Source organism: Candidatus Magnetobacterium casense (assembly GCF_000714715.1).
GTDB classification, from domain to species: Bacteria; Nitrospirota; Thermodesulfovibrionia; order Thermodesulfovibrionales; family Magnetobacteriaceae; genus Magnetobacterium; species Magnetobacterium casense.
In genome coordinates this window covers 1-48,329 of sequence record NZ_JMFO01000023.1, presented here as the reverse complement: position 1 = coordinate 48,329, position 48,329 = coordinate 1, and the positions used below count along the sequence as shown (strand labels likewise).

Genomic DNA, 48,329 nt, shown 5'->3' with positions numbered 1-48,329 from the left:
TTGAAGAGCAACAGCAAGATTACGAACACTCTTACAGGTCCACCGTAATGGAGACTCAGGGTCTCCTCGGGTAACCGGATCTACCAACCCCTCAATATCTACAAGCACGGATGGGTCTGTTTCAACAACCGGCTTGCGTCCACCTCCAGGTAAACGTATCTTCTTTTTCCCTTTTGAAGGTTTTTCCTTTGATTCAGCAATACGTCTAATTCCTTCATATATCGTTGTCCGCGAAAGACCAGTAGATCTGGAAACTGAAGTAACTCCTCCTCGTCCCAATGCCTCGGCTTCCACTGCAGCCCACATTCGTCTGCCTTGTTCGTCTAAAACATCTTTGAGTACTTCAAATTTTCTTTGTATCATAAGTTCGGTATCGCTTTGCACTTTTTGATCATAACATATTTAGACACCATTTGTACAAGTTATTTGTGGACAAATCCTTAAAGAAGAATTAGACCTAAAGTAAACTCCTGAGTAGAACACAAAGACAGACACGGGGGGCCAGCTCCCTTTGGAGGGGAGGTCTATGAGGAGGTTTAGCCGCCCCGTTCTTCATTTCTGTACAGCTATGCAGACACCCTTAGTTTTTCGATATCACACGTTGGATCATCCAGGAGGTGTATGTCCTGTGGCCTGAAGGCGCCTTTTTCGGTAAATATGAGTGTTACCAACCGTGCAGGGGTAACGTCAAAGGCTATGTTTCTGACCTTGACGCCATCGGGGGCGATCCGGCATGTCCCAAAGACGTTTGTAACTTCGCTACCATCGCGCTCCTCTATGGGAATCAGGTCGCCGTGTGACATTGTAAAGTCGATGCTGCTAATGGGGGCGGCCACATAAAACGGTATGTTGTGTTCCCTGGCCAGCACAGCCACGGAGTAGGTGCCGATCTTGTTGGCGACGTCGCCGTTTCTGACCGTCCTGTCTGTGCCGACTATGCAGAGGTCGATTTCCCCGCGCTTCATCAGGGCACCGGCCATGTTGTCGGTGATGAGGGTGACGTCAATGCCGTCCTGGAGCAGTTCCCACGAGGTAAGCCTTGCCCCCTGGAGGACAGGACGTGTCTCATCGGCTATGACGCTGAGGCGCTTGCCCTGCTCTATGGCCACGCGTATGGGTGCCGTAGCGGTTCCGTAGCCACCCGTGGCAAGGCTGCCGGCGTTACAGTGGGTGAGTACGCGGGCACCGTCCTTTATGAACTGTGCCCCCCAACGGCCTATTGCCTTGTTTATCTCTATGTCTTCGGTCAACATGCCCCTGGCCTCGTTTACCAGCGAATCCTTCAGGGCCTGGACGGATACCCCTTTCTGGTCGGATAGCACACTCAAGACTCGCTCCACTGCCCAGCGTATGTTTACTGCCGTTGGACGGCTGCCTATGAAGTCATCCAAGACGGGGCTCAGTTTCGCTGCAAACTCCTCTCCGTCACGTGCATCAATAGCACAACCGGCTAAGGCTATCCCCATTGCAGCCGCTATCCCTATGGCGGGGGCACCCCTGATACTCAGTTGCTTGATACATTGCACGACCTGCGTGTAGTGGTCGCAATCGACATATTCTATCCGCTGCGGCAGTATCGTCTGGTCAAGTATACGTACCAGCGGCGATGGCACTCGCTCAATCCACTCTATCGTATTTACCATAATCTCAAACTTTCTGACTCCTGATTATTTTTTTAGCATACCGTACTGATATAACGTATTATACACTATTGCATATTTTTTTGCCCGTGTATACAAAAAGCGGGTGCATAAAAGGGGCATGGAGCGCTTCGCCGATGTTCCCATCAGTTAGTTTACGGACAGCTTTTTGTTTCCAACACCACAAAGCCTGACATATGCAGTAATTGGAACGTGAAGTTTTATTCACAGAATTACACCCCCTCTGGAAAAAAACTTCCTTGATTTATCTATGTTTTTGCGTAAAATCTTACTCAACAGACCGCTATTTCCGTGAACAACATTTCTCTTGATATCCCGTTATTTCAACTGATAAAATACTATACTATGAGGGTTTCTGGGGATATTGTGGCCGGTGTCATCCGCTTGCAGCATCCGTGACCCGTTTGTTCTGATGGAGAAAATAAAAGACAAGGAGGACATTGTAAGAGAATGACGCTATTTTGAGAGAAGACATAGGACACGGTAACAAGCAGAAGTTTTTGTTGAGTTAAGAGATTCAGTCTAATTAAGGAGGTAAAACATGAGTAACAGATTACATGGGGTGATTTGTGTGCTTACCATAGCAATGCTTGCCCTTGTGGGGGGCATAACAGTCTATAGCGCCGAACCCACCGGAGCTAAGGGGCTGTTTGAAAATGAGGGTTCTAAGATAAGTGTATCGACGGAAAGAAAAAAAACAACAGTTACGGAAACCACGAGGGTCAATAGACGTGGTACGGGAAATGTAGTGAACGTTGCATATGGTCCGCACGTTGGGATCAAGTATACGGTGATGCTCATAGGGGCTGATGGTTTTCCGCGACCGGTGTCAGGCAAGCGTGTCTTCAGAACGGGCGACAGGATTAAGATAATCGCACAGTCAAACAGGCCAGGTAATCTGGCTGTGTACAATGTGGGGCCAACGGGTAACGTCAACTATTTGTTTAAAGGCCCTGTGACTCCTTTTACCCCAATTGAGATACCCCAGACAACGGCCATGCGCATTGTCGATCCGCCCGGCACGGAGGCAATATTTTTTGAGTTATCGGGAGCATCCGATCGCATCCCTGTTGAGGCAGGACCTACTTGCAAGCCAAATGAACTGATGGCGTCCGCTAGTGGTTCTAGGGATATCGTCGTAGAGGATACCATTGGCACCAACTATGCCGTGTACTCAAGGGAAAATTGCAGCATAGAGAGTACCGGCAGCAAGGATATCGTACTAGAAAGCGACAATGGCAATAACTACGGCGTTGTTCCCTCTGCGCTCATAGAGGCAGGGAAATCATTTTTAGTACAGGTAAGACTTAAACACAGAGGTTAAACGAAAGGAGATGCAATAAATGAGAACTGGTAAGAATCATGACCTGGTAACGCTGTTTGTAATAACAGCGTTTTTACTTACATCATGTACTACCATGTTATCCAAACCGCGTGAAAACATGACAGACGCAGAACGCAATGCGGCAAAAGATGAGTGCATAATCTTAAACACGGTTGGCGGTGCTGTTTTAGGCGGCGTATTAGGGGGGCTAACTGGAGGCGGAAGAGGCGCTGTTCAAGGTGCCATAGCAGGCGGTACCATAGCCTTTGCCCTTGCATGGGGCAAGTGTATAGAGTATTACTTTAACGTAACAAGTAAGCAAACGGCAAATTACAAGGAAACGGCGCGCAATACTGGCTATGAGCCTAAAAAGGGGGCATTGGTAAAGATTGACAACATAAAGGTTGAGCCTTCTACCGTGGCACCCGGTAAGCCGTTTAATTTTTCGGCGAAATATTATGTCATGGACTCGGAAACAACAAAAGAACTAACCGTTACAGAGTCCAGGACGGTAATATTTTACGACAAGGACGGTAAGACTAACGAACTCGGCAACACTACGGACAAAAAGACCATCGACCCCGGTACAAGGATAGCTAGTGGTATGTGTGGTATGCCTGAAGGAATGCCGGAGGGGCGGTATAAGATCGTTTTTGAGGTGTCGTACAACAACAAATCTGACAAGAGCGAGGTTGATATCATTGTCAAGAAATAGGCTGGTATTGCTACATCAGCGATTCCAATGGTGATTTCAGGTGCATGTGATACAAAAAAGAAGGAGGGCTTTGCCCTCCCTCATAACGACAGGAGAGGTACTATAATGAAAAAATCAAGACTGCTTGTATTCGTGAGTGTGATGTCATCTCTGCTACTGCAATGCGTTCCACTGCAATTTGCAGCAATGTTAGGAGAAACATCTGCGGTTGTGGCTAAGTCAGAAAGTCCTGCTTCTTCGCCAGGTACAAATAATTCAAATTCCCCTGAACCAATAACAGCACGTTACGTAGGTGAGATTAATAAACTGTTTAAGCAGAACAACATCAGTAACGGATACGTTGAGTTAGACAAGATAGGCCGGGTACAGCTTAAGGGGTCGTATCAAGATGAAGAAGAGGTTGATTTGGCCTTCTCCTTAGCTCAACAAACGGTAGGGGTAAAGTGGGTCTCCCCTGTGGACCCTGAAAACGTTACCGTACCGGGGTGGAGTAAGAAGCTCTCTTCGATATTTGCACGGGCTGCCGTCAAGAGTCCATCTGCTAAATACAGTGACGCCCCGCCAGGACCTGTAAGAAATAAATATGCCTTGGTGGTAGGAATAGGCAAGTTCCAAAACAGCAAGATAACCCCACTGCAATATGCAGAAAAGGACGCAGGGGACTTTTACAAATATCTCACGGCCCCGTCAAAGGGAGGTTTCTCCAGGCAGAATGTAACCGTTCTGTTGGGTGAAAAGGCAACGAGGCATAACATAACAAAAGCCCTGGATGATTTAAGAAATAAGGCGCAAGAGGACGATCTTGTTGTCTTGTACATGAGCAGTCATGGCACCCCGCCTGATAAGTTTGGCGGCGTATTTATCGTAACCCATGATTCAGTGCCTGTACCAAAAGAAATCTGGTACACATCCATAACCGGGGAAAAACTCAGTGACTTTATCCAAGGCACAAGAGCCAAAAGGGTTGTTGCCATCCTTGATACCTGCTACAGCAGCGGCGCTTACAAGAACATAAAGGGATTTGTCCCCGAGGGTGCAAAATCCCTGGGTGTTGAAGACGAAACCTTTGGCATAAGCAAGGAACAAGCAACAAGGATGTTAGGCTCAAAAGACATTGTATTGGAAGGTTCAATCAACTTATCACCCAACAGCAACGGTTGGGGCAGGGTTTTGATAAGTGCCAGCGGGGATAACGAAAAATCATGGGAGGACCCCTCAATTAACAACGGCTACTTTACTCACTACTTAATCGCCGGCCTGGAACAAAACAAAGGCAGTGTCGCCAGTGCTTTTGAATATGCAAAACCAAAAGTCTCCATAAGTGTTTTGCAGGACAAGGGAGCATCACAGACTCCACGGGCCGTATTTGACAATAAAGACTGGAACATAAAGTTAGCGAAATAAAGGAGGACAATCTATGTTCAGAACATTTCTGTGGGAGACCATTGTTGAGGTCTCCCCGCCATTGATACTGACCACAAACGAGTACCTTATTGCCGTAATTGTTTGTGTGTTCTTTGGGTTGCTATATTTCGGGTTTACAAGGATCATCTATTACCTGATAAACCCACATATAGAACATGCCAAATACGGGGCCATCTTCCTAAGCGCCTCGCTCATGCTGTTCTGGGTCATAGCGTCACTGGACCTGCTGGGGTTTTACAGCACCATCATTGCGCTGGTCATACTGGTGCTGGCGCTCATCTTTGACATGGTCTATCTCATCGTAACACGACCAAAGGGGGTGTAGCATGTCGTTTTCGCCATCGGTTATCGTAGGCATCGGGGGGGCCGGCAAGAGCGTCCTGCTCAACGTAAGACGGATGATCGTTGAGGAGTTCGGCTCCTTAGACCTGCTGCCCAGCATCGGATTCCTCCACGTGGATACACACAACAACCTCGTACCCGACGCCGGCTCCAACGCCGTCACCGAGTACCTCGGATACAACCTGACCTTCAGCGCCGCCGAACGAATAGAACTCTCCGGAGGAATCACCAGGGCCGACGCCGCATTAATAAAGAGAAAAGCCGCAACCTGGCTGGACCCAAGTCTAAATATAGACGCAAGCTCCATTCCTGAGGGCGCAGGCGGCATACGACCTTTCGGTAAACTGGCCTTTATGTACAGTGTCAGAGAGTATAGAAGTAGTTTAGAAGGTGTCGTTAGTAAAGTAACGGAAAATGGCAACAAGCATATTACTTCTAAGACATTGAAACAACCCTGTGATCACATTTTGAATATATACATTGTATGCTCTTTTATGGGTGGAACTGGAAGCGGTTCATTTCTTGAGTTGTGCTACAATACGCGCTATGTCTCTGAAATAGCTAAACTTACAGGCATGTTTATTATCGGCGGGGATAATTCCGTAAAAAAGGCCAACTGTTACAGCGCACTAAAGGAGCTTCAATACTTCTCCATGCCTGATACCGCCTTCAACGCCGATTACCCTGACCCCGGTGCAGAGAAGATAATAAATAAAAAGGAACGCCCTGTTGATGACTGCTATCTCGCAACACAGGATGCCAGAGGCTATTTTCTTAAAAGGGGTGAATTAGAGGAAGTAGTTGCCTTTAATCTCTTTCTGGAATTCGGTAGCGACATCTCTGATACTAAGAGGGGGTTGAGGATTGATAAGAAATCTAATTCAGCCTTTTTTGAGAAATCTGACAAACCAAATACGTTTCTGTCCTTTGGACTATCCTCACTGTCCTTCCCTGTCTTCAAGGTCGAGGAGATGATGGCCTATGAAATGGCCGCTGCGACTCTTGAAAAATGGCTATTTAAGGATGCAGAAACTCTCGTTGAAAGCAACATCCTAAAGCAAAAACAACTGGATAAAGTAAATCTGTGGAAAGTGCTATTAAACTCTGGGAATAAAAGTATAGCAATAGATGTCAACTTCGCTATAGAAACAAAGAAACATGAGACAATAGCACAGAGAGACGACAAAAAGATAGCCGACATCAATACGCACTTCGACGAGTGTAAGAGAATGCTTAAGTTTAGCGCAGACCCAAATGACTGGGGAACGTTGACTGGAGCAATACAGAGGACAGGGATACTTCAACTACACAGCCTCGTCAATCAACTAAGGGATGAAACCCTAAAAGCCGTAGAGAACCAGTACAATGGGCATATAATGGCAGATGCCTTTTTAAAGAACCTATTCAGCTATATAGGTGAACAACTTGAATCAGCGAACAAGATGCACAAGTCGTTCCAGGATGAGATGACGGCCATGCAGGATAAGTACTCGACCTCCATCAGCGTCCTGCGAGAGACCTTGGGGAAGAACAAGTTTGCCGTCCTGGATTGGATAAACAGGGTCTATGATTGCATCAAGGGTTACACAGAGGCAGCTCTGTATGCCGAGTCATACAGGGTGATCATTGATATGCTGGGCACCGCTAAGGGGCTGCGTCTCGAAGATGGCAGCATTACGCGCTCCGTGATGGACGAAGTTGAGATATTAAAAAAGGACGTTGCAAGATACAAGGACAGTATCACAAGCCTGTCAACCAGGTTCGCACAGAAAAAACAGGACATCGAAGACGTGGTGCTCACCCACAAGTCCTTTAGCGACCTGATGCTAAACCGGACAAACCTGTATGAGGTGATACGCTCCATCGTCCCGGACCCAACCGTCTACGCCGTAAGCATGATGAATGACATTACCCGTCACTTCTCTAAAAAAGATAGCAGTGGCGTCGCCAGGATTTTAAATGTTGTCGAGCTGAAACAGGAAGACTTTGTCATGGCGCTTCTGAAGAGGTGTAAGGAAAAGTGCTCGGAAATAAGACGACATTCCATAGCCAAAATACTGCTGATGAGTTCACCCAAAGAGCTGACCAACGTCCTGAAATCCTACATTCATATGTCACAGCCAATGATCTTAATCTCCGACCCGGGTAAGGCTGAAGGGGTAAAACACGAATGGCTGGGGACGTCCAACCCCGACAGCGATCCTAACCTGCAGACACTCATTGATAAAATCTGCAACATAAAGCCCTACGCCCAGGGTGGCAATCTCTCTCATATGAGCAGACTCTCAGACGTCTACAGGCTCATATTTGCATCTGAGTATCTGGCCTTCCCCCTGCACAAGATAACCGTGCTGGATGCCTACAGGCAGAGCTACCTGTCCGTCAAGCCGCGCAGTACCGATATCAGTATCGACTTTCCGGACATCTTCCCTGATGACAGGATTAAGGAAATCAAACGCCGGGCAGAGTCCTACGTCCTGCTGGGAAAGATTTTTGACTTCCTGGTGCAGAGGGATGACCCGAATTCCGGTTACAAACACATATATCTGATATACTATGATGAGCGAAGCAAGCAAAAGATATATACAAAACTGACCAAAACCTGGCCTGACCTGGAAGCCCACTTAACCGGGATACAGGTGAGCAAGGACATAGACAACCGCACGGCTCAGGAGACCCCCTTTGAGGTCATTGTAAGGCTTGTTGACAAGATAGCGGCCCCTCTTACAACCAAAAAGGATAAAGATGCCCTGTGGATGCGTCTTGAAAGATACCTCGATAATCTCAAGGACTCACTCGATGACAGGGAGGCCAATCCGGAGTTTAAGAGACAGTTGGATATCATCGAGGAGTACAGGCATAAGTTTGGCATAGAGCCGCCTGAGGAGACAGACCTTCATCCTCCTGTCCCTCCTCCTGCGGAAGAAGAAGAGGAAGCTCCTCCCGACCCCAACGAGGAGTTATTTAAGAAGGAACTTGCCGTCTTGGTAGGCGAAAAAGATATCAGGGACAAGGATATGCTCATCGGTAAAGGAATCCTTCGCCACAGACTTAAACCTGAGACAGCCGAAAGATTGGTAACAGAAGCATTGTTACAGCCCGCTCCACCCCCCGATAATGGAGCCGGTAAAGAGGAACTATACAACCAGTACAGGGAAGCGTTTAAGTCTTGCTCCTGGATATTCATACCGGATGACAGGACATTTCTGAAAGAAACGCAGAAGCGGTTGGGATTAACCGACGATGAGGTCTTAAAGATTGAACAGGAGATAAAAAATGAGCAGTAATTGGACGTGTAGTAATTGCGGTACGCAAAATCCGGGTAGCAGTAATCTATGCCAAAACTGTCAAAGAAGCAGACCGGCTGATTCAAAGATGAAGTTGATAATAATTGCGTCAGTTGGCGGGATATTGTTACTAATCTTGTTAGCCGTTGTATCAATGAAGATCATGGAAGGGCCGAAGAAAAAGTATAAGGCGGCATTGAAGAAGTGCTGTGAGTCTGTCGATTGTTGTGGTACCGAAGTCATAAGCTGTGCCGAGGCAGACAAGATCGCAACATCCCTGAAGATACCAGAGGACGACAAACAAAAGCTCATCGACGAGGTAAAGAAGGATAAGTGCAGCAGTACGCCCACCCCACCACCCACCTCTTCATCATCCCAATCGCCATCGTCTTCGACACAGCCGGGTGGTACCGTACAGTCTGGTAGTACCGTGGCAGTAGATGAGGCGAAAAAACAAGAGGCATCCAGGCATATTCAGGAAGGCTTCCGTTGGATCGCACTTGCAAAGAATAGTGGAAACAACAAGACTGCCTTTGGCGAAAGCATGGATAACGCAATCAACGAATATACAAAGTCAATAGAAATCGATTCAGGTGACGAAAAACTAATAGGCAAGGCATACGAACACAGAGGAACCGCCTATATGGTGATAAATAAACGCAACAAGGCCGAGGAGGACCTCAAAAAAGCAGCCAAACTCTTACCGGATAGCTTCAGTGTGTATTATAACCTTGCCTGTCTGTACTCGTTGGAGAACAAGATTGATCTGGCGCTTGACAGCCTGGATAAGGCATTGGCGAATGGATTCCAGGAGTATGATCTCCTGCGCGGAGACAGCGAACTGAAAAACCTGAGAAAGAGCCCGGAATTCAAAAAGGTACTGGAAAAACACAAGGTCTTTATCTAGTAACGTCGCTATTCAAACAGAAGGGGGAGCACAACAGCTTCCCCTCAGAATCCTCTGACCGTAAGAGAAAAGAAAGGGGTGGCTCCGCTTCTTTTTCGCTCCAGGACGCTCCTGGCCCCTTCAGAACCCCCCGCAAGGGGAGGGGCGAGCCGCCCCGGGCACGAAGAAGTCCCCTTGACCCCATAATGCTCAACCCTGACGTTTATATAAAAACGCCTGTCCATGTACTTATCACAAGTGTTCTAGAAAAACGTGATTTCGTCCTCTTTAGCGTCATCGGCCTTGGCAACTACCTCATGTTTATGTGTATCGTGTTTATGCGTCGTCTTTCCGATTACATCGCGGTGGATGTCGCGCTGTTTTTTCATCACATAGTAGTTAAATATCTTATCGACATCAAACTCTGCCACGGAACAGTCTGTAGCACAGTGGTCATCCCCTTTCTGGAAACACTCCCTGAGGGTTGCCACATACTCGTCGATATCGACCATGCCACGGGTGATCAGCTCTATCTGTTGACGTGTTATATCCTGAAACTGGACATTTACAAGGGCGTCGATGATCTGCTCCGATATAATCTTGCTGCTGCTGCCCACCCGCTGAAGTATCTGTGTATTGAGATTGTTGAGCAGCTTGTATCCCTCCCCCATCCTCAGGAGCTGTCCTTCGATGGACTTTAAGAATTCCTCTTCGTCATGTTGGTGTTTTTTATCCAGTTTGACGGCGAAATTACCTTGAATTTGCTTTGCCATTGCGGTTATGGCATTTCCGATTTCGATTGCGGCCTTTTCAGAGTGTGCGGAGAGTTTTCGTACCTCATCGGCAACGACGGCAAAGCCGCGCCCGGACTCCCCGGCACGCGCTGCCTCTATGGCCGCATTTAACGCCAGGAGGTTGGTCTGGTCACTGATGTCCTTCATCATCTGAACCATGGCCTGCATATTGTTGGCGCTTTTTACCAGCTCTTCAACGATGTGGCTGTCCCTATCAAGTTCCACCAGGCGCTTCTCTATGTAGTTATACAGTACAGTGGAGGTCTCCTCGTTCTTTTCTATTGTCGTGTTCGACTGTCGGGCCAATGATTCACTCTCATCGTGCAGGGATGTCAACGTGCTGACCAGCTCGCCCATGGAACTGTCTGTCTCCCTTAGTTTTCTGATGATGCCATGAGCAGCCGCCTCGGTCTCATCGACCACGTTTGCAAGGTGCGCCGATGTGAGTTTATTAAACTTATTCAACAGGTCGCAAAAGGCCACGATCGTCTTGTTCCTTTTTTGATCAACTCCGTTCTTATAGCACATGGTAAGTATTACCTGTCTGTCATTGTCCGATAGTTGTGCGGGTGTTCTCCCGAGCTTTTTCAGCGTAAGCACATACAGCAGGACAATGGCAAAAACAACCCCTCCCACGCGTACAAAAGACGCTGCCGTAAAGCCCTTGTCTGTCAGAAAATATTCACCGACAGAGGCCATAACAATAAACACAAACGCTACACCTGAGTATAAACGTCTGAGAGTACCCCTCTCAAAGAAATATAGTTCGTTTGTTCCCATCCGGATTTATTATAACAGATTTAGCCTTGTTCAAACAATCCCTATGTTTACTTAAACGTGACATTGTCAAATTAATTTATGGATGGAAACTTGAACATAAACAGTGGTCAAGAATTCTTTTGCAATGTGTTATAATAATAAACATAATTATAAAGCTATACAGGAGGTTGTTTAATGGCTAAGAAGATTATGATCATCGATGATTCGGCCACTCTGAGGGAGGTTGTAAAGGCCACGCTGCTTAAGGCAGGTTATGAGGTGCTGGAGGCTGTGGATGGTAAGGATGCGCTAAAGAAGATCGCCGGACAGAAAATCAACCTGATCATATGCGACGTAAATATGCCAAATATGGATGGCATAACCTTTCTCAAGGAGATAAAGCAGCAGGCGGCACACAAGTTTGTACCAATCATCATGCTGACCACCGAATCACAGGAGGCCAAAAAACAGGAGGGAAAGGCCGCCGGGGCCAAGGCGTGGGTCGTAAAACCATTTAAACCTGAAACAATGCTGGCAGCCGTTGAAAAACTTATACTGCCGTGAGGATGACTTTATGCTGGTAAACGTTGAGCGAGACAATACGAAGCACAGGCTTACGGTAGACGGCGAAATGACCATAGTCAACGCCGTTGAACTAAAAAAGGCATTTACAGACAACCTGGCCGGCTGCTCGGAGGTGGAGTTAGACCTCTCCAAGGTAAGCGAGTTTGACTCCGCCGGCTTCCAACTGCTCCTGGCGTTGAAGCTGACGGCTCGTAAACAGAATAAGGGATTTCGTGTGACCATCCACAGCCTGGCTACTACACAGGCGTTGGAGTTATATAATATGAAGGGGGAGTTTTAACATGGAACTGGAATCCGTAAAAAAAACGTTTCTGGTTGAAACCAACGAGCTCCTGGTGGAGATGGAAAACGCCCTCCTTGCCCTGGAGGGAAGCAACGAAGACGCAGAGCTGGTAAATGTCCTGTTTCGCAGCGCCCACACCATTAAAGGTTCAGCCGGGCTGATTGGCCTGGACAGGGTCGTGTACTTCACACACAAGGTCGAGAGCGTGCTGGAGCGCCTCAGGCAACACGAACTGAAGATATCGGATGGATTGATCTCCGTCATGCTCAAGTGCAAGGACCACATGGCCGAACTGGTGCAGTTGAGTTGCACCTCTGACGATGAGCTTCCAGTCAGTATCATAACGGAGGGCGATAATATCCACGACACCCTGGCCCCATACCTCTTGCCGGGCCATGCCCCTGCTCCTGCCGCTACAACCACCGCTTCAACGCCCGATTGTTCAATCGGAGAATATACGGGGGATTCCTCATTTGGCAGCAGTTGTTGGCACATATCGTTGAGGTTTGGACGGGATGTCCTGCGCGATGGCATGGACCCGCTGTCGTTTATAAACTATCTGAAACGTTATGGCAATATAGTATATTTGACCACGTTGTATGCCTGTCTGCCCGATATCGGGGAGATGGACCCCGAGAGCTGCTACCTCGGTTTTGAGATTGCCTTTTGTTCTGATTTCACCAAGCAGGAGATCGAGGATGTCTTTGAATTTGTCAAGGAATCCTGTGTGATCAGGATTATACCGCCCCACAGTACCGCCCCGACGTACATGTCGCTCATTGACGAACTGGCCGAGGACAAGTGGCGCCTGGGTGAGATACTGGTCAAGAGCGGGGCAATAACCCGGAGAGAGCTTGATGAGGCACTCAAAAAACAGCAGTCTGACCCCGAACAGGAAAAACCCGCCATCGGTGACATCCTTGTCAAAGAGGGCGTGGTCCATCGCGATGTCGTAGAGGCGGCGGTTGATAAACAAGCCAAGCTCAGAAAGCCGGCCCCTTCGGATGAGGGCAAGACCATCCGTGTGGATGCCGCCAAGCTCGATAGCCTCATAAACCTCGTCGGAGAGCTTGTCATCTCCTCCGGAGGGATCAGGCAGCACGCACAGACGGTCAAGGACAGCACGCTGTCAAAGTCCTCCATGCTGATGAGCAGGCTCGTCAACGATATCCGCGACATAGCCATGAAAATGAGAATGGTGCCCATAGCAGCGACGTTTAACCGCTTCCAGAGGCTGGTACACGACACCAGCAGAGAGATAGGAAAAAGCATCGATCTTGTCATCAAGGGCGGCGATACCGAGCTTGACAGGACTATGATCGAAAAGCTCACGGACCCGCTGACCCACATCGTGCGCAACTCCGTAGACCACGGGATCGAACCCCCGCAAGAGCGTCTTGACGCCGGAAAACCGGCCAAAGGCACGATAACCCTCGATGCCTACCACGACTCGGGCAGCATAATAATCGCCATTTCGGATGACGGCAGGGGACTAAATGCAGATAAAATATGGCAAAAGGCCGTTAAAGTCGGCATCGTTGACCCCGACAAGAGACCACCGGACAACGAACTCTACAAACTGATCTTTGAACCGGGCTTCTCCACTGCCGAAGCTGTGACCAATCTCTCCGGCAGAGGCGTTGGGATGGACGTAGTCAGGCGAAACATCGAGGTCATGCGCGGCTTTGTCCAGATAGACACTGTGCTGGGACAATCAACCACAATGCTGATCCACCTGCCGCTAACGTTGTCCATTATCGACGGCTTTATGGTGGGCATCAGGGGTGCGTTTTACATAATCCCACTGGACATGGTCGTAAAGTGTTTCATTCTGACCGAAGAAAAACGAGAGATGATAGAAAAGCGCGGATACTTTGATTTCCGTGGCAAGGTAATTCCCTACATCGACCTGGCCGGCGTCTTTAACTCCAATGGCAGTGCACGGCACAGCGACAACATCGTGGTGGTTCAGTATGCCGGACAGAGCGTGGCCTTTGCCGTGGACAGGCTCTTTGGTGACGTGCAGGTGGTAATTAAAACCCTGGGCAAGGTCTATAAGGACGTAGAGGGCATAGCCGGTGCCACCATACTGGGCGATGGCACGGTGGCAATGATCCTCGATGTGCCGGGTATCATAAAGACCGTTCAAAACAGTGCCACAAAGGTGTGAAGACTATCATATTTATGATTGGTTAAACTTAATATGTTGTTATATAGGGAGGAAGATATGAACTGGTTTTACAATATGAGGATGAGGGCAAAACTAATAGGTAGCTTTGTTGTTGTCGCGTGTATAACGGTAATAGTAGGGACGTTCAGTATTGTGAATCTGAAAAAAATGGAAAGTGCGAGTACCTTTTTATATGAAAAGATGACCGTATTTATATGAAAAGATGACCGTACCAATAGGCCACCTTGGCGGTATAACCGAGTATTTTCAAAGATCAAGGGCCAATTTGATTGAAGTTGGGATAGCAACAACAAAAGAGGAGAGAACCGCATCACTCAAAAAGGTTAATGACTTTATGAGCAATATAGACAAATTGTCCTCGGAGTATGAAAAGACGATTTTTACGGATGAAGGAAAAAAAATGTATACCGGTTTTTTAGATGCCAAAAAGTCATATGCCCATATTATAGAGAAAGTCGCAGAGCTTGATAAGGCAGGAAAAAACGCGGAGGTCTTAGAGCTGATGCGCCACGAAGGCAGAAGGGCTATTGATACAGTAAGGGATACACTAGGTGTCCTAAAAGAAAGAAAGCTGCAACAGGCAAAAGAGACGGACGATTCAAATGACGCTCTTTCCAAAAAGGCGACAAATCTGATAATATCCACAACAATAGCAGGATTTATCATGGCTGTATTGTTGGGCATGTTCATCTCCAGTGCAATAGGCAAACCCGTCAACGCAATGGTGGCGGCGGCGGATAAGATAGCCAAGGGCGACCTCAACATCAAGATCGAGCATGACACAAAGGATGAAATAGGTATGCTTGCGCAATCCTTAAGGGGTGTCATCAGCAACATATCCGCCCTTACAAGCGATGCCAACATGCTGGTCAGTGCAGCGTTGGATGGCAAACTCGCCACGCGTGCGGATGCCTCCAGGCACGAGGGGGACTATCGCAAGATCGTCGATGGCATCAACAACACGCTCAATGCCGTAGTTGGCCCGCTGTCCAAGGCAGCCACCTACATAGACAGGTTAAGCAAGGGCGATACGCCTGAGAGAATTACAGAGGAATACAAGGGTGATTTCAATGACATCAAGACCAACCTCAATGCCCTGATCGACGCCACCAATGCAATAACCGCCATAGCAAAGACGATCGCAAAGGGAGACCTCACCGTAGAGATACGGGAGCGCTCCGACAAGGATGAACTGATGAGGTCGCTTGCCTCGATGGTGGATAAGTTGGTTGACGTGCTCTATGATATAAAGTTGTCCTCTGGCAGCGTAGCCGATGGCAGTAGCAATCTCAGTGCGGCTTCCGAGCAGTTGTCTCAGGGGGCCACGGAGCAGGCCGCCGCGGCAGAGGAGGCATCCTCATCGATGGAAGAGATGGCCTCAAATATCAGGCAAAGCACCGACAATGCCCAGCAGACCGAAAAAATAGCAAGACAGGTGGCAGAGGATGCCATAGACAGTGGCAAAGCTGTGGCCGAAACCCTCAATGCCATGAAAGAGATAGCCAGCAAGATCACCATTATTGAGGAGATCGCACGGCAGACAAATCTCCTTGCCTTAAATGCGGCCATCGAGGCGGCACGTGCCGGGGAGCATGGCAAGGGCTTTGCCGTCGTAGCCTCCGAGGTCAGACAACTGGCCGAGCGCAGTCAGACGGCAGCCGGGGAAATCACCACCCTGGCCACCACAAGCGTGGAGGTCGCCAACAGGGCAGGTGGAATGTTGGCCAAGATCGTACCCGATATCAAGAAGACCGCAGAGCTTGTCCAGGAGATAAGCGCATCCAGTGTCGAACAAAACACGGGGGCAGAACAGGTAAACAAGGCCATACAGCAACTGGACCAGGTGATACAGCAAAACGCCTCCGCCTCCGAGGAGATGTCATCCACCGCCATAGAACTATCCAATCAGGCAGACCAGTTGCAACGGGTCATATCTTTCTTTAAGATGCCCGAAGATATGAGCGACAGACAGGCATCTGTCAAACAACAAACGGGTAAGTCGAATGTCAGAAAAAAACCGCTTGCCATCTCCAGAGATGCAAAAAAAACTAAGGAAAAGACAGGCACCACCGTCAGGATACATGACGACGACAGCAACTTTGAGAGCTTCTGAGTACGGGAGGACTATGGGAGGGTACGATGAATAGTGCATTGTTATATGAGCCGGATTTTGATTTGACGGAGATAATAAACGGGGAGGAAGTTGTGGGGCCTAGTCCATTTTGGAGTCATCAGTATATAGTTTCAAGATTGTTTCGGAAAATAGCTGATTATGCAGAAGGAAAAGACCTCGGAGAGGCTAACATCTCTCCGCTTGACGTTATACTTGAAGATGACATGAACAGGCTCCAGCCAGATATCGTATTTATCAGGAAGGAGAACCTGTCAATAGTGCAAGACTGGGTCCGCGGGGTACCCGACCTGGTCGTGGAGGTAGTGTCAAGGGGGTCTGTTGCAAGGGATACGGTGACAAAGAAGGAAGTATATGAGCACTATGGGGTTGAGGAGTATTGGCTCGTGTTTGCTGACCTTGAGTGTATAGAGGTCTTTGTGCTTGATGGTGGCCGGTACGGATTGTTTTCCGTTGCCGAGGGTGAGGGGACGGTAAGGTCAAGGGTGCTGGAGGGGTTTGAGGTGGCAATTGGTAAAATCTTTGGTAGTGCGCTTTAGCAGGGCAGAGGGGAAGACGGTTCAGGCAGTATAAATAAATTTTTACACCCCCTTGACCTATTGCACTGGCAGAGGTTATTATATAGATGCAAGAGCGGCAGCGTCGGAACCGGAACATCGGAGTCGGCAGCAGCAGTGAGGGCCCATAGCTCAGTTGGTAGAGCTACCGGCTCATAACCGGTTGGTCCCAGGTTCGAGTCCTGGTGGGCCCATTTATTCAATGCTTTTTCTTTAAGAGTACGAGTTTGGGTGTGCAAATAACGCAAAGGGGTAGGATTAATTTGGGGGCAAACAGGAGGCAGATATATGATAAAGGAGCTCAGTCTCCTAAAGGACATTCAGGTTTTCGATACGGAGATACTCAGACTCAAGACCAGGACACAGAATCTACCTCGTGAGCTAAACACCTTTGACCAATCATACAAAGAGGCAAAGGTCGATTTTGACAAATTGAAGGCTGAACTGGATGCAGCGGCAAAGAAGCGCAACGAGTTTGAGCGACTGGTTGCAGAGAAAGTTGACAGAATAAAAAAGCTCAAGGAAAAAACAAACGACATAAAAACCAACAAGGAGTACCAGTCTCGTCTGAAGGAAGTTGAACAGGTAGAGAGGGAAAAGCGGACAATAGAGGACGAAATCCTCCTCCTGATGGAGAGGGCAGATGTTATAGAGAAGGCACTAAAAAGTGCCCAAAAGCGGTTGAATATAGAAACAGGTAAGATTGAAGAAAAACGCACTGCCATCACAAAAGAAGTTCAAATTGTCGAAAAAGAGTTGCAAACACTCACCGAAAAACGTGATGACCTCATAAAACTCCTGAATAAGCCTGTGTATGATAAGTACATGTATCTGTTGCAGCGCAAAAACTCCCTTGCCGTAGTCAAGGCAGACAAGGAGGTGTGTCTTGGCTGTTACATGAACATACCGCCGCAATTGTTTGTAGAGGTGATGAGAAACGATCGTATAATCACGTGCCCCCAGTGTGGTAGGATCATGTACTATGACGACGGCAAAGAGCGGGAACAGGAAGAACTCGAAAGGGGTGAGCATATACATCAGCAGGCGTTATAAAGCAGACCATGCGGCCGCCCTTGTCAACGCAGGGGAGGAAAGTCCGAGCTCCATAGGGCAGGACGGTTGTTAACGACAACCGGGGGTGACCCCAGGGAAAGTGCCACAGAAAATACACCGCCCACAAAACACACTTCCACCGTGGGTAAGGGTGAAATAGTGAGGTAAGAGCTTACTGTTCCCTGTGGCGACACAGGGCAGAGGTAAACCCCGTCCGGAGAAAGGTTGAATAGGTTTCACTCCACCGCAGAGTGCCCACTCTGTTGCTGGCAATCGCCGGCAAGGTGAAACGGGTAGCAACCGCACAAGGCCGATAGTAATATCACTGGCCTCAGACGAATGGTCGCATAACACAGAACTCGGCTTACGGTCTGCTTTATAACGCATGTTGATCGTATGCGCTACGGACAAAAAAAAAGCACGCAAGAACGGCTTGGTCTCCAATGCAGTTCCCGGTGGTATTATAGTGTAAAATCTTCTCCCAGGTAGGCCTGTTTAACGGTGTGATTGCTTATAATCTTCTGCGGCGTGCCTTCATCGAGCACCCGTCCGTGGCTTATTATATAGGCCCTGTCGGTTATGGAAAGGGTATCTCGGACGTTGTGATCAGTGATTAGTATACCGAGTCCTCTGTCTTTGAGATACAGCAGCATTTTTTTTAATTCTATTATAGCAATTGGATCGATCCCTGTAAATGGCTCGTCAAAGAGTATGAAGGTCGGCTCTGTGGCGATAGCCCTGGCGATTTCGGTTCTGCGTCTTTCGCCCCCTGAGAGGGTATAGCCATGGCTAGCGGACAGGTGTGAGAGCTTAAACTCATCGAGTATCTGCTGAGTCGTGTCATTGAGCTGCACCTTGTCCTTACCCGTAAGCTCAAGCACTGCACGGATGTTATCCCGGACACTCAACTTCCTGAATATTGAGGCCTCCTGCGGCAGATACGTGATCCCCTTCCTGGCACGCAGATACATCGGCTGATTGCCGATCTCTTCGTCGTTGAGGTAGATGCTCCCGTGGTCCTGGCGGATTATGCCGGTGAGCATGTGGAAGGTGGTGGTCTTACCGGCGCCATTTGGCCCCAGCAGTCCGACGATTTCCCCGGTGTTAAGCGTCAGGCTGAGGTCTTGCACCACCGTCTTTTTAGAGTAGCTTTTTTTGAGTCCCGTGACCGTTATCGTGTCCATCTACGGAAACAGAGACCTCTTCTCCCTGAGAGCTGCGGCAATAAACGCCCTGAACAGCGGGTGTGGGTCTGTCGGTCTGGACTTGAACTCTGGGTGAAACTGACAGCCAACAAACCAAGGATGCTGAGTTTGAGGGAGTTCCACGATTTCGACAAGCTGTTTGTCCGGGCTTACCCCGCTTATGACCAGGCCTTTTAATTCAAGGTTCCCTCTGTAGGCGTTGTTGAACTCATAGCGATGTCGGTGTCTTTCGGATATTTCGGCGGCTCCATATGCCTGATGGCTCAAAGAACCGGACTTCAGCACGCAGGGATAACTCCCAAGCCTCATCGAACCGCCCTTCTGACTCTGCATGGTTCGCTCCTGGAGGGCGTTTTGTCTGTGGTCGTACCAAGTCTGCATCAGGTATATAACCGGGTCGGGGGTGTGTTCGTCAAATTCGGTGCTGTTGGCCCCGTCAAGGCCACAGACGTCTCTGGCAAACTCTATGACGGCACACTGCATACCCAGACATATGCCAAAGTACGGTATCAGCTTTTCCCTAGCGTAGTTGACAGCCGTTATCTTGCCCTCGATCCCCCTGTGACCAAAGCCACCCGGCACCAGTATGCCATCGACCTCAGACAGGGCCATGTAGCCCAACGTGCCCTCTATCTCTTCGGAGTCGATCCACTGGAAATTGACGCGCACGTCGTTTGCAATTCCGCCGTGGATCAACGCCTCGATCAGGCTCTTATAGGCGTCCTTGTACTCGGTGTACTTGCCCACAAGGGCTATGGTAACCTGCCCCGAGGGACCCTTTATGCGCCGGACGACATCCGTCCACCGCTCCAACATAGGCTCAGGCGATGACAACCGCAGGGTACGGTTTATCAGCTCATCCAGCCCCTCGTTGTGCAGCGTCAGCGGCACCTCATATATGGTATCGACATCCACCACACCCACCACGGAACCAACATCGAGGTTGCAGTGCAGTGCGATCTTGTGCTTCATATCCGCAGGCAACGGCCTGTCGCAGCGACACAACAGGGCATCAGGCTGTATGCCGATCTCCCGCAGCTCCTTGACACTGTGCTGAGTGGGCTTGGACTTCAACTCCCCTGCGCTCTGGATGTAGGGCACAAGGGTCAGGTGCAGGTACATGCAGTTGTCCCTGCCAACGTCGTAAGGCATCTGCCGGATAGCCTCCATAAAGGGCAGACTCTCTATGTCTCCGATGGTGCCACCAATCTCCACGATCACGATGTCCCTGTCGCCGGCTGCGTTCTTTATGACGGACTTGATCTCATCGGTGATGTGCGGAACCACCTGGATGGTCTGTCCGAGGTAGAGACCTTCTCGCTCTTTCTTGATGACGTTGTAGTATATCTTACCGGTTGTGAAGTTGTTTGCGATTGTGGCACGCACGTGTGTAAAGCGTTCGTAGTGACCTAGATCGAGGTCTGTTTCTGTGCCGTCGTCGGTTACGAAGACCTCGCCGTGTTGAAACGGACTCAGCGTACCGGGGTCAATGTTTATATAGGGGTCTAGTTTCTGGAGAGTAACAGTCAATCCCCTTGCCTCAAGGAGCGCCCCCACGGCTGAAGCCGCTATCCCCTTGCCCAGCGATGAGACAACCCCCCCTGTTAGAAATATGTATTTAGCCACTGCTGCCACCTTTCTAAGGAGACCTTTGTCAGGGCATCCTGTGTCTCATATTGCTTCGATACGTTTTCTAAAGTGATCATAATCATTGATCGTAATTATAACAGAATGCCGGCAGGAATGTTTATCCACATTTGTAATAAAAAAATTCTTTGCCTTTTTTTCATTACAAGTGGTATAATATTCTGGAAGCACAGATGTTAGGGGGAGACTTTGACTTGACCGAAATAATTAATGGAGTGGAGGTGATGGGGCCTAGTCCGTTTGGGAAACATCAGAGCATTAGCTGGAAATTGAATGATATAACAAGCCAACACATAAAGAAAACCAGGCTCTTGCAGATTTTGAGTGGGTAGAATCAACAACCCCATGTATGGGCAGTAGGGAAGGAGAAATGGTAAGCCTTGTCATGTTGCCTATAGTCTCCAATGTCTTCGAGGGAAAGCCTATAAATAACAATGCGGTAGATTATACTACCCGCTCCGGTTGGTCGCTAACCTTAAGTTGAGTTACCCACATGAAGTAAGAAGGAACCATATTTTCAAAGGTCATAGAATGAGCTTTTTGAACACAGGTACCACAATCAAGTGAGTTTCAGTGGTGAAAGCTGTGGACGTGAGTTTGATGCTATAGACATTTACATTGGTAGTATGGTAAGGTATTGATTAGTATGATAATTTTCATGAACCCTGATGACATTATCAAGACAGGTAAGTGTCTGAAAGCTTACAGGACACATATACTGATTGCCTTATTGCTGCCTCTGCTGATATCATGCACGGATGTCGCTCTAGGTGGTAAGGCAGCCCCTGATGTCAAAAAAGACCCGAGCATCTCTAATTTGCCCCCGAAAAAACCTGTACACATAAAGCTAAAACGAAACTTCAAGGGCGAATACAGTTGGGACCTCACAGGGGATAACCTAAAGGACATGCTTAAGCTCAACGCTGAACTGCAAAAGGAATTCCCTGGACACTGAGCTTAGGGGATTGTCTGAACCATGATTAAACGGATTAAGAGGATTAACAGGATAACGGAATGTATAAAAGGGGTCAAGGGGGTTGGCCCCTTTTTTTCTTGTATGCAGGCAATTTTGATACCCGAAAAAACTTGAATCCAATCAGTATAGCATAGTTGTTGCGTGATATGTTAGTATATTCATTATGCCTTTATTGAGAGTCAAGAGAGAAGGGGAAGAGGACGAGGTCATAGCAATAGTGAAGGATGTTATGACCATCGGGAAGTTCTCCACGGACGGGACGTCGCATAACGACATAAGCCTTGATGACAAGACCGTATCTCGCCATCATGCCAGGATATCCAGGAAAAACGACCGGTACTATATAGAGGACCTCAGGAGCAAAAACCACACCTACGTCAACGACCAGGAGGTCAAACGAGTGCACCTCAAAGACGGTGACGTGATAAGCATAGGGTTGAGCACAATCTTGTTTGAGGAGGAGCAAGCCAGGGAGCCTGACCCCATTGCACACACCCAGGTGTTTGAGGAGCTTGAGTTGTCCAAGACTGTTGATCTCAATTATCTTGTGATCCACCAGATAAGCGAAAAACTGACAAAGGTCACCAATCTGAGCGAGTTCTATCAGTATGTAATGGACATGCTGCTGTTGACCATAAAGGCAGAAAAGTGTCTGCTGCTTATCTCTGATAGTGGCGGTGGTTTGCGTTGTCGTGCCTGCCGAGGTAGTGACAATACTTACAGCCGGAGCCTTGTACAGAGGGTATTGGATACAAATCAGGCAGTAAGCACTGATTCCAGGGACGATTATTCAACACGGACGGCCTCCCGCGACGTTAAGGCAATCATATGTGCGCCCATTACAGGAAACAATGTACCTATTGGCGTCATATATCTTGAGGACAGCCGGTTTGAGCAGTTCAGCGAAAATGACCTGACCTTGCTCACCTCTGTCGCAAACAACGTGTCATCCGGTATAGAGCGCATATCCCTGTACGAAAAGATACGTGAAGAGGCTGTGATCAAGAGTAACCTGGAACGCTTCCTCTCCCCCGGCGTTGTGGCAAAGGTAACCGAAGACAGCAGAAAGAAGGGGCGTATATCCTTTGATGCGGAAAAGCTCGACGCCTCGATCCTGTTTTCGGATATAAAGGGGTTTACCGCCATGTCGGAGCGCCTTGACCCGCACGAAATAGCCAGACTCCTCAACGACTACTTTGAGATCATGACGGCAATAGTCTTCCGGTACGAAGGCACGCTGGATAAATACGTAGGGGATGCTGTTATGGCCGTTTTTGGGGCGCCACTTCCGTACAAGCATCATGCCTGCAATGCGGTACTTGCGGCCATTGAGATGCAGAATAAGCTGAAGGTCTTTAAGTCCGGCCTTGACAAGAGACTGCAGTTTGACATACGGATCGGCATAAACACTGGCGAGGTGGTTACCGGCTACATGGGTTCCCCGCACAGGATGGAGTACACGGTACTAGGGGAGGCCGTAAACGTTGCCGCAAGACTTGAATCGTTGGCACAGCCAGGTGGGATATTTATCGGCAAACTGACATATGAGCAGAGCAAAGACAAGATCGACTCCGCCTTCATCGGAAGAATAAAGACCCCAAAAGGTGAAAAAGACATGGACATCTACAAGGTGATCGGTTTAAAGAAGTCATAGCATGCCGGTTGAAATACACCGCAACCGGCAAATCAGGGAAAACCCAAGGGGATGTTGCCCGCTATCGAAATGCGCTATAAAAACCACATCAGGTTGCTACGTCCGCGGCACTGGTTAAAGAACCTCTTTGTGCTTGCAGCGCCGTTTTTTGGTGCCGGATTGTTTCGTCTTGACAGGGTTGGCATGGCCGCAGGGTCCGTCATTGCGTTCTCTATGGCTGCCAGTGCCACATATATCATCAACGACATCATAGACAGAAAGAGGGACCTTCTGCATCCGGACAAGGCCATGCGGCCCATTGCGGCTGGATTGGTTGGTATACGGGAGGCGTTAATCCTGTGGGGTGTGTTGCTAGGGGTGGCGCTGATGCTGGCATACAGGATAAACGTGGGGTTTTTTTCCTGCGTGATAGTCTATGCAGTTGTCCAGATAGCGTACTGCCTGTATCTGAAGGGGGTTGCCCTTGTAGATGTGTTTATTGTGGCGATGGGGTTTGTCATCCGCGTGATAGCCGGCGGGGAGGCCTTTGGGATCGTGGTATCGGAATGGCTTCTGGTGTCGATGCTCATGGTCTCTCTGATGCTTGCAACGGGCAAGCGTATATCCGAGGCCGCCCTCCTGAGCGCCCTGGCAAAGAGGCACCGCAGCAGCATGGACGATTTCCCGCCCGAACTCCTCCATGACGTCCTGGTGATCACCTCCGCAGCATCACTGATATCGTATGCGTTGTACACGGTTGAGCAGTCCAAAAATCTCGTCTACACCGTGCCCATTGTCACCTTTGGACTGTTTCGCTACCTGCACCTGGCACATCAGGGCAAGGGCGACCCCACGGAGGCCATGACATCAGACAAATGGCTCGGACTCACCGTGCTGTTGTGGCTGGCAATAGTGGCGCTTTTGAGGTACAACTATTTCGTGTGAAGACAGCCGAGAGCTTCACACATTAGGATTGAGTATTATGGGGTCAAGGGGACTTTTTTCCGGCCGGGGCGGGTGCGACCCGCTTGCGACAAGATTGCGCCTCGCCCCTCTCCTTGCGGGGGGGTCTGAAGGGGCCAGGTGCGACCTGGAGCGAAAAAGAAGCGGAGTCGCCCATTTCTTTCTTCTTTACGTACTTCTTTATGTATAAAATTAATTATGGGCAGATACTTATGACAGACAATCAGAGTTCAAAGGCATCCTTTATGTGTTGCAGGCTTTTGCGATAGATTGGCGAATGTTGGTTGTGTGTGAGTTTTACGCTGATTACATCGAACCTTACCGACGGTTCAGGGGATATTCCCTGCATGTACAACAGTGCCGTGTTTAATATCTTCTTACGTTTCCTGAAGGTAATGGCCTCAACCGGTTGTCCAAAGGTGTCGCTCATTCTGGTCTTTACCTCTACAAACACCACTGTTTGGCCATCTTTTGCTATGAGGTCAATTTCGCCGGCGTCATTTCTGTAATTTTTCTCTACGATAGTGTATCCGAGTTCTTTAAGGTAGCACATGGCAACCCACTCGCCGTATTTGCCAATGAGGAGTTTTTTTGTCATCAACATTTGCCGGAAAACCACATAAATAAAAAAACCAAATACTGATAAAAATTGGTCGGGGCGACCCGATTTGAACGGGCGACCACTCGCACCCCAAGCGAGTGCGCTATCCAGGCTGCGCTACGCCCCGCCTTCCTTTAAACGATACAAAATCTCCCTTAACCGTGTGCGAATCATATCAATGGTCTCTCGCAACTCTACATCGGCGACATCTTCGCTATCTTCCCTGACCATGTCCATGTACTTGGAACCCAACTTTTTACGCACACCCTCTATAGTAAAACGCTCTTCGTACAACAAGCGTTTTATTTCAAGCAGCATTTCGATGTCTTTCTTCTGATACATCCGCTGCCTCGACTTGCCCTTACGCGGTCTGAGGAAACTGAACTCCGTCTCCCAGTACCTCAAGACATAAGGCTCCAGCTTTGTTATACTGCTAACTTCGCCGATTTTGTAGAACAGCTTATGCGGCAGTTCCTCTCGCTCATCCTGAGTGACTACCGGCGACTTAAGCATATACCTGCCTCTGTACCGAACTGCACCATGTCGCTGCTGCAACCCCGGCTACTGTTGCAACCCCACTTACTGTTGCAACCCCGGTCACTGATGCAACCCCGGTTGACCCGACAGCATAATCTCTGATACCCGGTTGCACATACTAACTACTCTACCGTAGCCTTTAAGAAGCTACTTGGCTTAAAGGTAATAACCTTCCTTGAGGTTATCTCTATATCCTCACCGGTTTTTGGATTTCTGCCCCGTCGCGGTCTTTTGCTGCGGACGTTAAACGAGCCAAATCCGGATATCTTTATCGAGTCACCATCAGCAAACGTCTGCTTCATCGTCTCAAGTATAATCTCAATAATCTCCTCAGCTTCTTTTTTTGGGAGACCAACGTTTTCAAACAACGCATTCACTATATCGGCCTTTGTCATACCCTATCAAGATTAATTATATCAATAATTTAAGGGTTTGTCAAGACTTTTTTAAAGCGCTTTATAGCATTACCTTTATAAACCTCTTTTCTTTTAAGGATTTTATCCAATCCCTGAAAGCCCTCTTTGACTTTTCTGCAAACAGGTCCCTGCGCACCTCATCCCTGGCCTGCCCTTCGTTATCAATTTCCTTCTTTTCAACCAACTGTACGATATTCATCCCCTTGTCGGTTACAAATATCTTGCTGAACTGTCCTTGCTTTAGCTGTTGCACATTGGCGAGGAAGTCCTTGTCCATTTCTTCCTTGCTGATAAAGCCGAGGTCGCCGCCGTTTGAGGCATTGGGGCCATCAGAGTACTGCGCTGCCAGTTTGCCAAAGTCCTCACCCCCGAGCAACTTCCCATAGACATCCTCGGCCATCTTTTTGAGCGCCAGTCCTTCACCGGCAGGTTTATCCTTACCGGTTTCAGACATCTTTGATATGAGGATCAGCCGTATTCTGTACTGGCTGGAAACAGTGTCGGGTTTTTTGTTTTTGAGTCTTTGGGTTATCTCATCCTCGCTCACGATCACTTTAGCGGATACCACGGAATTGCCCAACTTGCTCAACAGTATTTGCTCACTCAACCGCTGCTTGTACTCCTCCACGCTAAAGCCCTCTTTTTTGAGCACCTCGAAGAAGTCCCGTTCCGATAAGGAGTACTTACGCCTGATGTCCTCAATTGCCGCATCCACTTCGGACTTTGATACCCCGATGTTGTGACCCTCGGCATACATAAGCTGCACCTTGATGTCGATCAACGTATCAAGAAACTCACGTTCATGCTTACCCATAAAGGCAGCCTTTTCCGGGCCGCTGAGATTTTTGAGTTCATCCCTCATGTCAAACTCCATGGCCCTGTACAGCTCTCCCCACGTAATAACCTCCTTGTCTATCACCGCCACAACACGGTCAAGAACCACCGCCCCTGCCTCCGGGCAGTTAAGCAGCAACACTAAAAGCAACATTACATACCTCAATTGCCATCGATTTTTGATCTCTATCACCACCTTTTTTTTATTACTTTATCGTATCCTTAAAAATAACATTGTTTACATTGTGACATATCAACATAAAAAAGTGCAAGAATGAAGATTAAAAGTGATTGCTCTATCTTGACATTCCTTTTATTGACCCCTTACAATAATGACGGTGCTTTTAGCTGAATTACAATACAACAGACAATGCAAGATAGTACTCAAGATAGAACCATAGAGATTGCCAGGGGGGTTTTACGGATTGAGGCCGAGTCGATCCTGGCCCTTTTGGATAGGGTGGATGGCAGTTTCCTTGCGGCAATTGACATCCTCTATCACAGCACGGGCAAGGTGGTGATAACGGGTATGGGTAAGTCCGGCCTGATCGGCAAGAAGATCGCCTCAACGCTTGCCTCAACAGGGACTCCGGCGTTCTTCATCCACCCGGCAGAGGCCGGACACGGAGACCTCGGCATGATCACCCCACAGGACGTCATCGTCGCCATCTCCAACAGCGGTGAGACGGATGAGGTGCTAATGCTCCTGCCGTTTTTTAAACGCTATAGCCTTGAAATCATTGCCATGACCGGTAATGTATCGTCTTCGTTGTCGAGGGCTGCCAGTGTAACCATTGACATATCGGTCAAGGAGGAGGCCTGTCCGCTGGGGATTGTGCCCACATCCTCGACCACGGCTGCCGTTGCCATGGGCGATGCCATAGCGGTTGCGTTGCTTGTTAGGAGGGGGTTTGACAAGGAGGCATTTGCCTTCTTTCATCCGGGTGGGAGTCTTGGCAAGAGGCTAATTACGCGCGTCAATGACCTCATGCACAGCGGGGATGCCCTGCCACTGGTTACGCTCACAACTCCAATGATGCAGACGGTCATCGAAATATCCTCCAAGCGTCTGGGGGTTGCCGTGGTGCTGGATGCCGATAAGCGACTCGCCGGTATCGTCACGGATGGCGACCTCAGAAGGGGGTTGCAGCGGTGGGGCAAGGGGTTTTATGACATGGACACCGCCGCCATTATGACACCTTCCCCGCGCGTGATCTTTGAGGATGAATTGGCTGCAAAGGCCCTGGCGGTGATGGAGGCGCAGAGTATCACGTCGTTGGTGGTGCCCGATCAAAACGGCCTCGTAAAAGGCATCATACACATACACGACATGCTCAGAAGCGGCATCGTATGACAAGAATAAGGAAGAAGGGGGATGGCGGTGGCTGCATGACCACGGTTGTTTGTGGTGCCTACCCTACCCTATGTCTCTACCATAGAAAACCTCGCTGTGACCACTACACGCAAGAATAAGTTATGTTTATTCTAACGCTTTACCTTCATCTAAACAGTCGAAAACCCTTCAGCATCATTTAGATGTCTCTCATAGCACATTTTTCTGCCAGTGTGTGGTAGAATATATCTATGGAAACACAGACGTTAGAAAGAGGTTTGGATACCTCAACAGAGGAATGTTTGTATGAAACTGATTTCTACCAATGGTCTTTGAAGACAGCAGAACTGATAAGACAAGGCAGATTCGCCGAGCTTGATATAGAAAATATAGCCGAGGAGATAGAGAGTTTGGGAAAGAATAATAAAAGGGAGTTATCAAGCAGATTAGTAGTGTTAATAATGCACTTACTTAAATGGCAACATCAACCTAAAAGAAGGTCTAAAAGTTGGAAAACAACAATAAATACTCAGAGGGTAGAGCTTGAACTCCTATTTAAGCAAAGTCCAAGTTTAAAGTATGCTATAGACGATGTTATAGAATATTCCTTTGAAAAAGCAAAACTATTATTTGAAGATGAAACAAATATTTCTAAAAAGGCATTGCCTGAAAGCTGTCCTTATTCTTTCGAACAATTATACGATTATTATTTTATGCCTAACGGATAGAATCGGCTTATTATACTTTCAAAGATCATAGAACGAGTTTTTTGAACAACCGAAGGTTCAAAGTTTAAAGAATCAGAGGGTTGTAAAATACTCAAAATATCACCTTACTCAGTATAGTTAGCTTAAAGGGGTTGATGGCAAGCGTAGTGTGAGTTTGTGAACTTGCATGTCGCCGTTTTATGGATAAGTAACATATTTTTTAAGGAGGGCCTTATGACGGATGAGAGTTTTTATTCCCTGATTAAAAAGTTGGAGGCAGCCTTCAGGGTTTTACCCTTAAACGAGTCATCGCTACAGATATACCACGAAAAGCTGCGGCATATCAGCGATGATGACTGGAGGCGGATAGTTGAAAAAATCATCGACACGGAAGACAATTTCCCGTCCATCTCCTGCATCAAGCGATTTATGGCTTCATAGTACCGATAACTATTGTAGGACATCCTGCCGGGGGGGACTCTCCCCTTCTTCAGGGTTGACAGGGTTGGCAGGGACGGCGTCATCAAGTTGAAACACCTCCGTAGGTTGAACGTCTTCGGTGCAGAGGGACTCCTCCAGCACCTCAATCAGGTGGAGGATTGGCCTTTCCGTCAGCCCCTTGCTCAACTGAAATATGCAGTTGGGACACGAGGTCACAACCACGTCACAGCCTGTACGCATCAATTGCGCACAAGTTGCCTCCAATATCCGCTCAGATGCCTCCTTGTGAAAAAAACTGTAGGTGCCACCAAAACCACAACACATATGTCTGCCAGGTTCAATGATATCGGCACCACACTGGGTTAATATCTCACGCGCCTCCGTCGTGTTCTGAAGGAAGTTTTTCTGATGACAGGGTTCATGGAAGGTGGCCTTTAGTTTTATCTGTTTCTTTTTTGTATTGATCTTATCCTTGAGGAAGGTCGATATGTCACAGACGTTGTTAAGCTCCTTGCCAATCAGCTTGGGATAATACTTCCTGAGGGCAACCACGCACGTTGGACACAAGGACAGGATGGCATCAACCTTTAAGCGGCTAAAAACCTCATAGTTTTTCTCCGCATAAGAGTGCGCATCAGCCTCCATGCCAAGTGACCGAAACGGTGCCCCGCAACATACCTCGGAATGAGGAAAGACAACCTCGTACTTAAGCGCATTTAACACCGCAGCCAACGAATAGGATAACTCCGGATAGATGTGCTTGACGCTGCACCCTGAGAACACCGCCACACGGCCTATCTTCTCTGCCGGCCTGAAGACCTCTGTTTTTTTAAAGGGATTTTCTATCAATCCCATCTTATGGGGCAGGAGCCTCATATCGGTGAGCTTCTTTTCCAGTATCTTCTGGAACGGCTTTATGACCTTGAGAGTCAGGTCGGTGTTTTTAAAGGCCAGCTTTGTCAGCAGTCTCAGGGTGGAGTGTCGTGAATCGGTCTCCTTTAAGAGAGTGCGGGCGTGATAAAAGACCTCGTCTATATCAATGTTCAGGGGGCAGGATACGGTGCAGTTGCCACACATCAGACAGCTAAATAGTTTGTCATTGAGCTTGACGCCTGGTTTAACCTGTCTTTCGGCAAGTGACTTGAGCAACTTCAGCCGTCCCCTGGCCGTATGGGTCTCCTGGTTGGTTGCATCAAAAGACGGACACTGTGCCTTGCACCCGCCACAGCGCACACATGACGATATGGCGTTTAGAAACTCTTTATCGTTCATTAATTGGTCTATTCGCTCCTTACGGTTGGCCGGGTCAGATTTGTTCCTTACTGTAGCGGGACAAGACCCTGTTTAGCTTTCCGCTGCTAAACCCCTCCAGGTCCAGTGTGACGTACTGAAAGCCGATCTCTCTGAGGGCCTTTACGATGTGCTGTCGCAGGTGTGGCTCAAGTGTACGTTGCAGCTCATCGGGCATCAGCTCAATGCGTGCGGTGTCTGCCTGTTTACGCACCCTTAGCTCTGTAAATCCCAGTTCCTTGATAACTGCCTCGGCCTCCCTGACCATCTGGAGCGATTTCAGCGTTATGGGTTCGCCATAGGGCAAGCGGGAGGACAGGCATGGCGACGATGCCCTGTCATGCGTAGGCAGCCCCCTACGACGCGATAAGAGACGTATCTCTTCCTTGGTTAGCCCTGCCTCCATCAACGGACTCCGTATGTCAAACCGTACATTGGCACGCAATCCCGGTCTGTAGTCCCCTGTATCGTCGGCGTTGCTGCCATCAACTATCACATATGGGGAGGGCATCTTTTGGGCCATCTCCCGGAGGGTCTTAAACAGACGACTCTTGCAGAAGAAACATCGCTCCGGCGTATTCTGGACGTATTGGGCATCGTTAAGCTCATCGGTGTGGACAAGCTCGTGTCTGACCCCAAAGATGGCTGTCATCTTACGCGCCATGTCAAGGTCATCCGGCGGTGTGGAGGCCGACACGGCTGTTACGGCCAGCACCCTGTCTGCTCCTCCGGTGTCCGACTCACATAAGACCTTCAACAAGAGCGTGCTGTCTACACCGCCTGAGTATGCCAACAGACAGTTGCCTGCCAGGGTCATAATGGAAACTAAATGTTTATATTTTTCTTCCGCAATGTCCGTCATTGTTGTGTCTTATTCCCTTATTATATACCTGTAAGCATTTTCAATCTCTTTCCATTGCACCATCTGCAAAATCCTATCATAACACATCGCAGTAAGATTGTGGTACTATCAATAATAGAGATGGCACGGTAAATTTGTTCTCATTCACAGACGCTAAAAAAAGAAAGAAGGAGGGCGGTTACGCCCCTGTGTTGTTACAGGTCGTGCCCGGAGTACGATTGATTAAAGCTCTTGTTGCAGACAGGGAAGTCGGGGACGATGTTTCCGGGGATGGCCTGCTCAAGTGCCAGCCAGTTTACACCGGAGGGGTCCCTGACCATGCAGCGGCTGACCTGTCCCTGTGCATCAGAGGCAAGCCAGTAGATGATCTCTCCGCGCCAGCCCTCAACGGCCGCAAATCCGGCCCTGCCTGGCAGGGGCAACTCCATTGACACTGAGACGTCTCCAACGGGCAACAGAGCGAGTATCCTGCGTATCAGGACAATGGATTGCCGCACCTCCTCGACCCTGACCCATGCCCGTGCATGTACGTCTCCCGATACCAGAACCGGCACCTTGACCTCCAGGCGGTCATAGGGAGGGAAGGGATTGTGCAGGCGACAATCCACGTTTAACCCGCTAGCACGCGCCACAATGCCAACCACACCCAACTCCCTTGCCACCTCAGGGGTAAGACAACCGGTATCACGCAGCCTGTCTTCCAGGGAGGGGTTATCGTCGTAGATGGCAACGAGTCGCTCAAACTCATCCTCAAGCAGCGTCATCTCAGCCAATATGTCTCTGACACCGGCGGCATCGATGTCCACGGCTACCCCGCCAGGTGTCACCCTGTCCATGATAAACCGGTGCCCGAAGAGACTGTGGTTGGTATGGACGATTATCTCCTTGAGCCTGGCAAACTGATACAGCAAGAGCGCAAAAGCTACATCGTTGCATATTGCACCCAGATCGCCCAGGTGATTGGCAATTCGTTCGCGCTCAAGAAACAGCGCCCGCAACCACTGCGCCCTAGGCGGAATAATGCACTGCGTTATGGACTCCAAGGCCATGCAGTAGGCAAGGCTGTGTGCAACCGTCGTATCGCCCGACACCCTGCCGGCAAGCCGTGCACCCTCATGCCAGCCCAGGGACTCAAACCGCTTTTCGATCCCCTTATGCACGTAGCCCAGGCGTTCTTCGAGGTTGATGACGTGCTCACCCACGGCCTGAAAGCGAAAGTGACCCGGCTCTATAATGCCGGCATGCACCGGCCCTACCGGGATTTCGTAAACACCATCGCCATCGGTACTGATCCACTTATACTGACCATTGGTTCTTTCCATGCGTTGTGAGGCGTCGAAGGACTTGCGCAGCGGCCAGGCGTCCTGGGGCCAGTCCTCAAACTTTATCCACGGTCTCAGGTCGGGATGTCCAACTGGTGTAACCCCCATGAGGCTGTGTATCTGTCGCTCAAACCGCCAGGCGGTAACATACAGGCCCGTCAGGGTTGGAAACGTGGGGTCGGCGGCGGGGACGTCGGTTGTCACGATGAGGTACTCAGACTCCCTCCTGTAGCACGCAAAGACCGAAAAACACCCTTGCTCCTGACTCCGATCACTTGCCCATTGGGCAACCAAAAAGGCATAGACTTCCTTCATGACCTTTGCCACCGCCACAAACCCCTCCCTTGAGACCACACAGCACGGCACCGATGCCGGGTATTGAGTTGTGTCGTAGTTTATGTATTCCCCGATGCAGGAGCGGCCCGTGGCAATAGAGCAGGCCGAAGTTATGGCGTCTCTGAGTATGTTCACTTAAAACACTACGCTGTCTTTTTTCATGCCTTAGTTGATTATACTAAAATAAATGCCTGAAAAAATCAACTGTATATTATAGGGGATGCAAAACACATTAAGAAATATAGAGACTGGGTTGTACATAGAAATAAACCACTTTCATGGGCTATCACTCCTATAGGAGCCTTTGAGGTTCTGTCTGAGATCATTTCTGCGCTAAATGAGATAAGGTAGTGTATGCCTGTGGTCTTTGATGATCTTTGCCCCAGGACACTTTTCAAACATAAGCCTCAATGAGTTGACGCACGTAACCGTCAGAACAAACCCACCGGACAGGGTCGATAAAACTTGAAATTGTCAGCAGAGATATGTTAAAATTATGACATGATGGTTCTAAAACGTGACAGGAGTGTATTTGCATGAGTAATAGAAAGGAAATAGACGAATATCTCGAAAGATTGTGGTATATGCAGGAGGAAGCCAAGAACTCCTTCAACGACCTGGTGGAGCTTATTGAGGGCGACTATAGCCCCGAACTTGTCAACGAACTGGTGAGCGATGGGCTTGTCGATGTCGTGCAGCAGACAAACAGCATCAGTCTGACCAAGAAGGGGTATGACTATGCCCGTCAGATAGTGCGGGCGCACAGGTTGGCAGAGAGGCTGTTGTATGACGTGATGGGGCGCAACATTGAAGAAGGGGCATGTGAGTTTGAGCACATCGTTACCCTTGAGTTAGTGGACAGCATTTGCATCCTGCTGGGGCATCCCAGGGAATGTCCTCACGGCTTACCGATCCCCGAGGGGGAGTGTTGCAAGGAGTCCATCAAGACGGTAAAGAGTCAGATACTGCACCTGGATGAGATGGCGGTTGGTCAGAGTGCGCGCGTTGCATACATCAACAGCAGCAGCGACGTACATTTACACAGACTCAACACCCTGCAGATCAGGCCAGGGTCAATCGTAAAGTTACATCAAAAGTACCCCTCATACGTGATCGACTGCGAGGGGGCAGCCATCGCAATGGACGATGAAATTGCACACAGCATATGCGTCTGGACGAAGGATAAAAAACACGACGAATCCAAGAAAAAAACCCAAAAAAAAGGCAAATTCTTTGGACTCAGCATGAAGTTCAAAAAGAAAGACAAATAAGTAATATGGCGTTCTGTATGGCCAATTATCTCAGAGCCGAAAAGCTGCAGGAGATCAGCTATTACAGCCCCTCTTTCCCCTCCACTTGTAGGCCTAATGCCGCCAGCACCATCAGGGCGTCGTTCCAGGTTACCCACTTCTGTGAGGAGTTGCGCAACAGATAGGATGGATGAAAGGTCGGCATTACCTTGATACCGCTGTAGTCGTGAAAGCGTCCACGCAGATCACTTATCCTCTTGTCGGTTTTAAGGAGGGTGCGGGTTGAAACGCTTCCCAATGTCATGATGACCTCCGGAGCTATGGCGGCTATCTGCTTTTCAACAAAGCCGATACATGCCCTGACCTCGTCCTCTTCGGGGTCTCTGTTGCCGGGGGGACGACACTTGACTATGTTGGCAATGTAGACGGACTGACGCGTAAAGCCCATCTTTTCTATCAGACTCGTAAGCAGCTTCCCTGCCCTGCCCACAAACGGTCGTCCCTGTTCGTCCTCATCGGCGCCGGGCCCCTCTCCGACAAACAACAGCCGGGCCGTAGGGGAACCCTCGCCAAAGACAATGTTCTTCCTGCCGGCGTGCAGCTTGCAACGTGTACACTGACCAAGCTCATCTCTGACGGCCTGCAGGGGAGCAACGGCCTGCATAGAGGCAACGTCCAATCTCAAGGGCGGCAGGACATCAAAATCAAGGTGCTTGTAGACCTTGAGCAGTTCTATCATAGCAGCATAAGTGTATTGTCTGGATGGCATTTTTTTATCCTTATTGTCCTCTCTATTAATACTTCAATGTATAGGGCTATTGCCTCCCTGATGTTTTCAATGGCATCCTGCCGTGTCCGTCCCTGGCTAATGCACCCCGGCAGACTTGGCCGTTCAACCACCCAATAGTCGTCTTCACCCGGATAGATAATCACCTTCCGCATGTTCTATTGTAACATAAGCATAGAATCTTTCCCCAATGTAAAAATTCTTTCTGTGACACCGTGATTGCCGGATGTTGCAATAATTTAGCGATACTGTTAAAATTGGTTATGTATGTGTTCATATAAGGAAATTAACCCTGAGACATTGTCAAGCATAAAGGCGTTAGAGTTAGAATCTGCCATGTTGCGATAAGGGAAGAAGATATGCGTTATTTATTGATTGACAGGATTATTGACTACCAGAGCGGTCAACGGATAAGGGGCGTCAAGAACGTCGCTATGTCGGAGGATTTTCTGGAGTATCACTTCCCGCGCAATCCGGTGATGCCGGGGGTACTGTTGCTGGAAGCGATGGTGCAGCTTGCCGGGTGGTTGCAGTGTGCCTCGACGGACTTTACGCAGTGGGTTGTTGTAGAGACCGTGCATAAGTGCAGATTTTATGGATTTGCCCTCCCCGGAGACCAGGTTGAGATTGTCGTGGACGTTGTTGCCGATATCACACCAGAAGACCGAAAAGCCGTCTTTAAGGCAACCGGAACCGTCCTGGGACAGAAAAAGGTCAGTGCCGAGTTTTCTGGAGTTGTCATCCCCCTTGCAGAGATTGCAGACAGGGATGAGCAACTGCACCAGTTCAGACTCATGATGCGGGATATGGGCCTGTGATGGCAGATTTGATGACGGGCCCCAAAAAGACAGACGTAGCCGAGACAGACGTAGCCGTAATCGGCATGGGGCTTGTTACCCCCCTTGGAACCGGCGTCAATGACCACTGGCAGGGTATACGGTCGATGCAGACCGGCATCAGACATCACGGTCTGCCCGCCAATGACCTCACCCCCAACCAGGAGTACCCACGCTATCTCCAGTACTACGGCAAGGTGCAGGACGTAAGCTACCCTTTTGCCATACCTGAGAAGCTCAACAGTCAGATGAAGTTTCTCAACCGTGGCTCAGTCCTCGGATTTGCCGCGGCCCTGGACGCCATCGCACATGCGCAGATTGCCATAGAGCAGCTTGACGTTGCCCCCGACAGACGTGCCCTGTACATTGCTACAGGTGACTTTACAAAGGTAGGGTACGATTTCTTCTATACGGCCCTGAAAGAGGCGTGTAAAGATACCCCTTTCCGGCACAGTGCGGAGGTCAACTACCAACGGCTCAACAACGCCGCCCTTAACAGGGTCAACCCCTTTTATTTGCTGGAATCCATTGCCAACAATCTGTTCAGCGTCCTCAGCGCCTTTACGCAGTTTATGGGGACTAACACCACGTTGGCCAGTCAATCTCCCTGTGGGGCACTGGCCTTGGAGCTGGCCGCACGGGCAATCAGACAGGGCCGGGCCGACGTTGCCCTTGCCGTTGGATGTGGCAACTGGACTACGGAGGTGCCCAGGTACGAAATGGCACAACTGGGGTTGTTGTCGAGCTGTTCCAGGGCAGCGGCATCCTTCAGGCCGTTTGACCGGCACAGGGATGGCTTTATCCCGTCCGAGGGGGGGGCGGCATTGTTGCTGGAAAATGCCCGGAGGGCCGTGCGGCGTGGTGCGAAGATACATGCGGTGCTCAAGGGCTTTGGCAGTTACGTGGAGTTTGCCGATGGTGCCTCCGTCAGCGTGCCGGACCAGGTCATACGGCGGTGCATGGAGGAAGCCCTCGCCGATGCCCAGTCCCAGGTCGAGGACCTGAGCCTGATATCCCCACATGGCAGTGCCACACAAAAAGGTGACAGATCAGAACTCAGCTCCATCAAGGCACTCCTGCAAGGCTACCCGTTGCCCATATGCGGTCTCAAGCCCTACACAGGGCACATGGCAGCGGCAAGCGATATAGCAGAGACCATCATGGCAATCCTGGCCTTGAGGCATGGCATTGCACCAGCCACTTTAAACTATGCTACACCACAGAGGGAATTTGCCGGACTCAACATCCCGGTTGTCCATACACCCGCCACAGGTAAGACGTTCCTGTCGGTGAGCTATGGCATTGGTGGTCAGTCTTCGGCAGTTGTTGCCGAGGCCGTGTAGCAGTCCTCTGAATCACTGTCAGGTAAAATTATATAATCAACCTTAAAGGCTTTAAGCCTAAATAATAATAAATAACGGAGCATAAATGTTTAGAACATTAGGGTTAAGAATAATGGGGTCAAGGGGACTGGTCCCCTTGCGGGGGAGGTCTGAGGAGGGGGCGGAGCCGCCCTCCTTCTTTTCTTCTGTTGTTATAGCTACTTATACTCTTCTGCTTATAACGTTAAGGAGCATGGAATTATGATGAAAGATAGTCGGATATACGTGGCCGGTCACAGGGGGTTGTTGGGGAGGGCGTTGGTTAAGAGGCTTGCCCAACACGGATTCACTAACGTGATAACCAGGACGCGGGCAGAATTGAACCTCAGTGAGAAGACAGAGGTGGAGGCGTTTTTTAGCACCCACAGACCGGAGTACGTCTTCCTGGCCGCTGGCAAGACCGGTGGCATCATGGCAAACAAGATCTGGCCGGCGGACTTTCTCCACGCCAACATTTCGATCCAGGACAACGTTTTTGAGGCCGCACAGCGTTACGAGGCCAGACACGTCATCTTCTATGCCTCCTCCTGCATCTATCCCAAGCACTCTGCGCAGCCCATCCGTGAGGGCTATCTCTTCACCGGGGAGATCGAACAGACCAGCGAGGCCTATGCCGCGGCAAAAATAGCCGGTGTCATAGCGTGCAGGGCCTACAACACTCAGTACAATACCAGGCGTTTTATTGCCCTGCTTCCCAACTCGATGTTTGGCCCCTACGACAACTTCGACCTAACCAGCTCGCACGTCCTCTCCGCCCTGATCCGCAAGCTCCACGACGCTGCACGCAGAGGGGACAGCAATATAGAGCTTTGGGGCAGCGGCAACCCGCGTCGGGAGTTCATCTACAGCGAGGACGTGGCCGATGCCTCGATCTTTATGATGCACAATGCCGAGCGCCTTGACAACGTCCACTACAACATCGGCACCGGCAAGGACTACTCAATCAGGGAACTGGCCGGATTGATTGCCTCTGTCGTCGGATATAAGGGCGAGATCGTGTGGGATACGTCCAAGCCCGATGGCACGATGCAGAAGCTCCTGGACAGCAGCGCCATGTTGTCCCTTGGATGGCAGCCGTCCTTTTCGCTCCAGGAGGGCCTGCGGTTGACGTATGAGTGGTTTAAGGACAACTGCGGGGGTAGGGAGGAGATTGGGGGACAGGGTTTGCAACATGTTTCGCAGGAATGACAGTTACAGACGTTTTCCAATTGTGTCATTCCTGGCTTGACCAGGAATCCAGGATGCGTAACAGTATAGTTGCCATGAAATATGAAGAGGATACGTTTTTGCCACGTATTGCTTATATGTTTTTTTAGCGAGAATCGCTGGATGTGGAGATTTTTGTTGCCTTACATGAAAAAGAATTGTTAGACTAGTATATGATATCAAGAGTATATGTTGATACATCAGTGATAGGAGGTTGTCTGGATGATGAATTTTCCATGTGGTCTAATGCCTTGCTTAAAGAGTTTTCCTCGAAAATTAAAATTGCTGTAGTTTCTGACCTTACGCTTCAAGAACTTGAAGAGGCACCTCATGAAGTAAAACAGGTTTTACAACACATACCTTTAGGATCTATAGAATACGTCTTTCTTTCTAATGAGGCTATATTGCTTGCCGATGCTTACATTAAGCATAATGTGGTCAACAAAAAGCACATTGTTGATGCCCAACATATAGCAATTGCCACCGTGGAAATGGTCCACGTGTTGGTAAGTTGGAACTTTAAACAAATCGTGAATTTAGACCGTATAAGGAAGTTTAATGCGGTAAATCTAATGCAAGGTTATCATTTTATTGAAATAAGGAGTCCCGTGGAGGTTTTGTATGAAAAAGAAGATTGATTCCGTAGCGATAATGCGTCAGATCAGGGCAAAGCTATCGGAAAAATATGCCAGGTCACATGAGGAAGAACTATCGGAATTAAAGAGCAAGTTTGGTCACTTGAGAAGACAGGCAGAGCCAGACACCTCACCAGATCGCACGTTCTCTCAGCCCTGAGCCGCATCCACGACGCCGCACGCAGAGGGGACAGCAAGATAGAGCTTTGGGGCAGCGGCAACCCGCCTCGGGAGTTCATCTACAGCGAGGACGTGGCCGATGCCTCGATCTTTATGATGCACAATGCCGGGCGTTTTGACAACGTCCACTACAACGTCGGCACCGGCAATGACTACTCGATCAGGGAACTGACCGGACTGATCGCCTCCGTCGTTGGATACAAGGGCGAGATCGTGTGGGATACGTCCAAACCCGATGGCACGATGCAGAAGCTCCTGGACAGCAGCGCGATGTTGTCCCTGGGATGGCAGCCGTCCTTTTCGCTCCAGGAGGGGCTGCGGTTGACGTATGAGTGGTTTAAGGACAACTGCGGGGACAAGCGGTAAGCATAATACTATAGCAATTTTCTGTTGATCTTTTGTCGCTGAAACCTATAAAATATCTCTAAGCATAACGCATATAAGCATAACAATGGAGGTGCTATAAGAAAGATTATGACAACAGAGACACTTGAGTTTAAGACTGAGGTAAATCAACTCCTTGACCTTGTGATACACTCGCTGTATTCGCACAAGGAGGTGTTTTTGAGGGAGTTGATATCCAATGCCTCGGATGCCATTGACAAGAGACGCTACGAGTCGCTCATTAACCCCGACCTTGGCAGGGATGCCGGTGACTGGAAGATTCGGATAACCGTTGACAAGGACAAGGGGACGCTGACGATCAGCGACAATGGCATCGGCATGACACGCCAGGAGGCCATACGAGAACTCGGCACAATTGCGCGTTCAGGGACAGTGGAATTTCTCAAGTCGCTAAAGGACAGGGACGTCAAGGACAACCCTGAACTTATCGGGCAATTTGGCGTGGGGTTTTATTCTTCCTTTATGGTGGCCGACAGTGTGACGGTTATCTCAAAAAGTGCCCAGGCAGGGGACAATCCGGCCATTAAGTGGCAGTCCGAGGCAAAGGGCGCCTTCGTTATCGAGGACACCGAAAGGGCAACCGCAGGCACTGACATAATCCTGCACATCAACAAAGAAGAGGACAAATACCTCGACCAATGGGAACTCAGAAGCCTGGTCAAAAAGTACTCCGACTATATTGCACACCCTATCGTGATGGAAGTTGAAAAGGAAAAGGACAGCTCCATAGACAAGTCCCAAAAGGTTAAGGTCAAGGAAGACGAAGTCCTCAACTCCATGAAGGCCATCTGGCTCAAGGACAAGGCCGATATAGCCGAAGCCGAATACAACGAGTTCTATAAGCACATCTCACACGATTTCACAGACCCCTTAAGGGTGATCCACTATAAGGCCGAGGGCACGTCGGAGTTCACCGCACTGTTGTACATCCCATCGATGATCCCATTTGACATCTACTTTGACAAGTTCAAGGTTGGCACGGCGCTATACGTCAAGCGAGTGAAGATCATGGACCACTGCGAGGAACTGTTACCCAAGTACCTGCGGTTTGTAAAGGGCGTTGTTGACTCCTCTGACCTGCCGCTGAACGTCTCCAGGGAGATGCTTCAGAACAACCGCCAAGTGGATATCATAAATAAAAATGCAACCAAAAAGGTGCTTGACTCCCTTGCCGATATGATGCAAAAGGAGCCGGAGAAGTACGAGGAGTTCTTCAAGATATTTGGCAAGGTACTAAAGGAGGGCGTCCACTTTGACCTCAGTCGCCGTGAGGCTATCGCTGACTTGGTGCTGTTTAAGTCCATCAGGACGGACAAGGACAAGTTTACCACCCTCAAGGACTACGTCGCCAACATCAAGGAGGGACAGGAGGAGGTCTACTACATCACGGCACCATCGGTGCAGGAGGCCATGAGTTCTCCCTACATCGAGACATTCATGGACAAGGGCTACGACGTTCTGATCATGCCTGATGAGTTTGACGATATCATATTCAACCTCTTTGAGTACAAGGGCAAGAAGTTTAAGTCCGTGATCAAGGGCGACATAAAACTCGACAACAAAGAAGAGGCAGAAGAAAAAAAAGAAACCGCCAAGAAGTTTAAAAAACTCCTGGACATGATCCACGACCGTCTTGCGGAGGAGGTCAAGGAGGTGCGTCTGTCGGGCAGGTTGAAGGACTCACCCTGTTGTCTGGTCACAGACGATCACGCAATAGACCCGGCAATGGAGCGATTGCTTATGTCCATGGGCAAAGAAGTGCCAACAAGCAAGAGGATACTCGAACTCAATCCCTCTCATCCGCTTATTCAGGCAATGGAGAAGACCTTTAACGACAACGCCACCAGCGAAAAACTAAACGAAGGCATACGACTGCTCTACGACCAGGCCGTACTGCTAGAAGGGGGCAAGCTCAAGGACCCCGCAGCATTTACAAAGACCGTGACAAAACTCATGGCCGCAACCATGAGCTAACGGCTAAAACCCTCTCTCTTGCGTAAATTACGTGGTCAAGGCCGGATAGCCTTGATCACGTAAGCTGTATAAAAGGTTTTTTGAGGTATAGGCTTGCGTTGAGTATCCTGATGAAAAAAGGAGTTTTAGAAAGAAAAGCACAAGAGACTTTACAGAAAACAAGTTAAAGGAAATTGAGGGGATTTTTAATTGGCTCAAATCAATGCTTTAATAACAGAAAAGATTACAATGTTTCTCAGCAGAGTAGGTGAGCAAGGTATACATATAGATTCGGCTTACCTTTTTGGTTCGTTTGTAAAGGGAAATGACGGCAAATGGAGCGATATCGATATAGCGGTTATATCATCTGATATTTCAGAAGACCGTCTTAAGGAAAGAGTAAGACTAATGATGATAGCCTGTGATATTGACAATAGAATAGAGCCTGTCCCCTTTAGACCTGAAGACTTTACAGATGAAGACCCTCTGGTATGGGAGATAAAAAGATACGGAGTCAAGTTGGTATAGTGAATAATCATACCGCCACACGCCCATGTCTCAATATGACCTCAAACATGGCCCCACCCTTGATATTCCTCGCCTCGATCCTGCCATTGAGATGCGTCTCTGTGATTATCCGCGACAGGTACAGGCCCTGACCAACACCCTTGCCCTGCTCCCTGGTCGTAAAGTACGGCTCAAATATCTTGTCCATGATGTCTTTTCTGATGCCGCCGCCGTTATCGCTGATGGTTACCTTTATCGTGTCACCCATATTATAAAAATCCACGCATATGATACCATTGCTGTCCTTGTCAAGTAACCCCTGTTGTCTCTGGTGCAGTATGGCGTCTTTTGAGTTGCTCAGTATGTTTAGCATGACGTACTGGAAGTGTTGTCTGTACGTATCGAACATCAAATCGCCGCAACCGGTCACCTCCGACATATTTGTAACGGTTTCGTTGTGAGCGTGGCACGTAATCGTAAAATCTATGAGATTGACGTTGAGTATTGGCTGGAGTAGGGTTAAGACCTCCGCCGTGGCCACCTTTACGTCGAAGCGTTCCTTTTCCTCTTTGGGGCTGTAGAAGTTCATGAAGTCGTTTATGGTATCCGACATGCCCTTTAATTCCTGCATAGCCTCCGCCACGGCATTGTTTATGTAGGCGGCATCCAGTTCACCGTGCTCATGGGCCTCCTGGATGTCCTGGATTATTAACCCAACGGTATGCAGGGGCTGTCTCCAGTGGTGGGAGATGTTTACCAGCAACTGCCCCATCCTGGCCAGCTTTGCCTGATGTATCAATACCTGCTCTTGTTCTCTGCGCCTGGCCACCTCTGACTTGATCGTCTCTTCCAACGGGGCGGCTATGCTCCTTGTTATTGCCACGGATATTGCGCTGCCCAGGATAACCGCCAACAATCCCCACAGAGTGATAATGACCTTTGCCTTCCGGTACATATCAGCGGCATAAGTGTCGGCGTCTTTGACGTGCTCCTTTTCCGTCTCAACAAGCGTGTCAAGGTCTGCCAGCCACTTCCATTGGACGGAGCGCACTTCGGTGACAAGCAAATCGGTCGCTTCTTTCCTTTTGCCTGATAACGATAACTCAACGACATTGTCCCACAGCGCAAGGGTTATCGCATCCTCCTCCTGGAGGCTCTTAAGCAGGGCGTTTGACTTGTCATCGTGGAGGTCTGCCATCAACTCATTTCTTTTTTTCATATATTGCCCCCTGGCCTCTGACAAGCGCTTAAGCTCATACCGTCTCCCTGCAGGGTCATCCAAAAGCAGCACGTTCCGCACAAGCACGGAGCTATGGCGCACAAAGTACCGCATATCCTGAGCAATCCCCAACCGCACGTTGTGCAACCTCACGATCTTATCAATGGAGACCTCCATGTCACTCAGATACGAAACCGATATCCCTACCAAAGCAGCTATGATGCCCAAAAACAAGAAAAAACCTGCCGCTATACGTATGATTATCTTTGAATATCCGGTTTTCATGAAATCCCTGGTCTTGTAATCACGTCTTATTTAAAGTGAAAAACTTGGATAATTTAAAAGGAGGATGGTTTGTGATAGAGGTGCCCCACCCCTAATCAATCCCAGGTATCTTCTTCAAATATCTCACGAACGTCAAACTCAAGCCCCTCAATTGCCTTTGACCTCACGATTCCCTCATCAATGGCCGATGAGTACAGGTCATACTCGCCATCTTTAATGGTATATATCTCAAGTGTACCGTACTCTGGGTAGACCAGCCAATATTCGGGTACTCGATAGTGTTGATATATCTTCTTTTTTTTATCGGTATCCATATGTAAGGTGTTCTTAGATACCACCTCGCACACCATATCAGGGACCCCACGTATCCAGTCTTGTAGTATATGCTTATTGTTTTTATGTATAAATATCAGATCAGGTTGAAGCCTGTTTAAGCCATCCTCTAAGATAACATCAAGTGGTGAGATAAAGACCTTTCCGATTTTTTTGTTTTGGATGTATGTGTTGATAATAGTGCTGAGTTTAAAAACAATCCCCTGATGCTTACTTAACGGACTAGGCGACACAAACTCCTCCCCATCAATTATCTGTGTTAAATCAAACGTCCTTAAATCTTCTGCTTCTAATGTTTGCATAAACCCTTCAACGTATCCTTATTGATTATAAGCTATCACAGAGCAACGGTAATTGTCAATGGTACAATTAGTTTTTCCTTACAGCAAGAATGTTTTGTCAGTGATAAGGAAATAGCTTTTTAGATTGACACCCACTGATACAATGGTTTAGAATTGATTATCAAGAGACGGTAGTTCTCTTGGGGATATTATTGCCGGATATGTACATAGACCTTGTGCATCACATAAACAGCTTTTTGGCTGCCTTTATCCTGCTGACGGCATTTGGTATGCTGGTGCAGAGGAGGATGTCGGGGCTTATATTTCTGTTTACGTGGCAGGGGTTGTTTCTTGCCGTAAACACTGCCTTGGTGGGTTTTGTGGTCAACCGTCACCACCTCTACATTTCATCAGCCCTGACGCTGATACTGAAGGTGCTCCTGCTGCCGTATATACTGCACACCCTTGTCAGACGATTAAAGATACACAAGGAGGTCGAAACCATCCTTCACGTCCCAACGATCATGTTCATTGGCATTGCCCTGGTTATATTCTCCTACCACCTGGTCTCCCCCATCAGGGAACTCTCAACCCTTGTGACACGCTCTACCCTGGCGGTTGCTCTGGCTACCGTCATGTTGGGACTCCTGATGATGATCACCAGGAAAAACGCCGTCACCCAAATCATAGGCTTCCTCGCAATGGAAAACGGACTCTTCTTTGCGGCCACAAGCGCCACCTACGGGATGCCGTTGCTGGTGGAGCTTGGGGTGGCCCTGGACATACTCATTGCCGCATTTATCTTTGGCGTGTTCTTCTTCCACATACACTCCAACTTCGACTCCCTCGACGTCGAACAACTGGCAAGACTCAAGGAGGTGGACTAGGCGGTGTCTCTTGTCGTGTTGCTGTGTCTGCCGCTGTTTGCTGCCGGTGTCCTGGTTGTTGTCAGGGAGCGGCGATTGGCTGCCGAAATCAACGTTGCCGCCTCTGTTGTAACGTTTCTGGCGGGGATGTGGCTGGCCTGGGATGTCCATACCAAAGGCCCCGTGCTTGTGGCCTGGGAACTCCTTTTTGCCGACGCCTTCAGTGTATACCTGGCGCTTATCACCACCTTTGTCGGGATGACTACGTCCGTCTTCAGCCGAAGATACATGGCCGTGGAACAACAGCATGGCGCCCTGGGGCCACAACGTATGAGGTACTATCACACGTTGTTTCAGTTGTTCATCGCCACGATGCTTGTGGCACTGCTGACAAACAGCGTTGGCATACTGTGGATAGCGATGGAGATGGCCACGTTGTCCACGGTCCTTTTGGTATCGCTGTACCGCACGCCGTCATCCATTGAGGCGGCGTGGAAGTACTTCATACTCTGCGGCGTGGGGATTGCCCAGGCACTCTTTGGGACGATTCTGCTCTACCTTGCGGCAGAAAAGGTGCTCGGTGAGGGCGGTGATGCCCTCCTGTGGACAAACCTCAACAGTGTAGGCCACATGATGGAGCCCAACATACTGTCGATGGCATTTGTGTTCCTCATGGTTGGGTACGGCACCAAGATGGGGCTTGTCCCCGTCCACCACTGGCTCCCCGACGCCAACAGTGAAGGGCCGCCACCGATAGCCCTGTTGTCTGGGCTGCTCTTAAACGTTGCCCTCTATGCCCTGGTCAGGTGCAAGGTACTGGTGGATGCCTCGTTGGGTACGCACCATGCCGGCAATATCATGATGGGTTTTGGGTTGCTGTCGGTTATCGTTGCTGCCTTTTCCATCCTGCGGCAGAAGGACTTAAAGCGTATGTTTGCCTACTCTTCCATCGAACACATGGGCATAACTACGTTTGCCTTTGGCCTTGGCGGGGCCACTGCTACTTTTGGGGCATTGCTTCACATGCTTGTGCATAGTCTGACAAAGTCCACCCTGTTCTTCACTGGCGGTCATGCCATACAGATGCACAGGAGCCAGGAGATGAGCAGGATCAGGGGGCTTATCAGGGGCAATCCGGTTGTTGGCTGGGGGCTGATGTTTGGGGTCATGGCCATTGTGGGGATGCCCCCATTTGGCGTCTTTATCAGCGAATTTCTGATCCTCACCGCAACGGTCAAGAGTGCCCCGTATCTGGTCCCGGTGCTTGTTGTTGGGCTGGCGGTGGCCGCTTCGGCGCTCTTTAGACGCGTTCAGTCGATGGTGATGGCCGAGGTGCCCTCATATCAGCACCCCGTGCAGGTGGCCTACGTACCAATTGTGTTGCACGCTGCATTGGTGTTGATGATCGGCATATACATACCCGAATTCTTTGATCAGTGGCTTAAAAACGTCGCAGAGTATCTGAAGTGAGATTCAGTGTGGATATTTCCAGGTACGAAGGTGTAACCCAATGTATCCAATGATGAAGGCATCTGTTTGGCCATCGGGTGGATAGAAGTGGATGCGCATATTCTGACCAAGTAGCTTGCTGTGCCAAGTGAAAGTTCTTTCTACTCCGTCGGGACACTTAAATGTTCTTAAGTCGGAACTTCCAGAGGTTTATCTCCTAAAATCTACATAGACCGTTGAATATACTGCCAATGCTAAGGTAGCGTCATTTTTGTGTAGCTACGAATATTTTACATATATACTTGACAAGCACGTTGATATATGCTATTATGTAGCTACGATGTATGTGCAGAGGATCATAAAGAAAGTAAAAAACCGTACATACTCTACAGTTCTCCTGGTAGAGAGCTATAGAGATGGAGGCAAGGTAAAGCACCACAACATTTTAAATTTGAGCAAGTGGGAAAAGCAACAGGTAGATGCCCTTGATGCATCACTAAAAGGAAATTATTTGTCCTCGCTTGATGATTTAAAAACCAAAGTCGGCAAATCTATTGGAGGAATATGGGTGTTTAAACAATTAGCCGATCAGTTGGGTATAACCAAAGTACTTGGAAAAGGAAAAGAAGCTTTATTTGCTTTGTTGTTAATAATTGGAAGAATAATTACTCAAGGTTCAAGATTACACTTATGTCAGTGGGGTAGGGGACAAGAATTAGAGGATGTATTAGGTATAAAAAAATACGATGAAAATCATCTTTATGCAACTCTTGATTGGCTTTCCATAAACCAGGAGGACATAGAAGATGCTTTATTCAAGAGCAGATACAATGACAAACCTCCTCGTTTGTTTCTCTATGATGTAACATCCAGTTATTTGGAGGGACAGCAAAATGAATTAGCCGCCTACGGTTACAACAGAGATGGTAAAAAAGCTAAAAAACAAATAGTAATAGGATTATTAACTGATGATAATGGTATTCCTGTAGCTGTAAGGGTGTTTAAGGGTAATACATCAGATACATCAACTGTTTGTGAACAAGTGAAGAAGTTATCTAACCGTTTTGGTGTAAAGGATATTACTCTTGTGGGAGATAGAGGTATGATTAAAAATGTGCAAATAGAACATTTATCTTTATATGGCTTTGATTATATTACTGCAATAACAATTGATGGAAATAGAATATGAAGGAGTAAGATATGTATTAGGATTTGTCCACAAATAACTTGTACAAATGGTGTCTAAATATGTTATGCTCAAAAAGTGCAAAGCGATACCGAACTTATGATACAAAGAAAATTTGAAGTACTCAAAGATGTTTTAGACGAACAAGGCAGACGAATGTGGGCTGCAGTGGAAGCCGAGGCATTGGGACGAGGAGGAGTTACTTCAGTTTCCAGATCTACTGGTCTTTCGCGGACAACGATATATGAAGGAATTAGACGTATTGCTGAATCAAAGGAAAAACCTTCAAAAGGGAAAAAGAAGATACGTTTACCTGGAGGTGGACGCAAGCCGGTTGTTGAAACAGACCCATCCGTGCTTGTAGATATTGAGGGGTTGGTAGATCCGGTTACCCGAGGAGACCCTGAGTCTCCATTACGGTGGACCTGTAAGAGTGTTCGTAATCTTGCTGTTGCTCTTCAAAACCAAGGACA

Annotated in this window: 47 protein-coding genes, 2 tRNA genes, 1 other RNA gene and 1 pseudogene; 34 read left to right on the top strand and 17 right to left on the bottom strand. The window is 48.8% G+C overall.

Going from position 1 to position 48,329, the window contains the following annotated elements; translation table 11 throughout:
• Together Mcas_RS18250 and mtnA are read right to left on the bottom strand one after the other, a co-directional pair.
• On the bottom strand, positions 1 to 363 hold a 363-nt coding region (locus Mcas_RS18250), incomplete at its 3' end, for an ISAzo13-like element transposase-related protein (protein WP_040334399.1).
• A 203-nt stretch (positions 364 to 566) separates the two neighbouring features.
• Positions 567 to 1,643, bottom strand: a complete 1,077-nt coding sequence (gene mtnA, locus Mcas_RS11815; protein WP_052567312.1) for an S-methyl-5-thioribose-1-phosphate isomerase — start codon at positions 1,641 to 1,643, stop codon at positions 567 to 569.
• A gap of 559 nt (positions 1,644 to 2,202) precedes the next feature.
• Here mtnA and Mcas_RS11810 point away from each other — a divergent pair.
• From Mcas_RS11810 to Mcas_RS11785, 6 genes are all read left to right on the top strand, one after another.
• Entirely contained in the window at positions 2,203 to 2,985 is a 783-nt protein-coding gene (locus Mcas_RS11810; RefSeq protein ID WP_040335745.1) for a DUF4384 domain-containing protein, read from the top strand.
• A gap of 19 nt (positions 2,986 to 3,004) precedes the next feature.
• Positions 3,005 to 3,700: a hypothetical protein gene (locus tag Mcas_RS11805; RefSeq protein WP_040335744.1), complete on the top strand. Its 696-nt coding sequence runs from the start codon at positions 3,005 to 3,007 to the stop codon at positions 3,698 to 3,700.
• Between the two features lie 210 nt (positions 3,701 to 3,910).
• Positions 3,911 to 5,104 carry a caspase family protein gene (locus tag Mcas_RS11800; RefSeq protein WP_162176318.1) on the top strand — a complete coding sequence of 398 codons (1,194 nt, stop codon included), beginning with the start codon at positions 3,911 to 3,913 and terminating at the stop codon, positions 5,102 to 5,104.
• A gap of 13 nt (positions 5,105 to 5,117) precedes the next feature.
• Complete coding sequence (locus Mcas_RS11795; protein ID WP_040335742.1) at positions 5,118 to 5,450, top strand: hypothetical protein; 333 nt, start codon at positions 5,118 to 5,120, stop codon at positions 5,448 to 5,450.
• A gap of 1 nt (position 5,451) precedes the next feature.
• Positions 5,452 to 8,754 (top strand): tubulin-like doman-containing protein, encoded by a 3,303-nt coding sequence (locus Mcas_RS11790; RefSeq protein ID WP_040335741.1) that lies wholly within the window; start codon positions 5,452 to 5,454, stop codon positions 8,752 to 8,754.
• Positions 8,744 to 9,661, top strand: a complete 918-nt coding sequence (locus Mcas_RS11785) for a TPR end-of-group domain-containing protein (protein WP_156033340.1) — start codon at positions 8,744 to 8,746, stop codon at positions 9,659 to 9,661. The genes Mcas_RS11790 and Mcas_RS11785 overlap by 11 nt, the downstream gene beginning before the upstream one ends.
• Before the next feature lie 242 nt (positions 9,662 to 9,903).
• Here the strand turns inward: Mcas_RS11785 and Mcas_RS19425 are convergent.
• Positions 9,904 to 10,575, bottom strand: a pseudogene (locus tag Mcas_RS19425) (methyl-accepting chemotaxis protein); the annotation flags it as partial.
• 813 nt (positions 10,576 to 11,388) lie between these two features.
• On the opposite strand from Mcas_RS19425, the gene Mcas_RS11775 reads away from it, so the two are divergent.
• From Mcas_RS11775 to rnpB, 9 genes are all read left to right on the top strand, one after another.
• Positions 11,389 to 11,757, top strand: coding sequence for a response regulator (locus Mcas_RS11775; protein WP_040335738.1), 369 nt, complete (start codon positions 11,389 to 11,391; stop codon positions 11,755 to 11,757).
• Between the two features lie 10 nt (positions 11,758 to 11,767).
• Entirely contained in the window at positions 11,768 to 12,058 is a 291-nt protein-coding gene (locus Mcas_RS11770; protein WP_040335737.1) for an STAS domain-containing protein, read from the top strand.
• Between the two features lies 1 nt (position 12,059).
• Positions 12,060 to 14,231, top strand: a complete 2,172-nt coding sequence (locus tag Mcas_RS11765; protein WP_040335736.1) for a chemotaxis protein CheA — start codon at positions 12,060 to 12,062, stop codon at positions 14,229 to 14,231.
• Positions 14,232 to 14,264: 33 nt separating this feature from the next.
• Positions 14,265 to 14,450 (top strand): MCP four helix bundle domain-containing protein, encoded by a 186-nt coding sequence (locus Mcas_RS19275; RefSeq protein WP_081853818.1) that lies wholly within the window; start codon positions 14,265 to 14,267, stop codon positions 14,448 to 14,450.
• A 4-nt stretch (positions 14,451 to 14,454) separates the two neighbouring features.
• The gene (locus tag Mcas_RS11760; RefSeq protein ID WP_052567309.1) at positions 14,455 to 16,365 is read left to right on the top strand and encodes a HAMP domain-containing methyl-accepting chemotaxis protein; all 1,911 of its coding nucleotides are present in this window, start codon (positions 14,455 to 14,457) and stop codon (positions 16,363 to 16,365) included.
• A 26-nt stretch (positions 16,366 to 16,391) separates the two neighbouring features.
• Positions 16,392 to 16,922: a Uma2 family endonuclease gene (locus Mcas_RS11755; RefSeq protein ID WP_052567308.1), complete on the top strand. Its 531-nt coding sequence runs from the start codon at positions 16,392 to 16,394 to the stop codon at positions 16,920 to 16,922.
• 139 nt (positions 16,923 to 17,061) lie between these two features.
• Positions 17,062 to 17,134, top strand: a tRNA-Ile gene (locus tag Mcas_RS11750).
• Positions 17,135 to 17,228: 94 nt separating this feature from the next.
• Positions 17,229 to 17,993, top strand: a complete 765-nt coding sequence (locus Mcas_RS11745) for a zinc ribbon domain-containing protein (RefSeq protein WP_040335735.1) — start codon at positions 17,229 to 17,231, stop codon at positions 17,991 to 17,993.
• An RNA gene (gene rnpB / locus Mcas_RS17750) (RNase P RNA component class A) lies at positions 17,992 to 18,375 on the top strand. The genes Mcas_RS11745 and rnpB overlap by 2 nt, the downstream gene beginning before the upstream one ends.
• Positions 18,376 to 18,454: 79 nt before the next feature.
• Here rnpB and lptB read toward each other — a convergent pair.
• Together lptB and pyrG are read right to left on the bottom strand one after the other, a co-directional pair.
• Entirely contained in the window at positions 18,455 to 19,177 is a 723-nt protein-coding gene (lptB, locus tag Mcas_RS11740) for an LPS export ABC transporter ATP-binding protein (protein WP_040335734.1), read from the bottom strand.
• On the bottom strand, positions 19,178 to 20,833 hold the full coding sequence (gene pyrG, locus Mcas_RS11735; protein WP_081853817.1) for a CTP synthase: 1,656 nt from the start codon (positions 20,831 to 20,833) through the stop codon (positions 19,178 to 19,180).
• 670 nt (positions 20,834 to 21,503) lie between these two features.
• Here pyrG and Mcas_RS11725 point away from each other — a divergent pair.
• The 3 genes from Mcas_RS11725 to Mcas_RS11715 all read left to right on the top strand — a co-directional run bounded on the left by Mcas_RS11725 (position 21,504) and on the right by Mcas_RS11715 (position 24,399).
• Positions 21,504 to 21,800 (top strand): hypothetical protein, encoded by a 297-nt coding sequence (locus Mcas_RS11725; protein WP_156033339.1) that lies wholly within the window; start codon positions 21,504 to 21,506, stop codon positions 21,798 to 21,800.
• A 184-nt stretch (positions 21,801 to 21,984) separates the two neighbouring features.
• The gene (locus Mcas_RS11720; RefSeq protein WP_081853816.1) at positions 21,985 to 23,475 is read left to right on the top strand and encodes an adenylate/guanylate cyclase domain-containing protein; all 1,491 of its coding nucleotides are present in this window, start codon (positions 21,985 to 21,987) and stop codon (positions 23,473 to 23,475) included.
• A 51-nt stretch (positions 23,476 to 23,526) separates the two neighbouring features.
• Complete coding sequence (locus Mcas_RS11715; RefSeq protein ID WP_040335730.1) at positions 23,527 to 24,399, top strand: decaprenyl-phosphate phosphoribosyltransferase; 873 nt, start codon at positions 23,527 to 23,529, stop codon at positions 24,397 to 24,399.
• Between the two features lie 241 nt (positions 24,400 to 24,640).
• Here the strand turns inward: Mcas_RS11715 and Mcas_RS11710 are convergent, their stop codons facing one another.
• The 5 genes from Mcas_RS11710 to Mcas_RS11695 all read right to left on the bottom strand — a co-directional run bounded on the left by Mcas_RS11710 (position 24,641) and on the right by Mcas_RS11695 (position 26,959).
• Positions 24,641 to 25,021 (bottom strand): YraN family protein, encoded by a 381-nt coding sequence (locus tag Mcas_RS11710; protein ID WP_052567305.1) that lies wholly within the window; start codon positions 25,019 to 25,021, stop codon positions 24,641 to 24,643.
• Between the two features lie 46 nt (positions 25,022 to 25,067).
• A tRNA-Pro gene (locus Mcas_RS11705) sits at positions 25,068 to 25,145 on the bottom strand.
• A complete protein-coding gene (locus tag Mcas_RS16905) occupies positions 25,136 to 25,531 on the bottom strand; it encodes a MerR family transcriptional regulator (RefSeq protein ID WP_052567319.1) in 396 nt (131 codons plus the stop codon). Before Mcas_RS16905 ends, Mcas_RS11705 begins: the two co-directional genes overlap by 10 nt.
• A 146-nt stretch (positions 25,532 to 25,677) precedes the next feature.
• Positions 25,678 to 25,950: an integration host factor subunit alpha gene (locus Mcas_RS11700; RefSeq protein WP_040335729.1), complete on the bottom strand. Its 273-nt coding sequence runs from the start codon at positions 25,948 to 25,950 to the stop codon at positions 25,678 to 25,680.
• 61 nt (positions 25,951 to 26,011) lie between these two features.
• On the bottom strand, positions 26,012 to 26,959 hold the full coding sequence (locus Mcas_RS11695) for a peptidylprolyl isomerase (protein ID WP_040335728.1): 948 nt from the start codon (positions 26,957 to 26,959) through the stop codon (positions 26,012 to 26,014).
• A 216-nt stretch (positions 26,960 to 27,175) separates the two neighbouring features.
• Between Mcas_RS11695 and Mcas_RS11690 the strand changes: the two genes are divergently transcribed.
• The 3 genes from Mcas_RS11690 (at position 27,176) to Mcas_RS11680 (ending at position 29,286) form a co-directional block, all read left to right on the top strand.
• A complete protein-coding gene (locus Mcas_RS11690; protein WP_040335727.1) occupies positions 27,176 to 28,159 on the top strand; it encodes a KpsF/GutQ family sugar-phosphate isomerase in 984 nt (327 codons plus the stop codon).
• Positions 28,160 to 28,389: 230 nt separating this feature from the next.
• A complete protein-coding gene (locus Mcas_RS11685) occupies positions 28,390 to 28,866 on the top strand; it encodes a DUF29 domain-containing protein (protein ID WP_052567303.1) in 477 nt (158 codons plus the stop codon).
• A 213-nt stretch (positions 28,867 to 29,079) separates the two neighbouring features.
• Positions 29,080 to 29,286: a hypothetical protein gene (locus tag Mcas_RS11680; protein WP_040335725.1), complete on the top strand. Its 207-nt coding sequence runs from the start codon at positions 29,080 to 29,082 to the stop codon at positions 29,284 to 29,286.
• 9 nt (positions 29,287 to 29,295) lie between these two features.
• Here Mcas_RS11680 and Mcas_RS11675 read toward each other — a convergent pair whose 3' ends face one another.
• The 3 genes from Mcas_RS11675 to Mcas_RS11665 all read right to left on the bottom strand — a co-directional run bounded on the left by Mcas_RS11675 (position 29,296) and on the right by Mcas_RS11665 (position 33,231).
• Entirely contained in the window at positions 29,296 to 30,558 is a 1,263-nt protein-coding gene (locus tag Mcas_RS11675) for a (Fe-S)-binding protein (RefSeq protein WP_040335724.1), read from the bottom strand.
• Positions 30,559 to 30,592: 34 nt separating this feature from the next.
• On the bottom strand, positions 30,593 to 31,438 hold the full coding sequence (larE, locus tag Mcas_RS11670; protein ID WP_081853815.1) for an ATP-dependent sacrificial sulfur transferase LarE: 846 nt from the start codon (positions 31,436 to 31,438) through the stop codon (positions 30,593 to 30,595).
• Positions 31,439 to 31,632: 194 nt separating this feature from the next.
• Entirely contained in the window at positions 31,633 to 33,231 is a 1,599-nt protein-coding gene (locus tag Mcas_RS11665) for a hydrogenase large subunit (protein ID WP_052567300.1), read from the bottom strand.
• 401 nt (positions 33,232 to 33,632) lie between these two features.
• On the opposite strand from Mcas_RS11665, the gene Mcas_RS11660 reads away from it, so the two are divergent.
• Complete coding sequence (locus tag Mcas_RS11660; RefSeq protein ID WP_052567299.1) at positions 33,633 to 34,367, top strand: metal-dependent transcriptional regulator; 735 nt, start codon at positions 33,633 to 33,635, stop codon at positions 34,365 to 34,367.
• 61 nt (positions 34,368 to 34,428) lie between these two features.
• Here Mcas_RS11660 and Mcas_RS11655 read toward each other — a convergent pair whose 3' ends face one another.
• Entirely contained in the window at positions 34,429 to 35,115 is a 687-nt protein-coding gene (locus tag Mcas_RS11655; protein ID WP_081853814.1) for a uracil-DNA glycosylase, read from the bottom strand.
• Positions 35,082 to 35,288 (bottom strand): type II toxin-antitoxin system HicB family antitoxin, encoded by a 207-nt coding sequence (locus Mcas_RS11650; protein WP_040335723.1) that lies wholly within the window; start codon positions 35,286 to 35,288, stop codon positions 35,082 to 35,084. Before Mcas_RS11650 ends, Mcas_RS11655 begins: the two co-directional genes overlap by 34 nt.
• A 204-nt stretch (positions 35,289 to 35,492) precedes the next feature.
• Here Mcas_RS11650 and Mcas_RS11645 point away from each other — a divergent pair, with 204 nt between their 5' ends.
• The 8 genes from Mcas_RS11645 to Mcas_RS11615 all read left to right on the top strand — a co-directional run bounded on the left by Mcas_RS11645 (position 35,493) and on the right by Mcas_RS11615 (position 42,258).
• The gene (locus Mcas_RS11645; protein ID WP_052567297.1) at positions 35,493 to 35,951 is read left to right on the top strand and encodes a 3-hydroxyacyl-ACP dehydratase FabZ family protein; all 459 of its coding nucleotides are present in this window, start codon (positions 35,493 to 35,495) and stop codon (positions 35,949 to 35,951) included.
• A complete protein-coding gene (locus Mcas_RS11640; protein ID WP_040335722.1) occupies positions 35,951 to 37,312 on the top strand; it encodes a beta-ketoacyl-[acyl-carrier-protein] synthase family protein in 1,362 nt (453 codons plus the stop codon). Before Mcas_RS11645 ends, Mcas_RS11640 begins: the two co-directional genes overlap by 1 nt.
• A gap of 240 nt (positions 37,313 to 37,552) precedes the next feature.
• Entirely contained in the window at positions 37,553 to 38,539 is a 987-nt protein-coding gene (locus Mcas_RS11635; RefSeq protein ID WP_040335721.1) for a GDP-L-fucose synthase family protein, read from the top strand.
• A gap of 191 nt (positions 38,540 to 38,730) precedes the next feature.
• On the top strand, positions 38,731 to 39,195 hold the full coding sequence (locus Mcas_RS11630) for a PIN domain-containing protein (RefSeq protein WP_040335720.1): 465 nt from the start codon (positions 38,731 to 38,733) through the stop codon (positions 39,193 to 39,195).
• A complete protein-coding gene (locus Mcas_RS18245; RefSeq protein ID WP_156033338.1) occupies positions 39,179 to 39,352 on the top strand; it encodes a hypothetical protein in 174 nt (57 codons plus the stop codon). The genes Mcas_RS11630 and Mcas_RS18245 overlap by 17 nt, the downstream gene beginning before the upstream one ends.
• On the top strand, positions 39,274 to 39,738 hold the full coding sequence (locus Mcas_RS17745) for an NAD-dependent epimerase/dehydratase family protein (RefSeq protein ID WP_320408700.1): 465 nt from the start codon (positions 39,274 to 39,276) through the stop codon (positions 39,736 to 39,738). Before Mcas_RS18245 ends, Mcas_RS17745 begins: the two co-directional genes overlap by 79 nt.
• A 108-nt stretch (positions 39,739 to 39,846) precedes the next feature.
• A complete protein-coding gene (htpG, locus tag Mcas_RS11620) occupies positions 39,847 to 41,751 on the top strand; it encodes a molecular chaperone HtpG (RefSeq protein ID WP_040335719.1) in 1,905 nt (634 codons plus the stop codon).
• Positions 41,752 to 41,940: 189 nt separating this feature from the next.
• Complete coding sequence (locus Mcas_RS11615) at positions 41,941 to 42,258, top strand: nucleotidyltransferase domain-containing protein (protein ID WP_040335718.1); 318 nt, start codon at positions 41,941 to 41,943, stop codon at positions 42,256 to 42,258.
• A 7-nt stretch (positions 42,259 to 42,265) separates the two neighbouring features.
• On the opposite strand, the gene Mcas_RS11610 is transcribed toward Mcas_RS11615, so the two are convergent.
• Positions 42,266 to 43,741, bottom strand: a complete 1,476-nt coding sequence (locus Mcas_RS11610) for an ATP-binding protein (RefSeq protein WP_040335717.1) — start codon at positions 43,739 to 43,741, stop codon at positions 42,266 to 42,268.
• Between the two features lie 95 nt (positions 43,742 to 43,836).
• Entirely contained in the window at positions 43,837 to 44,376 is a 540-nt protein-coding gene (locus Mcas_RS11605; protein ID WP_040335716.1) for a Uma2 family endonuclease, read from the bottom strand.
• A 200-nt stretch (positions 44,377 to 44,576) separates the two neighbouring features.
• On the opposite strand from Mcas_RS11605, the gene Mcas_RS11600 reads away from it, so the two are divergent.
• The 4 genes from Mcas_RS11600 to Mcas_RS11585 all read left to right on the top strand — a co-directional run.
• Positions 44,577 to 45,242, top strand: coding sequence for a formate hydrogenlyase (locus Mcas_RS11600; protein WP_040335715.1), 666 nt, complete (start codon positions 44,577 to 44,579; stop codon positions 45,240 to 45,242).
• A gap of 3 nt (positions 45,243 to 45,245) precedes the next feature.
• A complete protein-coding gene (locus Mcas_RS11595; RefSeq protein ID WP_040335714.1) occupies positions 45,246 to 46,691 on the top strand; it encodes a hydrogenase 4 subunit F in 1,446 nt (481 codons plus the stop codon).
• A gap of 319 nt (positions 46,692 to 47,010) precedes the next feature.
• On the top strand, positions 47,011 to 47,859 hold the full coding sequence (locus Mcas_RS11590; protein ID WP_040335746.1) for an IS1634 family transposase: 849 nt from the start codon (positions 47,011 to 47,013) through the stop codon (positions 47,857 to 47,859).
• A 96-nt stretch (positions 47,860 to 47,955) separates the two neighbouring features.
• Positions 47,956 to 48,329, top strand: a 374-nt coding sequence (locus Mcas_RS11585; protein ID WP_040335713.1) for an ISAzo13-like element transposase-related protein, incomplete at its 3' end; no start/stop codon positions are given.

Excerpts from the sequence above, each read along its gene's own strand:
- mtnA (WP_052567312.1), bottom strand. The coding sequence starts at position 1,643 with ATGGTAAATACGATAGAGTGGATTGAGCGAGTGCCATCGCCGCTGGTA.
- Mcas_RS11810 (WP_040335745.1), top strand. The coding sequence starts at position 2,203 with ATGAGTAACAGATTACATGGGGTGATTTGTGTGCTTACCATAGCAATG.
- Mcas_RS11805 (WP_040335744.1), top strand. The coding sequence starts at position 3,005 with ATGAGAACTGGTAAGAATCATGACCTGGTAACGCTGTTTGTAATAACA.
- Mcas_RS11795 (WP_040335742.1), top strand. The coding sequence starts at position 5,118 with ATGTTCAGAACATTTCTGTGGGAGACCATTGTTGAGGTCTCCCCGCCA.
- Mcas_RS11790 (WP_040335741.1), top strand. The coding sequence starts at position 5,452 with ATGTCGTTTTCGCCATCGGTTATCGTAGGCATCGGGGGGGCCGGCAAG.
- Mcas_RS11785 (WP_156033340.1), top strand. The coding sequence starts at position 8,744 with ATGAGCAGTAATTGGACGTGTAGTAATTGCGGTACGCAAAATCCGGGT.
- Mcas_RS11775 (WP_040335738.1), top strand. The coding sequence starts at position 11,389 with ATGGCTAAGAAGATTATGATCATCGATGATTCGGCCACTCTGAGGGAG.
- Mcas_RS11770 (WP_040335737.1), top strand. The coding sequence starts at position 11,768 with ATGCTGGTAAACGTTGAGCGAGACAATACGAAGCACAGGCTTACGGTA.
- Mcas_RS11765 (WP_040335736.1), top strand. The coding sequence starts at position 12,060 with ATGGAACTGGAATCCGTAAAAAAAACGTTTCTGGTTGAAACCAACGAG.
- Mcas_RS19275 (WP_081853818.1), top strand. The coding sequence starts at position 14,265 with ATGTTGTTATATAGGGAGGAAGATATGAACTGGTTTTACAATATGAGG.
- Mcas_RS11760 (WP_052567309.1), top strand. The coding sequence starts at position 14,455 with ATGACCGTACCAATAGGCCACCTTGGCGGTATAACCGAGTATTTTCAA.
- Mcas_RS11755 (WP_052567308.1), top strand. The coding sequence starts at position 16,392 with ATGAATAGTGCATTGTTATATGAGCCGGATTTTGATTTGACGGAGATA.
- Mcas_RS11745 (WP_040335735.1), top strand. The coding sequence starts at position 17,229 with ATGATAAAGGAGCTCAGTCTCCTAAAGGACATTCAGGTTTTCGATACG.
- lptB (WP_040335734.1), bottom strand. The coding sequence starts at position 19,177 with ATGGACACGATAACGGTCACGGGACTCAAAAAAAGCTACTCTAAAAAG.
- Mcas_RS11725 (WP_156033339.1), top strand. The coding sequence starts at position 21,504 with ATGAACCCTGATGACATTATCAAGACAGGTAAGTGTCTGAAAGCTTAC.
- Mcas_RS11720 (WP_081853816.1), top strand. The coding sequence starts at position 21,985 with ATGCCTTTATTGAGAGTCAAGAGAGAAGGGGAAGAGGACGAGGTCATA.
- Mcas_RS11715 (WP_040335730.1), top strand. The coding sequence starts at position 23,527 with ATGTTGCCCGCTATCGAAATGCGCTATAAAAACCACATCAGGTTGCTA.
- Mcas_RS11710 (WP_052567305.1), bottom strand. The coding sequence starts at position 25,021 with ATGTTGATGACAAAAAAACTCCTCATTGGCAAATACGGCGAGTGGGTT.
- Mcas_RS16905 (WP_052567319.1), bottom strand. The coding sequence starts at position 25,531 with ATGCTTAAGTCGCCGGTAGTCACTCAGGATGAGCGAGAGGAACTGCCG.
- Mcas_RS11700 (WP_040335729.1), bottom strand. The coding sequence starts at position 25,950 with ATGACAAAGGCCGATATAGTGAATGCGTTGTTTGAAAACGTTGGTCTC.
- Mcas_RS11695 (WP_040335728.1), bottom strand. The coding sequence starts at position 26,959 with ATGTTGCTTTTAGTGTTGCTGCTTAACTGCCCGGAGGCAGGGGCGGTG.
- Mcas_RS11690 (WP_040335727.1), top strand. The coding sequence starts at position 27,176 with ATGCAAGATAGTACTCAAGATAGAACCATAGAGATTGCCAGGGGGGTT.
- Mcas_RS11685 (WP_052567303.1), top strand. The coding sequence starts at position 28,390 with ATGGAAACACAGACGTTAGAAAGAGGTTTGGATACCTCAACAGAGGAA.
- Mcas_RS11680 (WP_040335725.1), top strand. The coding sequence starts at position 29,080 with ATGACGGATGAGAGTTTTTATTCCCTGATTAAAAAGTTGGAGGCAGCC.
- Mcas_RS11675 (WP_040335724.1), bottom strand. The coding sequence starts at position 30,558 with ATGAACGATAAAGAGTTTCTAAACGCCATATCGTCATGTGTGCGCTGT.
- larE (WP_081853815.1), bottom strand. The coding sequence starts at position 31,438 with ATGACGGACATTGCGGAAGAAAAATATAAACATTTAGTTTCCATTATG.
- Mcas_RS11660 (WP_052567299.1), top strand. The coding sequence starts at position 33,633 with ATGAGTAATAGAAAGGAAATAGACGAATATCTCGAAAGATTGTGGTAT.
- Mcas_RS11655 (WP_081853814.1), bottom strand. The coding sequence starts at position 35,115 with ATGCCATCCAGACAATACACTTATGCTGCTATGATAGAACTGCTCAAG.
- Mcas_RS11650 (WP_040335723.1), bottom strand. The coding sequence starts at position 35,288 with ATGCGGAAGGTGATTATCTATCCGGGTGAAGACGACTATTGGGTGGTT.
- Mcas_RS11645 (WP_052567297.1), top strand. The coding sequence starts at position 35,493 with ATGCGTTATTTATTGATTGACAGGATTATTGACTACCAGAGCGGTCAA.
- Mcas_RS11640 (WP_040335722.1), top strand. The coding sequence starts at position 35,951 with ATGGCAGATTTGATGACGGGCCCCAAAAAGACAGACGTAGCCGAGACA.
- Mcas_RS11635 (WP_040335721.1), top strand. The coding sequence starts at position 37,553 with ATGATGAAAGATAGTCGGATATACGTGGCCGGTCACAGGGGGTTGTTG.
- Mcas_RS11630 (WP_040335720.1), top strand. The coding sequence starts at position 38,731 with ATGATATCAAGAGTATATGTTGATACATCAGTGATAGGAGGTTGTCTG.
- Mcas_RS18245 (WP_156033338.1), top strand. The coding sequence starts at position 39,179 with ATGAAAAAGAAGATTGATTCCGTAGCGATAATGCGTCAGATCAGGGCA.
- htpG (WP_040335719.1), top strand. The coding sequence starts at position 39,847 with ATGACAACAGAGACACTTGAGTTTAAGACTGAGGTAAATCAACTCCTT.
- Mcas_RS11610 (WP_040335717.1), bottom strand. The coding sequence starts at position 43,741 with ATGAAAACCGGATATTCAAAGATAATCATACGTATAGCGGCAGGTTTT.
- Mcas_RS11605 (WP_040335716.1), bottom strand. The coding sequence starts at position 44,376 with ATGCAAACATTAGAAGCAGAAGATTTAAGGACGTTTGATTTAACACAG.
- Mcas_RS11600 (WP_040335715.1), top strand. The coding sequence starts at position 44,577 with ATGTACATAGACCTTGTGCATCACATAAACAGCTTTTTGGCTGCCTTT.
- Mcas_RS11590 (WP_040335746.1), top strand. The coding sequence starts at position 47,011 with ATGTATGTGCAGAGGATCATAAAGAAAGTAAAAAACCGTACATACTCT.